Source organism: Enterococcus sp. AZ156, assembly GCF_051714165.1.
Classification (GTDB): Bacteria; Bacillota; Bacilli; order Lactobacillales; family Enterococcaceae; genus Enterococcus_B; species Enterococcus_B pernyi.
This window is the reverse complement of record NZ_JBIORI010000001.1, coordinates 876,029-933,699: the sequence shown is the minus strand read 5'-3', so window position 1 is coordinate 933,699 and position 57,671 is coordinate 876,029. Positions and strand designations below refer to the sequence as shown.

Genomic DNA, 57,671 nt, shown 5'->3' with positions numbered 1-57,671 from the left:
CAAATGCTTCTTATCTGCCGTAGAAAATGATACTCGATTCGCTTTTCTACGAATGATTGCAAAAAAAGTATCTGTAACAGGTACCCCCATGATGATCAACAAAGAAATCGATGAAACGAAAGTAACATTCTTTAATCCTTGCAATGATAAAACCGCCATCATAAAGCCTAAGAAAAGTGCACCTGTATCCCCTAAATAAATTTTGGCAGGATAAAAATTGTAAGGAAAAAAGCCGATGATACTTGCGACTAAACAAAAAATAACTATAGGTATATAAACTGTTGAGGCATGTAAAAAAAAGTAACCAATAATACCAATGGTCATCAAGCCAATCAAAGATATCCCTGCTGCTAAGCCATCTAAACCATCAATCAAATTGACTGCATTAGTGATCCCAAAAATCCAAAAAATGGTGACAGGAAAACTAAGCCAACCTAATTGGATATATCCTAAGAACGGTAAGGTAAAAGAATCGATCCTGATATCAGCGACAAAATAGATGATCAAAGCCGCTAATAAAATACCAATACTTTTTTGCTTAGGTGAAAGTTCATATTTGTCATCAAGTAATCCGGTCAATACGATGACGGACGCAGCCAATAATATAGGTAGAATATAAAATTTAGGGATGATATCTTTGAATAAAAACAAACTAGATATCACGAAGGAAACAAAGATAGGTAAGCCACCAGCTGAAGGCATCGGCACTTTGTTTATTCGTCGTTCATTCGGTTTATCGACCATTCCAGTTTGAACTGAAATTATTTTAAAAATGGGGGTCAATATCAAAGACAATAAAATTGTCAAAAAAATCTTTATTACAATACTAAAAGAAACCAGCATACGGGCACCTACTTTATTTAAAGAGTCATTAATAATTATAAAACACTGTCGCTATTTTACAATAAGAACTCGTGTTTCTAATTCTTTTTTTGAGAAAATTTATTTTTTAGTTTACCAAGCCATGTTGATGTGATGCTTCTTCGTTCTTTTATTTCGTTTCCTGTTATGTACTCTTGCACAACAGCATTGATGATTCCACCAAGAATAATGATCGTCGCAGCAAAGTTTAACCAAAGCATCAAAACGATAAAACTTCCGATGATTTGATAACCGCTCACACGCGTTGCAAAATAACGAGCATAAATTCCAAAAACTTGTGACAACAACATCCAACCAGTCGTTGCAAATACAGCACCAGGAATCACTGCTTTAAATTTCAATTGCGCGTTTGGTACAATCCAATAAATCATAAACATGATCACAAATAAAGCCACCAAAGTAATCGGCCATTTCAATGTTTGGAATTGGTCAATAAAGTTTACAGGTATTTTAAAGATCGGTTGAATCGCCTCTAAAATCATTTGTCCTAATCCAAGCACTAAAGTGACACCACTAATCGCAATCATGAACAAGATGATAACTATTAAGGAAAAGAAACGGACAATGATGAAATTTTCTCTATTTTCAACTCCATACGCTTTATTCATGGCAATCTGTAATGCATTGATACTCTGACTAGCTGACCATAAAGCTGCAATAGCTGACAATGACAACAAACTACCAGAACTTTGTGTCAACAAATTTTTTACCGCCGGTCCAATAAACTGATAGATCGTTTCAGGAATCACTTGGCGAATATAAGTCAAGACAGTTTCTTGATCGATTTGAAGATACGGTAGAATATTTCCAAGCGCAATAATCAATGGAAACAAAGATAAGAGTAAATAATAAGCCACAACTACTGAAGTCGTTCCCATTTCAGAATCAACGATCCTCTTTTGCGTCGTCTCAATAAAACGCATTAAATTCTTATGTTGTTTTATTTTATTCAAAATATTCATAGTAATCTCCTGTTCAAGGTTGTGAGAAAAGCGCTTTGACCTGAGCAGTAAGATAGAAAATCAGAAAATAGCTCCCCATATTTTTTGATTTTTTAGCTTAATGTTGAAGGTCAGCTTTTCGAACACCGTTTATCTAGGTTGTAAAAAAAGCTAATAACACTGAGGAAAAGGGTGGCAAACCAGAAAATAATAGACATATTTTTCCAATTGCCACCCTACTATCTTAGTTACTAGCTTTCCTACAACTTTTATCCATTATTTGAAGAAGAAGGTCATCCACAACTTTCTCCATTTAATTAAACAGTTTGCAAACTGTTCGTTGAAAGAAGAACTTAATAAGTTCCTTCTTCACCTTGAGAAGTCAAGATTCTTGGACCATCTTTGGTGATAGCCAATGTGTGTTCATATTGGCAAGATAATCCACCATCTCTGGTATAAGCTGTCCAACCATTTGGGTCCATTTTCATTTTCCATGTTCCTGTATTGACCATTGGCTCGATCGTAATGACCATACCTTCTTTTAAACGTAATCCTTTACCTGGTTCACCATAGTGAGGAATAGTTGGTTCTTCATGGATCGTTGGTCCTACTCCATGTCCAACAAAGTCTCGTACGATTCCTAGATTTTCTCCTTCGACGTACGTTTGGATCGCATGACCAATATCCCCAATACGATTACCAACTTGCGCTTGCTCAATGCCGATATATAGTGCTTTTTTTGTCACTTCCATCAATCGATCAATTTCAGGTGTGGATTCACCCACCACATATGCCCAGCAAGAATCAGAGATTCCGCCTTTTAAGTCAATACACATATCCACTTTCACTAAGTCGCCACTTTTAAGTGGTTTTTTCCGAGGAAAACCATGACAGATCTCATCATTGATACTGATACACGTCGCATATTCATATCCTTCAAATCCAATTTGGGCAGCGACTCCGCCATGACTTTCGATATAATTACGTACAAATACTTCGATATCCCAACTAGTTACTCCTGGTTTAATGAAGTCTCGCAGATTTTTATGGACATCTGCTAATAATGCACCAGACTCTGCCATTGCTTCGATCTCACGTGCTGATTTTAATGTTATCATCTATTCTCGTCTCCTTTTTACAAATCCTTTTTATTTTAACATAGTAGGAAGTATTTAGCCAAATCCCATAGTACCTTTATAAATCTTGCTTCCTTTTTCTCAAACTTTTGGTATAATTGGTAGTTGTTGAAATGCTATTCATTAAAATTTAGGAGGCGCCTTATGGCTTTAGCAAAAATCGTTTATGCAAGTATGACTGGTAACACGGAAGAAATCGCCGATATTGTTGCAGAGGCTCTGGAAAATATGGATATCGATGTTGAAATCAATGAATGCACACAAGTAGATGCAGAAGACTTTCAAGAAGCAGATATTTGCGTAGTTGCTACTTATACATACGATGACGGTGATCTACCGGACGAAATCGTTGATTTTTATGAAGATTTACAAGAACTTGAATTACCTGGAAAAATCTACGGTGTGTGTGGCTCTGGAGATACTTTCTATGATGAGTTTTGTAAGTCAGTGGACGATTTTGATGCTGCCTTTGCAAAAACTGGTGCTGTTAAAGGTGCCGAAAGCGTGAAAGTTGATTTAAACGCTGAGGAAGAAGATATTGAAAATCTTGAAGCGTTCGCAAAATCTCTTGTATCCATGTTATCTTAATCACAAAAAGAAGGATGTGTTTACCACATCCTTCTTTTTATTTAGAAGCATTACGTTTTGTAAATCAAGGCATTACTATCAAATGGGGTCGATCAATTTTTCAAATAAGCAGATCAGTCTACTTCAATCGGATCTTTTAAGCTTAAAATGGCATTGATGCTATCTTGGATCATCTTCTCGATTTGTGTATCCGTCGGATGGATGATATTCGATGACATCAAAGCTGCGATACCTGTTGCAATGATCCAAGTCCCATTGTGAAGCGAGACTAGTTTATCATCTGACAAGTCCATGTATTTTGGATCTTCTTTCACTACGTCCATAAAGTAATTATAGGAGAAATTTTGCATCTCTCTTCCGCCGCCATACTCTTCCAAGTAAAGTGAGCTATATAATTTCTTTTCACGATTTGCGAAATGGATGTAATTCAACGCTAGATCGACAATCGTATTGCCGGTATGTTCTACAGGAAAGACTTCGTATTTTAGATAATCGTAGATTTGCTCAAATAGCGCGTGTTTCAAATCATCCATATTTTTAAACTCTAGATAGATTGGTTGAGTAGAACAGTTCATTTTATTTGCAATGTTTCTCGCAGTGAATTTTGAAAATCCTTCATTGGCAGCAACTTCATAGGCGGCTGCCAAAATCTGCTCCTTTGTTATCGTTTTTTTTCTTGCCATAATTTTCTAATCTCCTTGAAATTTTTTATAACGCTTCCACCATTGATTAATACTATTGTACCATTTTTTTTCAATAAGCAAAACTTGTTTTTTTATTTTTTACAAATTTTTCTGTCATTATACTCGGATATCAACGCTTTTTTGTGTTTTCTAATTAAAAACAAATGATTATTTTATCAGATGTTTATTTGTTTCACTTCTAATAAAATGTTATCATACAATGAGGAATTACAAAAAATACGATGAGGAGGAATTTAATTATGTTAGCTGATTTTAATGTTAATTTAAAAAAATACGCCCGTTTAATTGCAGAAACAGGGGTCAATGTATCGAAAGGGCACACAGTAGTCTTACAAATCAATGTAGAGCAAGCGGAATTAGCCCGATTGATCACGAAAGAGGCTTACCAATTAGGTGCAGATGAGGTGATCGTTCAATGGACAGATGATATCATTCAAAAAGAATTCTTGACTCACGCTGCAGATGATCGAATCTCTACAGTTCCACAATATAAAATCGATCAAGCAGATGATTGGATTGAAAAAGGTGCGAGCAGAATCAGCGTTGTTTCTTCTGATCCAGATGCATTCGCAGGAGTTGACAATGATCGTGTAGCCACTTATCAATCAGCAGTTGGAAAAGCATTGATGAATCTAAGAAAAGCGACACAATCAAATAAAGTAAGTTGGACAGTTGTCGCAGCTGCTGGGAAACAGTGGGCAGCAAAAGTATTCCCTGATCTACCAGGGGAAGAACAAGTCGACGCATTATGGGATGAGATTTTCAAAACGACTCGCATTTATGAATCTGATCCTGTAATTGCTTGGAAAAATCACGATGAAAAACTAGCGACAAAAGCAGAAGAATTGAACAAAGAACAATTTACAGCTTTACATTATACTGCCCCAGGGACAGATATCGTAATTGGCTTGCCGAAAAATCACTTGTGGGAAGGCGCTGGAAGCTATAATGCTCGTGATGAAAAATTCATGGCAAACATGCCAACAGAAGAAGTCTTCACCGCACCTGATAGTCATCGCGTGGATGGGTATATCTCAAGTACGAAACCTTTAAGTTATGCAGGAACGACCATTACTGGAATGAAATTTACATTTAAAGACGGTAAAGTCGTTGATTTTTCAGCGGAACAAGGACAAGAAGTCTTGGCAAAACTACTAGATACCGATGAAGGTGCACGTCGTTTAGGCGAAGTTGCTCTAGTTCCTGATCCTTCACCGATTTCACAATCTGGTATCATTTTCTATAACACATTATTCGACGAAAATGCTTCAAACCATTTAGCACTTGGTTCAGCCTATGCGTTTAGTGTGCAAGGTGGAACAGAAATGACCGATGAAGAATTGGCAGCTGCAGGCTTGAATCGAAGCCAGACGCATGTGGATTTCATGGTTGGTTCAGATAAAATGGATATTGATGGTATCCGCGAAGATGGCTCACGCGTGCCGATCTTCAGAAATGGCGACTGGGCGTAATAATAAAACAAAAAAAGATCTGGAAATCCCAGAACTTTTTTTGTTTTTCCATAGATATGTTTATAATAAATCTTCTTTTTTAGTAAACGTAAATTTGCGACTTTCTTTTTCTACAGGTTTTTCTTCTTCGTGTTTTTGGATTGCCTCTTTCGTAATTTCTTCACGTTCTCTTTTTGCTTCATCTAAACGTTCTGCAATTACTTCTTCTTTTGGCTTATCAGACATAATCAAAACCCCCTTTATCACCCTCATTCTACCACTCAGGATTCCTTTATTGGAAACGTTTTGCTCTAAAAATCAGCTTGCATGTATGCCTTCAAAGCGCTAAAATAATAGTATTGATGCTTGTTCCTGTAGCTCAGTAGGATAGAGCGATCGCCTCCTAAGCGATAGGTCGCTGGTTCGATTCCAGTCAGGAACGTCTTAAACTTATCATGAGTTTGTGATAGTGATGTTCAGCTCCGAGAAATAAGCCCGCTCCCCAGAAATTTGTTCTTGTATTTTGGGGGACGGGCTTATTTCTTATGGACACTGTTTATTCAGTTTTAATAATCATGAGATCCCTCAAGTCACAATCCCCTATTATATTTCTGCTCTTTAAAAAATAGCGACAAAAATAAAATTCCATTTTTTACTTATTACCAAATACATTATGTGAAGTCATTTTATTCGATAATGAGGTAGCATCCATTTTTTGCTATTGGAATAAACTTTATTGATGTTTCCACCTTTTTAAATCTGGGAAAAATTGATGCATGAATTCACGTGCTTCTTCCTTTGTCTTGCCTTGTTCTTTCAGCATGCCTGATTCATTCATGTGCTGGACACTCTCTTCAATCATTTCATCCATTGTACAATCAGTTAAAAATGCGCCATCTTTGTAGCAGTAAATGCAATATTCTTCACTCTTGCTATTGTTTTTGTTTGTCCCTAAAATCTCAACTGAATCAAGTGACATTCCACAACTTTGACAATTCGTCATTGCTTCCATTTCTATGTTCCTCCTATCATCTGATTGTCTTCACTCAGAAATAATCATTGAGAATTGGTTGTTGATTAGGCAGTGATTGACTAAGTTCAGCCACCAATGCGCCTTCTACTTTGATTTTTTCATGGAAATCAAGCTCTTCAACTGTTTGATATCCTAACAATAATTGTGTCAAGCTTTGAATCGTTCCACTGACCACAGGTAATTCTGTCTGTTGGACTTTCTTTACTTCAAGTACTCCATTGACATAAGAAATATCAAAAAATCCTTCGTTCCATTTTGCATACGGATCTTCTGTCACATGGATAGAAAAGTTGATTGCATGTCGGAATGGATAAGTCTGCATAAATTTCTCAACATCTACGATTCTTCCCATCATATAAGGCGTGATCGTGGTTTTAGCAAATGGATTATCCAATAAATAATTTTTACTGTAGCCAGAAAAACCACATGTATACTCAAACGAATCAAATGCGCCACTATGCGAACCAATGAAACGCATCAATCCTTTCAATGCTTCATGATTCAGATAACCCATTTCGACGATGATAAATGTAGGGGCGGCTAATTTATAAACGACATATCCTGTAGCATTCCCCTCACGGTCGTAATACAGTGCATATTGATTCTCTTTTCGTTGTTTAAACTTGTAGGAATACCACCATTCTTCTCGGACCAAACCGCCTCGCGTACTCTCCGGCATATTTGTATAAATGGATCGTATGGCATCCACTGATTCTTCAAAACTTGTCCGTTTCATATAACCAGTTGTTTTCTTTACAGCTGGCATATCACGGCTCGCCAACTCATAGCTGATTCGATCAAATAATTGTTCGTAGCCATAGCGACGATAAAAAGGATAAGAAAATGGTGCTAGATAAGACAGCGTGACATTTCTTTCTCGACAGTCTTCAAGGATTTTTTCCATGATCCGATTGATACCGCCCTGTCCTCGCGCTTCAGGATAGGAAGCAACGTATCCAATCCCAGCCATCAAGTAATTTTTTCCATAGAAATCCACTGAAAAAGGTGTGGCCATTACTTGACTTGTCAAATGGCCCTCTGGATCTAAAAAGCCGTAGTTCCATGAATTCTCAACAATCATTTTAAATCGTTCACGTCGTTCGTCTGTATCTTGTGAATTAAAAGCATAGGTTGCTAAAGCGTACATTTCTTCTAGCGCTTGGTTCCCTAATTCTTTTATAACATTCGTCATACTTTCCCTTCTCCCTTTAAATATCTATACCAATTGTACTATTATTTTCTTTATAATAGCAAGCGGACCTTCATTACTTTCACAAAGTAGTATCTCTCAAAAAATGATTTACAAAAAATAGCGCTAAAAAGCCAAAATAGAACAAACGATTTTGGTTTTTAGCGCTTCATTTTTTTGATCCAAACGTTGTTTCCACAACTTATTCTTATTTTGATCATTAGTTATCCTCTTGGATGGACGATTTGATTTACCATCCTCTTTTAATAGGATTCTTCAATCATCCCTAGCATCTTTTTAAAACGTCTCTTTTTAAAATACATCAACATCGTTCCTAAGATCATATCATTCATTTTCTGCAACATACCGTGTGATTCCATTTGTTCTGTATAGTGGACTTCACACGATTTTTCATCAATTGGTTTGATTTGATAATGAACGACAAAATCATTTTTAGTCGTTGAGGTACGAAATTTATAAGATTGGTTATCAATGACTTCCTCAATGATAATGCGTGCACGATTATTTTGAGAGAATTGTTTGACGTATTCAAGATTCTTTAATTGTTTGCGTGTCACTGATTTCCCAGTGGCTTTGCGGACATCAAAAAGAACAGAATCCATCACTTTATCATAGAAAAACGATGCCGGAATGTTTAGTGTTTTAATTATTTCCATTAGTTCTTTTTCTCCTTTGCTTCTTCTTTTTTCTTACCTTTTAAAAAGAAGTAAATCCCTAGTCCTGCAAAAAACAACCCAGTGACCATACTATAAATGTCATATTGTTGTGTTCCCGGATTTAAACTATATAGTATGATCAGTGAACCAATACTACACAAAAACAATCCATTTTTTATCATTTGAACCACCCTTATCTTGTTTCTTAGACTGCTGCTGCTTGGAAATATAATACCGTGCCCCATGGTTGAGCTTTGATCAATTCTTTTGCTGTTTTGGCAGCTGCTTCTTTATCTTCTGCACTTGTTTCAAAGAATAATTTGATTCCTTGTTTTTCTTTGAATGTAAAGGTCATGCCTTCTTCGTTGTATCCTTCTAATAATTCTTTGATTGCATCTTGTTGCATAGCACTAGCGATTGAAATCATTTGTTCTCCTCTTTTCTTTTTTTATTGATTACTTTTAGTTTCACTCGAATGAAGCGAGGGCTAGGGATTTGACGGATCGTCATCGCCCATAGCCCCTACTTCAACTGATTATTTAGGTTCTCCTGCTGCTGGATCCATTTTATTTGCTGACATCACAAATGGTGCCCAGATCAGGAAGGTCACAACCATACATACTAATGTGACAATCGGCGCCCGCCAGTCTGCCCCTGTTGCAAGGAACGATAGCAAGAACGGTGGGACGACCCAAGTCACTTGTTGGGATACCGGTGCGACTAATCCTAGATAAGTAGCTACCCAACCAATTGTTGTTGCAACAACCGGCGCAACCAAGAATGGGATAAACATGATCGCATTCAAGACGATTGGTAAACCAAACATCACTGGTTCATTGATATTGAAGATACCAGGTCCAATCGAAAGTTTTGCTACAGTCAAGTAGTCTGCACGTTTTGATAATAGTAAGATAGCGATCAATAGAACGATTGTTCCACCTGATCCACCAAACCATGCAAACGCATCAAATGAGCCACGTACCCACATGTAAGCTTTACCATCTTCAATCGCATCTAATACTGCAGGTGTTCCTGTTTTGCCATTGTAACCTTTTTGGAAGATATCGATGTTGATCAATTGTGCTTGACCCCAAATACCTTCTAATACTGGTGCTAATACGTTCGGACCATGGATACCAAAGAACCAGAAAATCTGAACGAAGATCGTAACGATTAATACAGCACCAATACCTTGTGATAAGCCTAAGAAAGGTTCTGCAATATATTTTTGTACTAAATCAATGATCAGTTGACCATCTGCCACACGTCCAACAACATAATTAATGATAGCGATGACATATAATGAAATCGTTGCTGGTAGGATTGCTGCAAATGCTTTAGAAACTGCGGGTGGTACTGAGTCAGGCATTTTGATCGTGATATTAGCAAGCATCAATTTACAGAAAATGATAACAGAGATTGCACCCATGATCATTACTGTAAAGTAGGCGTTACCGTTTAAATGATCTAATTTCAACCATCCCCACAAACCAACTGATAGAGTGCCATCAGCAATCGTTGCCCCAATTTCCGAGCCATTAATCGCATCTGCCACATTTTGTGGAACATTGACATTCAATGCAGCTGATAATGACGGGCCAAAAGCGATTCCTTGGATCAGTGTTGCTAAACCAACGATCCCTCCTGCTAAATCATTCACGCCATATGCACGGGCTAAATTATATCCCCATGAAAAGGCAAAGATCAGTCCGGCGATCGCTAAGGTACCATTCCAAACGAACCCATTGATGCCGATGATCACATTCAATACAGCAAAAAAACCTTTGTCTGCTGCTAAGCTGTCAGCATACGTACTAATAAATTGCTGTGGTAAATCACGAATAATTGCGTTGATCATTACAGCTACTGATCCAGCCATTGTTGCAGGCATCGTACCGATAAAAGCGTCACGCAATGCCACTAAGTGCTTTTGCGCGCCGATTCTTCCGGCAACTGGAAGGATGTATTTTTCCATCCAACTTGTTAATCCATTCATTATTACTTCCTCCTATAAGTTTTTATATAAAGAATAACTCCTTATACCAAATTAAAAAAATCCGTTCAAAAATTTTTTTCTTCTTCCGTTCAAAAAAGAAGTGTTATGGTTATTCAACGTAAGTTCTACGATATAAATCAATGATTTCTTTTGCAAGGTCTGTAAATGCGATCGATGTCATCAAGTGATCTTGACTATGCACAGTCAACAGCGTTACTTGCATATGATTTCCTTGTGCTTCTTGCGTGAGCATTTGAGTTTGTGAATGATGCGCTTCTACCAGAGAGGCTTCAGCATCGCGGATTTTTTGCTCCGCTAAATCAAAATCTCCTTTTTTCGCCGCGGAAATCGCTTCCATTGCATCGCTTTTTGCATTTCCACCATACATGATCAATCCCATGATGGCTTCTAGATTTTGTTGATCTTCCACTATTCTACCTCCAGCTTCACGATTGATTATTTCATTAATTTTTCAGCTTGTTCAAGTACTTTTGCACCGTTCATCATGCCATAATCTTGCATATTGATAACATCCAATGGAATTCCTTTTGGCGCTAATTTTTGTTCAAATTGTGCTTTCATAAAGCGAACTTGTGGACCTAATAATAGAACATCTACATTTTTTGATTCAAGGTTATTGTCAGCATCTGAAGCTGAAACCGCAAAGATATCTGCTTCCATTCCTTTTTCTTCTGCTGCTTTTTGCATTTTTGTTACTAATAAACTTGTACTCATTCCTGCAGAACATACTAACATGATTGTTTTTTTCTCCATTTTTTCCACTCCTTTAAATTTGGTTTTACACTATAACTATAATGCAAGAAGCATGCCAAACACTAAATAGGTAAAATAGCGTTTTCACAACACTAATCAAGCAAACACAGTGCACACACTAATCGTTAGTGTGTGCACTGTGTAATTCCAATCATTTTTTTATTTTATTTTCTATAAACATTTGTGTGATAAAAGCAATTTCATGTTCTGGGATTTTCACACCATATTTACGTTCGATCCCGATCAAATTCGTTCGAACAATATCCATTTCTAAGCGATACATTTTTGCAAAAATGGGGAAATCATCAAATGTACGCAATTTTTCATGTTTGATTAGACCATCAATCAAAAAAGCAACATGGATCACGATACCCGTATCCACACCTGGTTCAACGATGATCGATAAGTCTGCTTGGATTTGTTGGACCGCTTTTTGCAAAGCTTGAATCAAACGCTCAACAGATGATATCGCATTCAATGAGTCTTTTAATGAATCAACAATTTTCGCTGTCGGAACTTCGTCATCTGCGATGCGTTTCAATGTATTGAGTTTTTCATCATCGAATACGTCATAGGCAGAGAAGAATGGGATATTTTGATAATCTACCTCAACAGTTCCGGCAATCGCCTTGATCTCATATTCTTCCAATAACGCATCAATGTGGCGTTTAAATGATTCACGTTCCAAAAACTGCATTTGGATCACTTCAACTTTATCCTGATTGATAACGGGCACAATTCGTTGATACAGTTTTGCTGCCACCCCTTCTCCAGTAAAACAAGTCACGATCACTGCTTTTTTCCGTTCGTTCATTTCCTGCTTTTCGATTTTAAATTGATCTTTGACAATCGATTCAAAAGACATTTGGATACTTTGGTAGATATCTTCTAAGCTTCTACCAACATTTGCCATCCGGATTGCTTCGATGACGATCATGGTACTGGTCATCGTAATTGCTTTTGTACGTATCCCCGTCTCTTCATAGATCAAATCGCTGAATGTATTCAGTGAACCCATATCAGTCAGTAAAATCAACCCATTTGTTAAATTGCTTTGACGATTCTTTACATATTTCAATACTTCTTCGTACATGGATTGAACTTCCATCTCTAATGGCATATTGAACGCTTGACCGATCGTTGTTCCGAGTAAAGCTTGCGCCATCTCCAACATACTTGAAGCGGTTTGTCGCCCGTGCATCAAGACTAACACGTCGACTTTATTTTCTTTGACTGGTTCACTTTCTCCGAGGTTGATCGATAAAAACATACTGATAAAGCCAATTTCATCAAATGGTATCTCTACTTGTTGATCTTCTTCAATGATCGTAGACAAATCGATTGCAACTTGAAATTCTTTTTTGAACTTCTTTCGTATATTATTCAAGTCTGGATGAACGATCATATGTCCATCTTTCACACGATCCAATGTACTTTGCAAATGTAAGGCAAAGGCAAAGCGTGCTTTTTGGTTATAGATTCGGTCTAGTCGTTTCTCAGCAACATCGTATAGCTCATTTGTCAAACGCCAGATGTCTTCTGGAAGTAAATCTTTAGGGATCGTACTTTTCGTCAATTCTTTTACATACGTTTGAAAATAGGCATCGACATCTTTCGAGATCAACGCCTCAAGATCAATATTTTCGCCACCCGTTTCAGAAAGTGACATCACCTTTTCTTCAATATCATTGTACACTTGCATGTTTCTTTCTGGGTCCCGAGACCAAACCACATCAGCGAATCCTGGCTCAAATGTCAAATATTGACTCTTACTATCCATGAAGCGATCTAATCGTTCAGGGACTTCTTTGATTCGTAATAATCCTTTTTGGACTTGCAGGGATAACTCTTCTTTTCGAATGACTAATTTTTCTTCTTGGTGCATACGATAATGAAGGAATGACTTAGCACAGACTAATTTCAGGTCACGTTTCACTTGCCCGATATTTCCCTCTGCGTCGTATAACATAAAAGCTAAAATCGCTTCTTTTTCAATATCGATCCGCTGATTCAAGCGATTCGCTTCTTGCTTGATAAACAAGGAAATGATTTCATACCGCTCATCTAATGAACGAGAGGCCAGATTTGGCAAAGTGATTGCCATCGGTATCCTGCGGTTAAATGTCGTCAAAAAACTTTCAGATGATTCTGTCGTTGCTCCGATGATCTGAACAGACGCCTCATGGACTTGTGCGCTCTCCCCTAATGGGCGATAAACGCCTTTGTCGATAAACGTGAAGAGCATCTCTTGCCCTTCTGGAGGTAAGCGATGGATCTCATCTAAAAATAAGATCCCCCCATCTGCTTTAGCCATCAAACCTTGGCTATCTTGTGTTGCACCTGTATAAGCACCTTTTTTTATTCCGAAGATATGTCCAAACAACAACTGTGGGTTTTGCGCATAATCTGCACAATTAAATGAAATAAATGGGGCATCTGGAGAAAGCATTTCCGAATCGATTGCAAAATGGTACATACATTCAGCAAACATCGATTTCCCTGTTCCTGTCTCCCCAAAAATAATCGTATGCAATCCTCTTGGCGGATATAAAATCGCTGCTTTAGCCTGTTGGATACTTACTTTTAATGATTCATTCTCCCCTACTAGGGTTTCAAAAGTGACTTGTGTAGAAGCGTCCACATGAACTTTATCTGAAGCTATTTTTTTGGGAGGCATAGAATAAACTACAGGTCTGCCAGTGCTTTTCACGATGTAATGCGCTTTATATAAATCACTTAGATAACGACTTGCATTACTACGATCAATCTCTAATTGCTTCGCAACATCCGTTGCTGTCAATCCTTTATGATTTTCCGTAAGTAAATCCAAGATTTCTTCCTGTCTTTCGTTCATGATAACTCTCCTTTAACCAAACGACCTGTTTCCATTTTCAATATAATAACACAAAAAGGCGCTTATTTGCGCCTTGCTCCTTTATTTTTATCTTTTTTATGCTTGTTTTTGTGTTTTGTTTTAGGAGAAGAAGCAACTTTTTTTGTAACTGTTTCACTTGCTTCTTTTTTTCCTAATTCTTTCTTTTTTGGGAGCATTTTTGTTGGGGCTTTTTCAGGGGCTTCTGTCTGTAAGCCTCCCCCATAAATAAATAATTCAGTGAGTTCTGTTTCTGTTTGTCGAGCCATTTTTTTTAAGTCTCTTAGTGTATGTTCATTCACAAAGGTGATGACTTGTCCTTCTTGCCCCATTCGACCAGTTCTACCTGCACGATGCAAATATGTTTCTTCTGTCATTGGAACGTCGACATTGACAACATAAGGCAGTTCCGCGATATCTAGCCCACGAGCAGCTACATCCGTTGATAACAACATGCTGATTTTGCCTTCTTTGAATTGATTCAATGCCGCTTTTCGTAACAGCTTGTTTTGGTCAGATGCTAAACTCGCCACGCGGATTCCTCGATAACTCATTTTTTCTTCCATCATGCCTAACTCACTCAACTGGTTGAAAAAAACAAGACCTTGGAAACCTTCCACATGGGCTAATCGTCTTAGATAGTCCTCTGTTTTTCGAGCAGGAACACGGATAAAATAGTGACTAAGTCCTTTCCTTGAATCATCCATTTTAGTAACGTCGACCACTTTCAGCGATTGTTTTGTCAATGATTCGATTTGCTGGATGGAACGATCGGCTGTTGCTGAAAAGAAAGCTAATTGGTAGTCGGTTGGCGCTTGATGAATGATTTGATCAATAAATGGTCGATTTCCTTCATCAAAAAGTTGATCTGCCTCGTCAAATACGATTGTTTGGATTTGATGAGCCTTTATTTTTTTTTGTTTCATCAACTCCAATACACGACCTGGTGTGCCTACCAATACTTCCGGTTTCTTTTTTAGTCCTTCGATTTGGCGTTTGACATTTGCACCGCCCACAACAGATTGGACAGAGATTGCTAAATCTTTTGCCCATTCACGGGTGACCTCAGCAACTTGGATCGCCAATTCTTGCGAAGAAGCAAGGATCAATAGGGTACTTACCTCTCCTTTTTTCACATTCAATAGTAAAGGCCATAGATAAGCTAAGGTCTTACCTGAACCGGTTGGAGAAACAGCAATCAAGCTTTTACCTTCTTTTAAGTCAGTGAATACTTCTTGTTGGATAAACGATGGGACAGTGAACCCTTTTTCTTCCCATTTATTTTGCCAATTAGTTGGAAAATGTTTTACAAAATCAGTCATTACTCAGTTCCCTCTTTATCTGCATCGAATTCGATCCCACCACTGATTCGCAAATCATAAACGACTTGATTCACGTTTCGTGCAAGTTCGACCCATTCTTCATACTGTAATCCCCATTGTGGATCTTTAGGGTTCATGATCACATTCGCAAAATCTTCTGCCTCTTCACTCATTGGATTTTCAGAAGCTACGATCTCTAATTTTTCAATTTGTTCGTGGTTACGATCATGGTACTCTGCTTGCTCAATTGCATTGACGCCATTCATGATCACTGTTCCACTATCAAAATAAATCTCGGAAGGTAGATATGAATCACCAATTTTGCCCGGTTGGATTGCTACATCAAAAGTAGCATAGCGCAAGATCCCCCAACCTAATCCATCAACACCTGTAGCTATTTTTCTAGGGAAATAATGGACTTCTTGCGGCTTGCCAAACCAACCTACAGCTGCGTAGACAAGGTAAACGCCGAGATCCATCATTGCTCCACCTGAAAAACGCGGAGAGAAAATATTCGGTTCTTCCCCATCTAATACTTGATCATAACGAGAAGAATATTTCATATAGCTGAAATTTGCGCCAATGATCTCATCTTTCAAAGGTAAAAATTCTGCAATTTTTTTAAACCCAGCTTCATGGATATTTCGCGCGGCTTCAAAGAAAAAGACTTTCTCTTGGTTTGCCAAATGAATGATCTCTTCCATTTCTTTTGGTGTACTAAATGCCGGTTTTTCTACAATCACATTTTTCCCTGCCAAAATTGCTTGCTTCGCATGCTGAAAATGCAAACTATTTGGCGAAGCAATATAGACCGTATCCATGTGTTCTAACTCAAAAAAAACAGTTAAATCTGTTGCGAATGCGATATCGCCTTCATATTCTGCGCCAAATTGTTGCGCTTTTTCTAAATGTCTTGAATAAACAGCTGTTAATTCATACTTACGTGTCGCTAATGCTGCTTGAACAAATTGATGGGTAATCCAATTTGTGCCGATTATACCTAAATGGATCATCTTTACGCCTTCTTTCTATAAATTAGGATCTTCAAAAACTGTATTTAGGTCAAATGGGATTGCTTGTTTCAATACCACTTGTTTTTCTGTTACTTGACAATTATATACGATTACTTGAACACCTGCTTGTTGAGCAAAACGAAAAGCAGTGGCTAATTCTGGTTGCATCTGTTCATGGATCGTTGCTTGATGCAAGTGTTCAAATTGTGCAATAAAAAGAATATAGGTCTCATAGCCTTCTTGATGCGCGCGGATCAATTCATTGACGTGTTTAAGTCCACGAATGGTCGGTGCATCGGGAAAAGCACCTATTGCTTTGTTTTCCAGGGTCATCCCTTTGACTTCTACAAATGCTTTTTGACCGCAACTTGTTTCTAAATAAATATCGAATTTAGACTTTCCAAAGGTCACTTCACGTTTGTAGAACTCAATATCACCATTTAAATTTGGTAAGTGGATCGTCCCATCTAAAATTCCATCAATCGCTAATCGGTTTGGTAACTGACTATCGATATTGAACCACTGCTGCTCTTTTTTTACAGCAATTAGATCATAGGCAGTTTTACGTTTTGTTCCAGGAATGTGTACTAACGCCACCTCTGCACCAGGAAGCAACAACTCTTTGCCTCTACCTGTATTCTTAACATGAGTTTTGACTACTTCTCCTTTTTTGTTCAAACAAAAAGCAATAAAGCGATTTGGTCGTTCAATGAAGTAAGCAATTTCAACATCTTGGTAGTCCAATAGTCATCACCTGTCTCCCTACTACTGTATCCTACCATATTTTTACTAAAAACACTTGAAAAACCAGTCGAAAGTCTTAGAGAAATCATGCACTTTCTTTAGTAAACTATAAGAAAAGGAACAATAAGCAAAATATGCTTTTATCATAAATGAAGACAAAGGAGTGGAAAAAAATGAAAAAAAGAATCATCTATATCCTACTTGCCGGTATCGCAACACTTGCTGGAAAAAAAGTACTCGATCATAAAAAGAAAGAAGCACAGGTCGATCATTTGAATAAATACTGTGGAACTTGGTCATTTACGGATACCAGCCAAACACACCATGAACTGACCATCCATTCTGATTATTCTTTTTGGCTTGATGACCGTTCTTTAGGAACACTATTAGTCGAAGTTACCTCCGAAAAATTGATAGTTAGAGATCAGTATGGCTTTTACCTAACGTTTTCTTACAACGACATGTTATTGTACGATGAAGCAAATGATTCCGCTTATTTATTATCAAAAAAATCATGATTATCCTAGCTTAGTAGATGATACACTGCCAATCACTTCATTAACGTACTTCTTTTTTATAAAAACGAGACAAAGGGTTTAGAAAATTGCTGTTTTCTAAACCCTTTGTCTCGTTTTACAAGTTTCATCCATGCAATTTCCTCTAGGTCACAACGATCGAACAAATTATGCTATGATAAGAGCAAAGTACTTTTCAATTAGCGGCTATTTGATCACTACACATCTCAAATAACTACTTAGAAAGATGGACAAACGATGGAATACGAAAAATAAAAAAACCGACATTTCCGTCCTATTTTTTTCTCATAAAATAGTCAATTTGTGTTTTTTTTGTTACACTTACAAGTGATGGTTTCTTACCATGAAAGGATGATCGCATATGACACCAAACCGAGAAGATTATTTAAAAATCATTCTGGAATTAGGCGGTGACACAACAAAAGTCAATAATAAACAAATCGTTTCTAGCCTAGCAGTGTCACCTGCTTCAGTAAGCGAAATGATTTCTAAACTCGTTAAAGAAAAACTAGTCGAACACTCTCCTTACCAAGGTGTACAATTGACTGATAGCGGACTGATAAAAGCAAGTAGCCTGATACGTAAACATCGATTATGGGAAGTTTTTTTAGTCGAACATTTAGATTACAACTGGAATGAGGTTCATGACGATGCTGAGGTCCTTGAGCATGTGACTTCTGAACAGCTTGCGGATCATTTAGAAAGTTATTTAAATCATCCTAAACATTGCCCACATGGAGGCATTATCCCTAAAAAGGAACAGGTTGTCCATGAAGAGCGTCGTCAAACACTGGAATCCTACCCAGTCGGTACCAAAATTCGGATTGCTCGTGTCCTTGATGAAAAGGAATTATTAGACTATTTAGTCACAATCGATGTCAATATTGATGAAACTTATGAAATCACTGATGTAGCGGCCTATGAAGGACCAATCACCATCCAAAATAAAACTAAAAAAATTCCTGTCAGCTTTAAAGCCGCCAGCACAATTTTTGTTGATAAACTGTAAAGGAGATTACCCAAATAATGAATGAAAAAAACGTATTATTTACTATATTTGGCGGTACAGGAGATTTAGCACAACGTAAATTGTATCCTTCCCTTTTTCGTTTATACAAAAAGGGCAACTTGAGCGAACATTTTGCTGTGATCGGTACAGCACGTCGTCCTTGGAGTGATGAACACTATCGTGAAGTGGTTAAAGGAACAATCGAAACATTAAATCCTTCTGCCGAAGAAGCCGAACGATTTGCTAGCCATTTTTATTACCAATCTCATGATGTCAATGATTCTTCTCATTACCAAACATTAAAAGAATTATCTGATCGTTTAGATGAAAAATACCACTTGAATGGTAATCGAATGTACTATTTAGCCATGGCTCCACAATTTTTCGGTACAATCGTTTCACATTTGAAATCTCAGAAAATCATCACTGAAACTGGCTTCAATCGATTGATTATCGAAAAACCTTTTGGTTCTGATTTCCATTCAGCCTTTGAATTGAATGAAAAAATTCGACAAGTCTTTCCAGAAGACGATATTTTCCGTATTGACCATTATTTAGGTAAAGAAATGATCCAAAATATCTCTGCGATTCGCTTTGCCAATAATATTTTTGAGTCTCAATGGAACAATCGTTACATTGACAACATCCAAATCACTTTTGGTGAGAGTTTAGGTGTTGAAGATCGTGGCGGCTACTATGACCACAGTGGTGCGTTAAAAGATATGGTCCAAAATCATATCCTTCAAGTATTAGCATTACTTGCGATGGAACCACCCGTTGCCTTTTCCGAAAAAGAAATCCGATCAGAAAAAATCAAAGCGTTAAAAGCGATTCGTATTTATGAAAAAAAAGAAGTCTTAGAAAATTTTGTACGTGGGCAATATGCTGCAGGTCAACTAGATGATCAGACATTCAAAGGCTATCGTGAAGAAGACAACGTTGATCCAGAATCAACAACTGAAACATTTGTTGCTGGAAAATTCACGATCGATAATTTCCGTTGGTCTGGCGTACCGTTTTATGTACGTACTGGAAAACGTCTTACTGAAAAAGGTACACGAATCAATATTGTCTTTAAACAAGTACCTGTCAATGTATTTAAAACATCGATCGACGAACCTTGTAGTGATCCAACGTTACCACCAAATGTTTTGACTATCTATATTCAACCAACAGAAGGTTTTTCATTTACATTAAATGGAAAAAAAGTTGGTCAAGGCTTCGCCACCGATCCAATCAAACTGGAATATCGCAATAGTGCTGAAATGGTCGAAAATAGTCCTGAAGCGTATGAAAAGCTTATGTTAGATGCGTTGAACGGTGATAGCACCAACTTCTCTCATTGGGAAGAAGTCGCACAATCTTGGCATATCGTTGACGTGATCCGCCAAGTTTGGGATCAAGTACAACCAGATTTCCCGAATTATAAAGCTGGTTCTATGGGTCCTGAAGCAGCATTCGAGCTTTTAGAAAAAGACGGGTTCGAATGGATCTGGCAACCAGATCATTGGTACCGTGAACGTGGTAAATTGGATTAGTGACCAATCATTTGCTATTCGCTTAAAAATACTCTTTGATGTAATAAAAACAACCAAACACAAGATGTGTTTGGTTGTTTTTTACTAACTTCTATTCAAAACCTTCTGCGACTGCTTCTGGATAGAATTCTTCAACAAGCTGTGCGCAACGTCCGCATAAGTGTGGTAATTTTTCATCAGTTCCAACATCTTTACGGATTTGACGGCAACGATCACATGTTTCACCTTCTGCTTTTTCGACTAAAATCGCTACATCATCAAAGACTAAAGCATTTTCAGGCGCTTCAATGTTTTCTGGCATAACCGTAAAGTAGTCTGGTGAGACGATCAATAATTGAGGAATGTCAGCAGCAACTGCTGTCAATAATTGATTCACCTGTTGATTTGGATAGATCGTTAATTTTGCTTCTAATGATTTTCCGATCAATTTACTATTTCTTGCTTCTTCTAGTGCTTTTAAGACTTTATCACGGAAATCCATGAAGGCCGCCCATGTATCTAATAACTCATCTTGGTTAGGATATTCAACATATCCTGGTAACTCACTTAATTGAACATAAGCTTCCTCTTCTTTTAAGAAGGACCAGATTTCCTCTGTTGTGTGAGGAATGATCGGTGTCAGTAATTTTGTTAATGAAACAGCTGTTTCATAAAAAACAGTTTGCATACAACGACGTTGATGATCATTTTCTGCTTCAATATAAACAACATCTTTTGCAAAATCAAGATAGAAAGAAGAAAGATCAACTGTTAAGAAATTCATCACTGTGCGATAGATTTGCATAAAGTTATACTTATCATATCCTTCTTCACGGATTTCTTTGATGACTTGATTTAAACGAACTGTCATATATTTATCAACTGAACGACGATCTTCATACGCTACTGCATCTTTCTTAGGGTCAAAATCATCCGTATTTGCTAATAGGAAACGCATCGTATTTCGGATTTTTCGATAAACTTCAGCAACTTGACCTAAAATATCCATAGACACACGAACATCTGCTTCGTAGTCCACACTAGATACCCATAGACGTAGAATATCCGCACCAAATTGTTTGATCACTTTATCTGGAACGATCGTATTGCCTAATGATTTACTCATTTTTCGACCTTCTCCATCTAACGTGAACCCTTGTGATAGAACTGCTTTGTATGGCGCAACACCATTGATCGCGACACTTGTTGTGATACTTGAGTTGAACCAACCACGGTATTGATCGGAGCCTTCAAGGTACATATCTGCTGGGAAAGATAACTCAGGGCGTTGACGTAAAACTGCTTCATGAGAAGAACCTGAATCAAACCATACGTCCATGATATCTGTTTCTTTAGTAAATTCGCCATTTGGTGATCCTGGATGCGTAAAGCCTTCAGGTAGTAAGTCCTTCGCTTCTTTTTCAAACCAAATGATTGAGCCATGGGCCGCAAATAATTCAGCGACATGTTCAATCGTCTCAGGTGTAATGATTGCTTCACCATTTTCAGCATAAAAGATTGGTAGTGGGACGCCCCAAGCACGTTGGCGTGAGATGACCCAATCGCCGCGATCACGTACCATATTGTAAAGACGTGTTTTTCCCCATGGAATGATCCAATCAACTTTTTCCACTTCATCAAGAATGTTTTGGCGGAAATCATTGATTGAAGCAAACCATTGTGGTGTTGCACGATAAATGACAGGTTTTTTAGTACGCCAGTCATGTGGGTAACTATGGGTGAAGAAATCCAATTTCAACAAGGCACCTTTTTCTTTTAATAGATCCGTGATCATTGGATTTGCTTTGTCATAAAAGATTCCTTCGAATCCAGGAGCTTCATCAGTAAATACACCTTTAGAATCAACGGGAGAAACAACAGGTAATTTGTAACGATTTCCTGCAATATAGTCATCTTCCCCGTGTCCAGGTGCAGTGTGAACTAATCCAGTACCGGCATCCAGCGTCACATGATCTCCTAATATCACTAAAGATTCACGATCATAGAATGGATGTGTCGCTGTCATGTATTCCATCTCTTGTCCTGCAAATTCTTTTAAGACTTGGACTGCTTCCCAGCCAATTGCTTGTTGTACCGTTTCCATCAAATCTTTGGCAACGACAAATTTGCGACCATCAGCTTCTACTAAGACATACGTAAATGTTGGATTTACAGCAATCCCTTGGTTAGCTGGCAATGTCCATGGTGTAGTTGTCCAAATAACGAAAGCAGTATCTTCTTCCAAAAGACCTTTGCCATCTTTCACAGTGAAGGCGACGTAGATTGAAGGAGATTTGACATCTTTATATTCAATTTCAGCTTCAGCTAATGAGGATTCACTAGATGGTGACCAGTAAATTGGTTTTAATCCTTTATAGATATATCCTTTTTCAGCCATTTTACCAAACACACGGATCTGTGCAGCTTCATAGGAAGGATCTAAAGTGACATAAGGATTTTCCCAATCACCAGCAACACCTAGACGTTTAAAGTCTTCTCGCTGTTTGTCTACTTGTGAAAGGGCGTATTCACGACACTTTTCCAAATATTCAGCCATCGTCATTTCTTTTCTTTTGATCCCTTTGTTCGTCAACACTTGCTCAATCGGCAAGCCATGCGTATCCCAACCGGGAACGTACGGCGCACGAAAACCAGACATTGATTTTGAACGGATGATGATATCTTTACTAATTTTATTTAAAGAATGCCCTAAATGGATATTTCCGTTTGCATACGGAGGCCCATCATGAAGAATGAAGCTTGGTTTGCCTTCATTCAACGCTTGTCTTTGTTGATAGATTTGATTTTCTTCCCATTCTTTTTGCCATTCACCTTCACGGTTTGGCAAATTCCCACGCATAGGAAAACTTGTTTTTCCTAGTTGTAAGGTTTCTTTCATTTTCATACAAACACTCCTTAACTATAGTTTACAGAACGCAAAAAAGCATGCTCATCCTAGGGACGAACATGCCGTGGTACCACCCAAATTTAGTTACGATCGTAACTCTCAAAGACCGATAACGAGGTCAACCGCTATTTCTTACTAGTGTTCAGAAATAAATCAAGTAGAGGATCTTTCACTTTGCAGGGTCTTACCAATCTTACACTGTCATTGGCTCGCTTTAAGAATGTCAAAATGCTTTTCTGTTCTACTCTTCTTCGTATTCTCCAGGAATGATCGAAAGATCGATTGCTTGCGTATCAAAAGCAGTCACTGGAGACTCGTATACTCCTGTTTCAGAGTGTACATCACTTTCATTTTCATTGTCAAGCTGTTTTGCCAAAACTTCTTTGATTACTTCATGGCTATCTGTTACATAACTAGAAAATGGTTGTAGGATCTCATCCCATTCTGGACTTTTTACTTGTTCAAGTTGAGATTCCAACATCAAGCTGATTCGTTGATGGAATACACGAGTTTTCTTCTTCAAGTCCTCTGTTTCTGTCGCTAATTGTCTTGCTTTTTCAGTCGCATCTGTCAAGATACGACGTGCTTTTTCTTCAGCATCTGTAGTTAATTGGTGCGCACGTTTTTCAGCATTTGCGACCATTTCGTCCGCTTTGTTTTGTGCAGAAGTAACAATCACTTCTGATTCTTTGCTTGCACTTGTTTTTACTTTGTCAGCTGTATCTTGTGCCACAATGATCGATTGATTCAACGCATCTTTCAATTCATTGAAGTACTCAAGTTTTTCTTCCGAATGCTTTACTGCTTTTTCTAATTCACGATTTCTTTGTGTTACTTCTTCGTAATCACGAACGACTAAATCTAAGAAATCATCTACTTCGTCTTGATTGTATCCCCGCATTTTTGTTGGGAATGTTTTATTTTGAATATCTAATGGAGTTAAAGCCATGAGTAAACCACCTTCTTGTTTTATTTACGTAATACACCAAACAACACCCTGCACTTGTCTTTTTTCGTTTTCCCCTCAAGGTCTTGGATCTGTATTCTACCATACCCTCTGATCGAAACAATGTCCAATAACTCAAGTAGAAAGTCCGGTTTTGTATTTTCTGTCCAATTGACTTTTACTTTACCTGCTTCGATCAGTTGCTTCGAACGTTGTCTGGATATATTATAGATTTCCGATATCACAGTGTCCAGTCTAAGTGAAGTGACCGTTCCTCTTTCTTGCATCCAGCTATCTTTTGGCAAGACCATATCTGTATACTTGATTTCCTCTAAGCGTACAGCTACTTTTCCGATCTTAGTCACTTGATTAACGACAAAGTGGTCGACTTCATTTGCAATGAAAACTTGCCATCGTTCATCATCTGAAATAATATCACCAAAATATGAACGTTTTATCCCTGTACCAACTAATGTACCTAGGATCTTCCCATGGCTTAAACTAGCAAATTTACTGGGATAATGGACTTCATATAATGACATTTCAAAATCTTCATCAACAGGCTCATAATAGTCTGGGAAAATCAAGCATCTTTTCCGTTCCGCTTGCTCATACCCACCATATAACTGAAAACGCAAGTCACTATTTTGACGTATCAGGGTCTCTAAGATGTAGCACTGTCTCGGATCAAGAAATTCTGTCAGATATGGTGCATACTGACTCTGGACCTGTTCAATCCAATCTCCGACAGAGTCGATAAAAGAACGTTCATCTACTCGGAAATGTTGATATACATTCGCATCCACTTGATCCCCTCCTATCTCCCTGTTTATTCTACGCTAAATAGCGAACGTAATCATCCATAAAACGATATGCTGCAATCCTTGTACGGCAAGATTCAAAATCAAAATCGATGCTAAGATCGTAAAATCAATTGGTCCAAATCTTAACGGCAAACGATCAAATAGGCTGATATATGGTTCACAAATCTTTGCTAATATACGTCCAAGACTAGATTGGTACCCTCCAGGAAACCAAGATAGTAACGCATAAACTACTAGAATCATGCTGTAAAAGTATGCAGCACGTGAAATAAAATTAAGTAACATAAAAAGAATATAAATGTTTACTCCTCCTCTTTACAGATCAAACATACTGCCATCTGCGAAAGATTGAGCCGTTGAACTATCGATTTCCAGACCAGCAGGTGTGCAAAGGAAAATCTCATCACCTACTCGTTTGATATCGCCGTCTAACGCATAGACTGTCCCTGTTAGGAAATCCACGATACGTCGAGCCTGCTTTTCTTCTACTAATCGAAAATTGACTAATGTTGCTTCTCCCGCAATGATCCTTTTAGCAATCGTCATCGCTTCAGAGTAGGCACGAGGTTCCATCACTGTGATTTTTCCTGCTACCTGTGTGTTAGGTTGAACAGATGGTCTCGTTTGTCGTTGGTCTTTTTGCGTATTTTTTGTAGAAGTTTGATGTAATTCAATGACTTTTTTTGTTTCGTTCATCGGCGCATTCTCAAGACCAACCGGACGAGATGTCGTCGCTGGACGTTGTTTTTTTTCAATCGGCTGTGAAACAGCTGGAGAATGTTGTTGATACTGTGTGTTTGATTTAGTTGGTTGCTTGGCAACCTGTTGTTGTTCAGGATAATCTTCGTATTCGTACTCTTCTTCATCCGCTAATCCGAAAAAATTAGCAATTGCTCCCCTGTTTAAAAGTGACATTATTCTTCCTCCTCGTCTTTGAATAGCGCTGTTCCTACACGGATAAATGTAGCTCCTTCTTCAATTGCAAGTTGAAAATCTTGGCTCATCCCCATGCTCAGTTCGGTACATGGTGCATGTGTGTATTGTTTTGATTGGGCAAGATCACGCAATTCTCTCAGCGTTTCAAATACTTTATGAATTTGTTCAGCAGAAGCGTCCTTCGGTGCCATAGTCATAAGTCCCACTACCTGTATATTTGGATAGGCTGCTAAAGATTCTAAGAAAGGTAGAAGCTCCGCTGGTGAGATACCGTGTTTCGATACTTCACCAGACACATTGACTTCCACAAAACAAGCTAGCTGTTTTTCTAATCTTTTTTGGATTTCTTCTGCTAATTTCAAACTGTCTAACGCATGAAAGTAATCAATTTCATTTACAATCAATTTTACCTTTCTGCGTTGTAAATTACCAATTAAATGCCACTTCACTTCAGAATATTTAAGCAAATCTTGTTTTTTTTGCAACAATTTATCGACACGATTTTCTGCACAATGTGTGACTCCAGCATTGATTAATTCTTCAGCTTGGAGTGACTCTACAGATTTTGTAACAGCTACTAATGTCACTTCTTTCGGGTCACGATGAACAAGAGCACACGAATCCTGAATGTCTTGCTTGATATTCTGCAAGTTGTCAGCAATCATGTGCTCTTCCTCCTTTTATTTTTTACGACGGAAAAACGGCGGTGTATTCAATTCGTCGTCACCTTTTGTTTTTGTTTCTTCACGATTGAATGTATCAAATTCTTTTTTCTCAATAGTTTCGTAATTAGACTCATCCACTTTTGGACGAACATTTTGTTCGCGGCGGATGTCCCAATCACCAAAACTGCTTTCATCCTCAGCAGTAATTGGTTTTGCTTGGTCCATGTCTAATCGATTGCTTTGAGCAGAAGATTGCGTTTGAGTTGACGTTTGTCTAGCTGGACGACTAGACTTCCGTTCCTTTTTTGTTTCATCAATACCTGTAGCAATGACCGTTACACGGATTTCATCGCCCATTTCTTCATTGATCGATGTCCCTAAGATGATATTTACATCGCCAGTTGCTGCATTTGCTACGATATCTGAAGCATCTTGTGCTTCGAATAACGTCATATCCAAGCCACCAGTGATGTTCAATAGGACTTGTTCTGCCCCATCGATCGATGTTTCTAATAATGGAGAAGAGATTGCTTTCTTCGTTGCTTCGATCACGCGTTCTTCACCGCTTGCTACTCCGATACCCATCAAAGCAGTACCTTGGTTTGCCATCACTGTTTTCACATCAGCAAAATCCAAGTTTACGTAACCTGGTGCAGTGATTAGATCAGAGATACCTTGCACACCTTGGCGTAAGACATTATCTGCCTCGCGGAATGCTTCAAGCATTGGTGTCTTTTTATCAACGACTTCAAGAAGTCGGTTGTTTGAGATGATCAATAATGTATCTACGTTTTCTTTCAAACGTGCGATACCTTCCGCAGCAAAACGGCCACGTTTTGGTCCTTCAAATGTAAATGGACGAGTGACAACACCTACTGTCAATGCACCCAATTCTCTAGCAATTCCAGCAACGATCGGTGCAGCACCAGTACCAGTTCCACCACCCATACCAGCAGTGATGAAGATCATGTCTGCGCCTTCTAATGCTTCACGTAGAGATTGTTCACTCTCTTCAGCTGCTTTTTGGCCAACTTCTGGTTGTGAACCTGCACCTAAACCACGTGTGTATTTAGGTCCTAATTGGATCACTGTTTCAGCTTTTGAATTTTTTAATGCTTGGACGTCTGTGTTGGCAGTGATAAATTCAACACCTTTAACGTTTTCTTCAATCATACGGTTTACAGCGTTTCCGCCTCCGCCACCGACGCCGATTACTTTGATGACTGCGCCGTCATTGATGTTATTATCAATTGAGAATTCCATGTTTTTTTCCTCCCACGATGATTAATCAAATATATTGGTAAAAAATCCTTTGATTTTACTTGTTACGTTTTCGCCAGAATTTTTTTCTTCTGGTTCTTCGTTATACGTTGTTTCTTCTGCCACATCGTATTGTTCATAAGATGTGTGAGCTTCCGGCTCATTGGTTGTATAATGAACAGGTGCTGATTCCCCCATAACAGCGATTTTAGCTAATTGGTATACTTCACTTAAATTCGCAGAGTAATCAACGATACTGATCACGTTTGTAAATACTGGATTTCTTAGACCCATTTGATTTGGTACATAAAGCTTCACATTTACGCCAAATATTTCCTGTGCCAAATCAACGACACCTGGAAGGCTTGCTGCCCCACCAGTTAAGACGATACCGCCAGGCAGCTCTAACGCTTCGATTTGATCTAACGCTTCTTTTGCTTTATTGAAGATTTGTTCCATTCGAGCAGAGATTACTTCTGATAGGTAATGTTCATCGACTCGAACAGGTTCTGTTTGGCCGATCACATCTACCGGAAATTCTTCTTGCTCTGAGGTACGTTCTGGATATGCATCCCCGTAATTTATTTTTAATGCTTCTGCATTGTTGAAGGAAGTATTTAAAACAATGGAGATATCTTTTGTGACAAATTCGCCACCTTCTTGATCTAGGCTCGTGAATTTCAACTGTTTGTCATGCATGACAGCTGTTGTTGTTTGTCCGCCACCCATATCGATAACGATTGTACCAAAATCTTTTTCTCCATCCGAAAGAATTGATTCAGTCAACGCTAAAGGTGTGATCACTAATTCATTGACGATCAATCCCGCATTTTCAACACATTTACGAATGTTATGAATGATTGTTTTTGGTCCAGTAAATAATAGACCATACATTTCTAATCTGACACCGATCATCCCACGAGGATCTTTGATGCCTTCGAATCCATCTACCGTAAAGTCCTGTGGTAAAATTGACACGATTTGACGTTCAGGAGGTATTGAACGAACCAGTGCAGCTGAAGCCACATTGCGGACATCGTCATCGGTGATTTCTTTTGAATCTCCGTTTACTGCAATCATCCCTTGGCAGTTTTCTACTTCAAGCATGTTTGCTGGTAGACCCACGCTTACACTTTTGATTTGAATGCCGGCTTTTTCTTCTGCCTGACGCACTGCTCGCTGTATCGCTTGTACTGTTTTATCGATATCAACGATGATGCCTCGGTTAATCCCTTCTGATTTTGCGTTCCCTACTCCAATAATATTCATTTGGCTGTCGATATATTCAGCCACGACAACTTTGACAGATGTCGTTCCAATATCAAGGCCTACGTACATTCCTGTTTTTGCCATGAATGGGATTCCCTCCTACTTAACTATTCCATATACATGCGAACCAATAACGTCCGTTTTAAAAATATACTTAATAGATATATTCACTGTTTCCAATTTTACCATAAATTACCAGTTTTTAGAAAGTAGATTATCACATTTTACAGTGGTTTTCTTAATTTTCATCTAAACTTGACGAAGATGGGGTCGTATTTTCATTTGTTGGATTCATTTCGCCTTGATTCTCACTTATTTGAGGCTCATCAACGCCCGTTTCTGAAGTAGAAGTTTGATCCGCACTTTGCGCACTTGCCTCTGTACTTTCTTCTGATCCATCTTCTTGCGCTTCTTCGCTATTATTTGAGTAAGGGTAAGAAAAAATCCCTACTTCCATGTCGATCACACCATTTTCTTCCATTTCGCTAGCTACTTGCGCATAAAAATTCATTTGCGTTGCTAAGTTAGTAATATTGACGATCACTTGGTTCCCATCGTTCATATTCAGCTGGATCAAATTTTGATTCGTATTACGAGGCGTATATTTGATTTCCGAAATGGCTTTTTGTAACTCTGGAGATAATTTATTATATTCTTTTGCTAAATCTTTGATTTTTGTTGAGTCAGTAAATCCTTCTAGGATCGGCAGATTTTTTGTTGGACTTTCAACTATTTCATCCAACACTGTTCCATCTTCGATCACAGGGCTATATTTTCCGTCCGTTAAAATCAAAGCAATCTCTTTATATTCAGTGACAGACAGATCAAATGTATTGACACTACTAAAACCGATCGTAGCAGATTTTATTCGAGGCTGCTCTTTTTTCAAATGATCGATGTAACTTTGGCGCTGCCAATACTGTCCCCAAATATGCTGATTCAATGCTAATTGCGTATCCTTCAATATTTCTTCTTTCGAAACAACTTCATTTCCGGAAACAGAAACGCCGTCTAATTTGCTCAACGGGGAAACATAATAAATCAAAAATAACAAAGGAATCAAAAGAATGGAAATGATTAAACTCAGCCTTTTGTATAAAACTTTGTTTCGATAATTTTTTAAATTAGGCAAGCGATCAATAAACGAACCATTATACGGTCCCCCGTCTTTCTTATGTTCGATTTCTTCATAGTCTAATAAATCATCTTCTTCAACAAGTAGTTCTTCTTTTTTAGGAGGTGTAGGTTCTTTTTGTTCTTCTTTATGCTCGCTTTTTTCACTTGTTCCTGTCTGATGATCTGTGTGTTCTTTATGTTCTTCTAAGTATTTTCGGTTGGCCATTTGCCAAGGCGTCAGCGAGTTTTCATCGTTTGACTTCTCAGGCGTTTTTTTTGTTTCTTTTTTCTTACTCATCTATGACCACCACCTTATTCTATGATTAACGATTTTGCTAGTTGATACAAACGCTCAGACGCATCCGGGATACCTAATGTTTTAGAGGCAGTTGACATATTTTGTTGTAGTGTTTCATCTGTCATGATCTCATTTATCGTGGCACCCAAGGAATCACCATCCAACTCTCCATCCGCAATCATCTTAGCCGCCCCAACTCGAACGAGACTCATCGCGTTTTTTGTCTGATGATCGTTTGTCACATAAGGACTTGGGATAAGGATCGCAGGTAACCCAAGTGCGGTCAACTCAGCAATGGAGGTCGCCCCTGCTCGTCCGACCAATAGATCACTTGCCGCCATCACCGCTGCCATTTCATTGATGTAAGGTTGAATACTGATATTTGCTTTTGTTTCTCCTAACTTTTCCTTAATACTTTGATAATAACGTTCTCCTGATGCATAAAGGATCTGATAATCCGTCGCTTCAAATGTATCCAAATAAGAAGTAACAGCTTGATTGATTTTTAATGCCCCTTGGCTTCCTCCAAAAATCAAGACTGTTTTCTTCTTAGGATCGAGATCAAATTTTTTTAGAATATCTGTTTTCATCGTATCTGCAACTTCTTGTGCTCGCGGGTTACCGATCAAAACTGATTTGTCCTCTGGGAAAAAGGTTGCTGCATCTTTAAAAGAAAGCGCGATTCGATCCACATAACGACTCAAAAATTTATTTGTCATCCCCGGTACACTATTTTGTTCATGGATGATTGTCGGAATCCCTAACTTAGCAGAAGCATACACAACTGCCCCAGAAACATAACCACCGGTTCCGATCACGATATCTGGTTGAAATTCTTTTAGTATTTTTTTCGCTTGATGGATACTTTTTAAGAATAATTGGATCGTTTTGACATTAGCTAGTGAAAACTTTCGCTGAAATCCTTGGATCTCTAAGGTATGAAAAGGAATCCCGGTGGTTGGAACGATTTTGTTTTCCAAACCACGTTTTGCACCTACATACATAAACTCGGCGTTCGGCTCTTGTGTTTTCACATAATTGACGAAGGCTAGCGCGGGATAGATATGTCCGCCGGTTCCTCCACCTGTTACCAAAATTTTCATAGTTTTTATCGCTCGTTTCTACTTTTCTATTTTTAATTTTCTAACGGCTTCCATAAAGCGATCACCACGGATCTCAAAATTAGGATATTGATCCCAACTTGCATTGGCTGGTGATAATAAAACCACATCTCCTGGTTCGCTATTTTCTAAAGCTACAGGAACCGCAGCTTCCACAGACTCTGCTGTGCAGACCGTTGGTATGCCCGCTTTTTCACCAGCATCCTTCAATTTCTCTTTAGTTTCACCAAAAGTGATCAATCCCTTCACTCCTTCAAGTGATGGAATGAGTTCATCAAAGCTATTGCCCCGATCAAGTCCACCGGCGATTAAAATTAATTTTTCTGGTTGAAATCCGCTTAATGCCATCTTGGTTGCTAAGATATTTGTGGCTTTCGAATCATTGTAAAATTTACGTCCTTGCACCTCACCAACATATTGTGTACGATGTGGTACGCCATGAAAATGACTCAATGTTTCTTTTATTTCTTCATTTGAGACATTATATTGTTTTGCAACAGTAATAGCTGCTAACGCATTTTCAACATTGTGCGCCCCTGGAACACCTATTTCTGAGATCTCCATGACTTTTTCTTTGTCGTAATAAATAACTCCCTCAAAAGAATAAGCACCTGTCGCTAAGACTTGATCTGTCGCAAAAGGTAACACTTTCGCTTTTGTTTTTTTACTTAGTTCCTGTAATTCTTTCTGATTCCAATTCAGTACAAGATAATCCTCTGACGTCATGTTTTTTTGCAAATGCCATTTAGCTTTGACATAGGCTGGACGAGAGCCATGATAGTCGATGTGTGCTTCATAGATATTCGTGATCACTGCAATATGGGGACGAAGATCAGTAATTCCCATCAATTGAAAACTTGAAAGTTCCATAACAATCTTGTCTTCCGGATTAGCTTCTTGTGCCACACTACTTGCAGGAAAGCCAATGTTACCAGCTAAACGAGTGATACCTGCTGATTTCCCCGCATTCAACAATAACCCAGTCATTGTTGTTGTCGTCGTTTTTCCGTTGGTGCCTGTTATGCCGATAATTGGGCATTCCGCTACTTCGTAAGCCAGTTCAACTTCCGTAATTACCGGAATACCCATTTCTTGAGCTTTTGCAACTAATGGATGTGTATAAGGAATACCTGGATTTTTGACCAGCATTAAAAATTTTTCATCTAATAATTCAATTGGGTGACTACCAGTCACTACTTTGATCCCTAAAGAAAGCAATTCTTGGGCTTCAGGATTTTCATCAAACGGTTTTCCGTCATTAACGGTGACAAGTGCGCCCAGTTCATGTAATAACTTGGCCGCACTAAATCCACTTTTTGCTAATCCTAATACAAGGACTTTTTTATTTTCATAAGTTGTTATTTTTTTCATTCTCGTCATCTCCTACCATACGATCCACAATGTGATCAATGAAGTAATTACACTTGTTATCCAAAAGACAGTATCTATCTTCCATTCAGACCAACCACTCATCTCGAAATGATGATGGATCGGTGACATTTTAAAGATTCTTTTACCAGTCAACTTGAAAGAAGATACTTGTAACATCACGCTAGCTGTTTCGATGACATACATCAGACCGATCAATAGTAATGTCCATTCCTGATTGAGCATGATCGAGATTGCTGCTAACAATCCTCCTAATGCTAAGGAACCGACATCCCCCATGAATATTTTGGCAGGCTTGCGATTATAGACGAAAAATCCTAGTAAACCACCTAAAACACTCAAGCAGATAATTAAGACATCATACTGCTGTTGGTGCCAAGCGATAACTGCGTAGGTCAGAAAAGAAATACTTCCTAATCCAGCTACTAAGCCATCAATACCATCTGTTAAGTTAACAGCATTGGAAAAGCCAACTAACCAGAAAATCGCGAATAATCCGTACAACCAACTTAATGGAAGAGCAATTCCAAAAAAATTCAGTGTTCCAGGGTATCCTTCACCACGATAAACGAGATAAAAGATGATTCCCCCAACAATTTGGCCAATCAATTTTTGCTTTGAGTTCAATCCCATATTTCTTTTCTTGAAGATTTTGATGAAATCATCCAAAAAACCAATTGCTCCATATAGGGCAAGTACAAAAAGTAGGATGAAAAGAGTAGGCGTTAACTGTTGTTGCCAAGCGCCTACCCAGATACCAGTCAAGAGCGCACTGACTAAAAACACCAATCCCCCCATCGTTGGAGTTCCGGCTTTTACATTATGCCATTTAGGTCCTTCCTCACGAATGGCTTGGCCTTGTTTTTTCATTTGAAAATAACCAATAAATAACGGCATTGTTGCAATCGTCATTGCACAACTACTCGCAATGGGAATTAATGTTTGTGTCAAATCCATGCTCTCTTCTCTCCTATTATTCTTTTAGATGGAAACTTAATGTTTCGTCAGATATTTTTTCATAAGGTGCGAGGCTTTGTTCTGTACAGTAACCATCACCGTGGAATGTCACTTCGACACCAAGTATTTTTCCTAATTTCATGATATCCGCCTTTGACCAACCTGTCACATCAGGCATCAATGCAGTACCACCACTATATAGAATCAATTTTTCTCCCGATATCAGCTCATCCCCATTTGCTGTGGATTGCGCTTCTACCTTATTTCCATCGCCAATGACTACTGGTTGCAAACCGCTCTTTTGTGCATCAGCAGCGGCAATATCAGGATTTAAATTACGATAGTCAGAAACAGTGATATTTTCCGTCTTTTTCTCTTCTGGCGTAGCTGTTTCAGCTTCTTTGAAATCCATTGCTCGTTTCAGTAAGGGGTTCGCAATTTTTGCTAAAGCCGTGCGGTCATATGTCTTAGGATGTTTCATTGTCAGATAAAGGACATATTCGGGATCCTCAGCTGGTACCATTTCGACGATCGAATACAGATACGCGGTATCACCTGTTAGATATCCTCCTGTATCAGAAGCAATCTGGGCTGTTCCTGTTTTAGCTGCAATATTGTATCCCGGAACATTATATACTCCGTAAGCACTACCGTAATTTTCATCTTCTATGACATCTCGCATATACTCACGAACTTTTTCTGTCGTTTCTTTCGAAAATGGCTGTCCTAACACTTCCGTTTCAGTAGAGACTTCTTCTCCAGTATTTGGATCAACGATCTTACTAATGTAACGTGGTTGGATCATAGTGCCGTTGTTGGCGATCGCACTGAAAGCTTTCATCATTTGGAAATTCGTGACACCAATCGCTTGACCATACGCACTCATCGCTTGGTCAACGATATTAGCAGTTGGTAAAGCACCCGCAACTTCATCATCTAAACCAGAGTGAGTACTTTGCCCAAATCCTAGTTTTTGCAAATAGTTAAACCACTTGCCACCTAAACGCTGTTCCAGCATTACCATACCCACGTTACTAGACCATGAAAGAGCTTGACGCATGGTCAGCATTCCTTTTTTACCAAAGTCATGGTCATTGATCGTGGCATCAGCTACTTTGATCTGTCCAGATAGGAAAGACTCATTTTCATCGAATTTACCTTCTTCGATTGCTGCTGCTGTCGTGAAGATTTTCATTGTTGAACCTGGTTCATAAGAATCTTGTACAAGGATGTTACGCCACACAGCATCTTCACCAGTCAACCCTTCCATCGTCTCAGGATTGAACGTCGGGCGTTGGCTCATCGCAGTGATCTCGCCAGTTTTAGCTTCCATCAATATCGCAGTCAATTCTTCAGGTTGATATTCTTCATTGACTTGATCCATCAATGTTTCTAAGTAACTCTGCAGACGACTATCAAGAGTCGTATACACATCTTTACCGTCTGTTGCCTTTTCTTCTTCTGCTACAGTACCTGGTAATGGATTTTGGAAATTATCTTTTTGATAATAGATCTTTCCGTTTTGTCCACTCAAAATATCATTATAAGCAGATTCGATCCCAAGTCGGCCAACCAGACCATTTTCTTCTTCATCCGGTACCGCATAGCCAATAAAATGGGAAGAAAATATCCCACTAGGATACATACGTGCAGGATGATTATCGAAATAAAGCCCATTAACATCAGCCGCTTTCATCTCTGCTTCGATGTTTTGTTTCGTCTCTTGGGTGATATTACGTCCATAATTCCCAAATTCTACTTGGTAGAGATTTTGCTCGGCTCCATCGCGTAGCACCTTCAAGGCTTTACTTTTTTCCATTGAAAGGTTTTTGCTGATAATATCCGCAAGTGTATCGAAATCTTTTTCTTGTGCATATAATTTTTTGTTTCCAGTCGTGTATGTTTCGGAAAGAATTGCTTTGATCGAGTAAGACGTGGCATCTTCTGCTAGTGCCACCCCATTACGGTCAAAGATCGTGCCTCGTTTTGCCTTGACCTCTTCACTACCTTGATAAAGCTGGTTCGTTTTTTCTTCTAATGATGTACCAGCCACATGTCCACCGATCACGATGTATGCAAAACGAACGGCAAATAAAAAGAACAATCCAATACTCGTAGCAAATAAAATGATACCTACTTTTTTGCGATTGTTCATCGGATTTAGATTTTTCTTTTCCATAAACCGCCGGAATTTATTTTTAAGACTCATTTACTTCACTTTCCTTAAATTGTCGTCATTGATTGACAACCCTTTTTCTTCTGCGATTTTTTTAACACGCTCGGTACGAGAAAGTTCACTTTTCTCTTGCTCCAAACTGATTTTTTCTTGATTTTTTTCATTATATTCAACCTGTAGCGCCCCGATTTGCTTTTCCATACCACTAATATTAGTTCGTAACATCACTGTTAATACGCAAAGTGCGATGACAGAAAAAGCAATACACACTACGGCAAGCTTTTCGAAAATAGAGATTTGCTTCAAACGTTTTGCTGGAGATTGAGGAAGAACGATTTCTTTCTCTGAGGGTGAATCTGGCAGAGGTTGCTCTGGTAGTTCAATTTCTTGTAAATCATATGGATATTGTTGGACTTTCTTTAGTTCTGCCATTCTTCTACTCCTCTTTCTCTCGTATTTTTTCAGCGATACGCAATTTTGCACTACGAGAACGATTGTTTTCTGCCACTTCTTCTTCAGATGGTAACATCGGTTTTCTCGTTATCACTTTTAATTCAGGTTGGAACTCATCAGGTACGACCGGCAACCCTGGTGGTAAATCTTTGATCGTACTATATTCTTTGAACATGTTTTTGACGATCCGATCTTCTAATGAGTGGAAAGTGATCACACTGAGCCGGCCACCGACCTTCAATAAGCGGATTGCTTGCTCTAAGGAGGCTTGCTCCGCACCTAGCTCATCATTGACTGCAATTCGCACAGCTTGAAAAATGCGTTTTGCAGGATGACCGCCTTTTCGTCTTGCTGGGGCAGGAATCACCTGTTTGATGATTTCTACTAATTCCCCGGTTGTTTCAATCGGATGATCTTTTCTCACCCGTTCAATTTCTCTGGCAATTTGTTTTGAAAATTTTTCTTCTCCATAACGAAAGAAGATCTTTACTAATTCGTTATAAGGATATTCGTTGATCACATGATATGCTGACAAAGGTGCCGATTGATCCATTCGCATATCCAAAGGCGCATCTTGATGATAACTGAATCCACGTTCTGCTTCGTCTAACTGTGGCGAAGATACGCCTAAGTCGTAAAGTATCCCATCGACCTTAGGTACGTATTCAGTCAAGCGCTCTTCAAGCTCACGGAAATTTGCTTTGATAAAAGTGACCATACCTTTTTCGACATACTCAGCCAAACGGATTTTTGCGTGATCGATTGCGATCTGATCTTGATCAAATGCATAAAGATGACCCTCTGTATTCAATTGGCTTAATAAGTATTCGCTATGTCCGGCCCCGCCGAGTGTACAGTCCACATAAATTCCGTTCGGTTTGATTGCAAGTCCATCTACCGTTTCTTTTAACATGACTGTATAGTGTTGAAATGTTTCAGTCATTGGTCAGCCTCTTCCTATTTCTTATAATCCGAAATCAATCATATTTTCAGCGATTTCATTAAAGTTTTCTTCCGCAGCTTCTGAAAATTCTTGCCATTTGGCTTCATCCCAAATTTCGATCCGGTTTGACACTCCAACAATGACACACTCTTTCGTTATAGTTGCGTAGTTTCTTAATGTATTAGGGATATTGATACGTCCTTGCTTGTCCAACTCACATTCTGTAGCTGCTGAGTAGAAAAAACGGACAAAGGTTCTAGCGTCTTTCTTTGCTAGAGGCATATCATTGAGTTTCGACTCTAATTCGTTCCATTCGCTCATCGGATAGCCAAAAAGACAACCATCTAATCCACGAGTCAACACGAATTGTTCGCCTAATTCTTCACGCAGTTTTGAAGGCACGATCAAGCGACCTTTTGCATCAATATTATGCCGAAATTCGCCCATTAACATCGAAACTACCCCCAATCCTCCACTAACTAAAATCAGTCTACCACAATCCCCCACTTTCTACCACCTTTTATGGAAAATCTGAGAATAACTTTTTGATTAGTAAAAAAAATTTTAACAATCAAGCTGATAAAAGATTTTTTAAAGTCTTTTAACAGCCTGATTGCGCCATACTAGAGAAACGAAAGAATGTTTAGGACGATCAAAACGATATACATGACTAAGGTTACCAAAAAAGTAAGACGCCAAGTCATTTTGAAATAACGTGAATACACAAGTTCGTCATAATAATAAGCTTGGAATAACGCGATACAGATTGCCATTAAAAGGATAGTGATCAATAAAAAGGGCAAAAATGAAGACGTATCGGTATTACGAGACAATGCATGGATGCCTCCCCACAAAAAAGGAACGGCTAAATCAGGTGCTTTGACTTTGAAACGCCGAGTCAATGCAAATATTTTTACTAGAAATTGACAACCAAAAATCACGATTGCCGGAAAGATGTACCAAAACAATACAAGTGGTGAAAAACTACCCATTCGACAAATCTCCTTTTTTATCGTTGCGTTCAGTATACGTAATTTAGTTTACACAACGATTTCATTTAGTTTAAATTTATACTGTTTTATTATGTTGTTGCAGCCGTTGTTTGACAAATCAAGATTGATGATCAGTGGGTAGTCTCTTTCAATGTGTTCTTTTCAAGAATTGGTTATAATAGAAGAAAGAAGTATTGAGGAGGTTCCCAATGATAAAGTATTTTACACTTGAAGACCAGAAATTGGTTGATTCAATGGAAGAAACGGCTGAAACCATTTGGTATTGTGTCGAGCGACCCACAGAAGAAGAAATCAATCAATTGATCAAACAGTTCCAAATACCTAAAGATTACCTCACGTCTGTCTTAGACGATGCAGAAAACTCCAGGGTAGAAGAATTTAATCAAGAAAAGCTGACAAAACCAGCATTGGTATTATTACAATACCCTTTTCCAAAAACAAGTCCTAGCGGATATTTCCAAGTAGATACTTATCCGTTTTCGATTATTCTCACGCCCAAAAAGAAGCTTATCACAATTACGAATCACGAACCACTTTTTTTGAAAAAAGTCTTTCATCAAACGTTTCAAAGAAACGATCTTTCGACCACTCTAAATATTTTTATGCAGTTACTTTGGCAGATCACTCAGTCCTATAACACTTATCTTTCTACCTTACTTGCCCAATGTGATCTGTTGGAGACACAACTAAAAGTCTCAACTGAAAATAAGCAATTGTATCAAATCATGGATATCCAAAAAAGCTTGGTTTATTTCAAAGAAGCGACTGCCTCGAATCTTGAAGCGTTACAACAACTAGCCGAGAACCAATCGGTAAAAAATAATCACGCGATGATGAATCACCTCAGAGACGTGATTATCGAAACAGAACAAGCAAAGACCACCGCTCGTATCCGCTTAAAGCTTGTCGAACAGATGAACCAAACATTCTCTGCCATCATTTCAAACAACTTAAATAATATTATGAAAATTTTAACTTCTTTAACGATTATCTTAACGATTCCAACAATCATTGGAAGTATTTACGGTATGAATATTAAACTACCAATTGCCGAAAGGGATGATGCTTTTCTTTGGTTGATACTATTGACCGTGATCATTTCACTTCTGACCACTTATTATTTGAAAAAAGGTAAGTTTTTATAGAGATGCCCTCTTGTAGAATCAATGAAAAGCATGTAAAATCAACTTAACAATAATAAATCGAGGTAATCACGATGCGAGAAAAAAAACAAACAAGCACTTTTGCGAAAGTCACAAAATTAGTGATTTGGACAATGTTGATTTTGACAATCGGTTCAGTCGTTCTAACTGCTGTAATCAGTGTCATGTAAAAATAATGGAGGTTGCGCCAAATTTGGCGTAACCTCCATTTCCTGTTATTAATTATTATCATCAAGAGCCTGTCACATTGGTTACTACATACTTAAACTAACCTCTTTTTTGTTTGTTCTTGGTTGCTGTCTTACTTGATTCGATATATTTTTATGTTGGCTTTTACTCTCGCATCACTTGTTAGCATCGAAAAACTTTTCTTGTTTTCAATTCGAACTCCAGCCCCCGACCGTGTTGAATGACCCACTTGTTCGAATCTTACTTGATTACTTCCTTCTTTTTGCTTTTTCTGATATTGAGCCCCACTATTCTCTAAGGTTGACACTTTTTTACCTGTTGCTGTTTGAGTAGATTGTTGGTTCATCAAAGTATTGGGCAATGGATTCGAATGTCGATTATTTAAAGCCAAATTCTGCCGAGAATTTTTCTGTGTTCCTTTCATAGCTTCTTTAAATTTATTAAAGTTTTTTTCTAATCTCGGATCGAAATTATTCGGATCGATCCCCACTTCTTTATTAGTCGTCATTCTTTCCACACTGTTTGCCAGATGTGAATTTTCGCGATCTGCGGACATTTCTCTTTGATTCTTCACTCTATCTGGCTCATCCCATTCCTTTATCATCCGTCTTCTTCTTTTTAAGTACTCCTGTTCCAATTCTTTCTTACTTGGAACCGGGGTATCAGTAGCCTGAGGATGAAGAATTACCTCAGTATTTTTAAAATTGCTCATTCCAGGCTGAGAAATCAAATTGGCGTTGATTGGATTGGCTTGAAATCTTCGCTTCTTGCGTAAGCCCTGAATTTTGCTCATCCCTGAGGTTTTTGTAACTTGCTATATCCTTCGATAAGCTTTTGGATAAATCATGATTCGTAAACTCATTGATTAGTATTTTCGTTGCATCCAAAATTTGAGTTGCAAAATTTTCTTGTCCCAAACTATGGTCAGAGGAAGTAGGTTGATCAAACGATTGGGGTGATATATTGTCTTTATTTGCTTTCCCTAGGTTAATAGTAAATAATTGGAGATCAGGTAATGCAAAAGACATCAAATTTGAAACATAGGACAACATGGATTGATCCTTTGCTCCTTGCCCACCACCTCTATCAGTAGGTATTTCATATTGCCTGAAAAAATCAGTAAAGACTTTAGTTACTTTATCCCAAAATGCCTCGTTTATCTTGGGAGGGTGATCCAATCGTTCAAGTGCTGTGCTAGGCGTGTACATTTCCTCAAACGTTTTTTTAACTGGTTCAATCGCTGTTTGAGGCTTCTGGGCTTCCCCAAATGGTAGATTTACTTGTCCAACCGCTGTCGGGGGCTTCTGGATTTCCTCTAAAGGTAGGTTTGCTGCTCCAACCGACGTCGGGGGCTTCTGGATTTCCTCAACAAAACCTTTCAAAGTATTTTTAATTTGTTCTGCAACATTTTCTGCTGTAAGATTTCTAAATTGGCTTCGCTGATTTAGTGTTCTTCGTGGTCTCTGATGAACATTTTTATTAATATCCTTTTTATTTGAAACCATTAAATTGTTAAGTTCAATCTCCCAGTGATTAAGTGTATTTTTTAAATCAATTGTCATGTTGTGAGGGGAAACGTTATTGCTCTGTGTATGACTAGCTGTGATGTTGGAGGTACGTAGATAATCCATTGATTGTTCGGAAGTTCTTTTCATTTCGTTGTTTTTTTCTTTTGGTACATTCAATCGATTAGGGCCATGCGCAACCACTGGTGTTAACATATTTAACACACTGGTTGCGTATACCGCTCCCGTGAAAGCAGAAAATTTCCCTCTATTCAGATGAAATCTTCTTTGATTACTCAGAGCCCTTAACTCACGCTCTAACCCATGCGGATCTTGCTTGTCTATAACACTGTTGTTGAATCGTCCTATTCTCTCGTTATGATTTTCTCCTGGCATTCCTTTCACTCCTTCTATTTATTTAATTGGCATTCATTATTTACCGTAGTCAACATTCTGTTTTCCCATTAGCCTTGATAACGTTTGTGGTAGAAAAGTACTACTATCCTAATTTTTTAGTCATCTTTTTATTGTCTTCAATTAACTATATGCTCAAACTTGGTTCTTTTCGATTTGCTCTTGGACGCTATTTTTCTTGATTAATTATATTTTGACTTTTTACTTTAGCATTCCCTACAAGCACAGATAACCTTGGCTTATTTCCGTTTTGTTTTTCAATAAACGTTTGTAGGTTTTTATCAATGTCGTTTTTTGCTTTGGCTGACAAAAATTTATCGATGCTTAGCCCATCTGAAAACTTCTTAAAGATTCCTAGATTCTCTATATTCGTTAGCCGATCGAGTGATTCTGCTCTCTGATCCCCCTTGGATGATCTGGCTTCAAATTTAGGCATTCCATAAACAAAAGAAGTCTCATCTTTTTTTATGCTGCTCGTGCCGTGTACCAACTGATCATATAGTTCCCTTGACTCTTTCTTATTTGGTTCTAAACTTTCCTGTGACAAATGAGACTTTTCTTTTTGCCAGGAATCGATCCCATTGCTTGCTATATGATGTTCTTCTCTCAATCTAAACTCTGGAATTGGAATGTCTTTTGTCTGGGATGAAGGAGCTTGCTGTAAATCTTTCAAAAAATCCTTCAATTCTGCGGGGAAATTCTGTCCATCCGATGATTCTATCATTTTTAAAATATATTCACCTGTCCGTGTATCTTTTAAATCAATAGTTTTTTGATTCGCCAAGCTGTTATACAGATCCTGTGATTTATTTTGAGACAGTTGCGTAGGAATCGCCTGTTAATATATTTCAGCCTTAGAACGATAAGGATATGCTTGCTCTCCGAACTTGATTAGACTTTCTCCTATACCGTGTGTTAAGCTTTCTTCATTTTCACCTCTTACATTTCTTGCTTCAAATACAGGATTATCATTGAGATTGCGCAGTTTAACTGTGTCAATTTCTTTTTCTCCATGCGTTGTAAAACTGACCTCTGAATTCGGATTATCTTTTGTTTGGGATGAAGTGGCTTGCTGTAAACCTTCTACAAATTCCTTTGTCATTCTCTGTTTTTCCATATAGATTGTCCGATTACGTGAGTCTGTTCCCTGATTTCGCTTGGATGGTCTTGCTTCAAACTTAGATATGTCATCATTTTGAATACTCTTCAAACTTTGTATTACCTTATCCTGTAGTTCAATCGTCGATTTCTGAGTTGTATCTACACCTTCCTGTGACAAGTGATACTTTCCTTTTTGCCATGACGCTATTCCAGTGCTTGTTGACTCATTTTCTTCTCGCAATCTAAAATCTGAATTTGGACTATCTTTTGTTTGGGATGAAGAGGCTTGCTGAGAACCTTGTACAAATTTCTTTGTCATTCCCTGATTTTCCATATTGGTTGTTCGATTACGAGAGTCTGTTTCCTGATTTCGCTTGGATGTTCTTGCTTCAAACTTAGGGATTTTATAAACAAAAGAAGTCTCATCTTTTTGAATAGTATTCGGACTTTTTACTTCCTGATCATGTAACTCACTTGTGACTTTCTTAATTAAATAGGAGGATTTTTTGGAGAGCGCTCGGTGATGTCTTGGATTGATCTGTCTACTTTCATTTAGGGATTGTTGCATTACATCACTTGTATTGCGAGATGTATTGCCCTTATGTTCACTAGATTCTTTACGTTTAAATTTCAATTTCTTTTTAGAAACATACTCACTATTAAATTGTTTAGGAAGCGTACCTGTCATATTAGCTAGCTCATTTGGCGCTGTAACTCTTTGATCTATACTGACTTGGGGAATGATCTGTAATACATTACGATAGCTTTGAGTTGCATTTGCTCTAGTATTTAAATCAAACGAAGGATTTTCTTGATTTCTTTCTCCAAATGAGGTGCTTGCATTTCCTACAATTCGATCATTCCTTTGATTTATCGGCTGTAGTGTTATATTTTGAAGAATACCTGTCGAATAATAAAGATAAGAAATAATTGGGTTTGCTCTCACATTTAGGGATTCATTTCCTGTCCGAACAGCTAATCTACTCAAATCTTCTTGAGTATTTGTCTTATTAGCGTCATGCATTCGATTAATGAACTTTCCACCTGTTTCTCTGAAATCAATTATTGGCATATCTTACACTCCTCGCATTTTTATGTATTTGTTTTGTTCCAATCCTTTTTCTTAGGAAACTTCTAAAAGTGGATGTTCCTAAATCACCCATTTACAAAAAAATTTTAGATGAATTGTCCCTTCCTCCCTTTCTTGTAGGTATTCTCTATGAGTAAAAATACGACGTAACCACCATTTGGACAAAAACAACGAACAATAATCATTGAGTTTGCTATTTCTATAACAAATAAATCACCAGCGGAAACGAATCATTTACATAGACGATATGACGATACTTTTAATACAATACTTTAAGCGAATCAATGATAGCTTTTATTGATCTAAGAATATTCGTGTTATTCATTTACTAATCTATTACATTCTTACAAACCTATCTTTTATCCGTAGTAGTTACAGAGATAATATTTCTTGTTTATTTACAGAAATACTTTAGACTATTTATGACATCCTTTTCCTACTAACCTCAAGTATCTGTTCTTAGCGTTCAAAAAAGAATTATTTTCAATAATCATACGTTTAAACTAATTTATGTGTAGTGCTTTTTTTCAAACATAATCAAAATCTGGGAAAACATTACTACTGACTTTATCTTTTTGTCATTAAAAAAAATTTTTATGATTAAAAAATGATAGGACTTTGTAAGCGAATTAACTATTGATTGACTATCGACAGCTTTTGGATTTACAAATTTCATTCTCAAAATCAAAAAAAAAATATAATAAAATACAATATAAAAATAACTAATTACTTTTTCTGTCGGGAAAGATTTCAACTGTTTTTTTACCTCTATTCCCTAAAAAGCAAAATAAAATCACCCTAGCCAATGTAGGCAAAGGGTGATTTTTATTTTTTATTTATTTTTTCGCCAAACGTAACAACTCTTTGGCGTGTTCGATCGTTAAAGGCGTGATTTCACTTCCCGCTAACATTCGTGCGATTTCATTTTCTCTTTCAGCTGCAGCTAATTCGGCGACGGATGTTTGTGTTCTTCCGCCGACGACTTCTTTTACAATGTAATATTGATAATCCGCTACCGCCGCCACTTGAGGAAGATGCGTGATACAAAGTACTTGGGAATATTTGGATATTTTCAATATTTTATCCGCAATGGCTTGTGCCACTCTGCCACTAACACCAGTATCAACTTCGTCAAAAATGATACTAGTCACACCTTGTTCCGAAGAAAAAATGGTTTTCAGAGCAAGTAATACTCGTGACAATTCCCCACCTGATGCTACCTTGACTAGTGGCTTCAATGGTTCTCCAGGATTTGTCGTGATATAAAATTCGACAATATCAAAACCTTGCTCATCTAAGCGTCCATTTGCTTGCGTTGAAAAACGAACTTCAAATTCGGTGTTTTCCATATAAAGACTCTTTAATTCACGCAGAATCGACTGTTCTAAGTCACTGGCGATCGCTTTTCTTGCTTGATGGAGTTCTTCTGCACATTGAAACGCCCACTCTTCTTTTTGAGTCAGTTCATTCTTCATTTTATCAAGTTGACCTTCTGTAAAATCAGATGAATCCAATTCTTCTGTGATTTCTTCATAGTAGGCTAAGATAGCTTCAACTGAATCGCCATATTTACGCTTCAATTGGCGAATCGTTTCCATGCGTTGCGTCACTTCTTCCAAACGATTCTCATCCAGTTCAAGCAGATCGATTTGCCTGCTCATGTCCCCTACTGCATCTTGCAATAAATAATAGGCACTCTGGATATTATCAAAAATTGCTTCATACTCTGAATCAAGGTGGGCAATACTTTGGATCTCGGAAACAGCCATTCCCACCCCATCAAGACTACTTTGTTCACCTTCACTGAGCGCCCCATAAGCAGTAGCTAAACCATCGACGATTTTTTGATAATTACTTAATTTATCGCGCTCTTCTCGAAGTTTTTCTTCTTCACCAACTTCTAATTGGGCGGCTGCGATTTCTTCTTGTTGGAAATTCAACATATCGATACGTTGGACATAGTTTTTTTCGTTTTGTTGGATCTTACGTACTTTTCTTTCAAGTTCACGATACGCTTGATAGGCTTCTTGGTACGCTCTTTTTTTCTGTTGGAATGTCGAGTCTCCAAAACGATCAAGTAACACAAGATGTGATTCAGGTTGTAATAGTTCCTGATGTTCATTTTGACCTTGGATATCCACTAAATAACTACCTACGCGTCGCAAATTCGCTAATGTCACGATATGTCCATTCACTCGACAAACATTCTTACCTGCTAAAGACATATCTCGACGGACGATCAGATTTGAACCATCGGACTCAATCCCTAACTCTTCCATCAAAGCTTCAAAACCTTCTTGTTTAGGCCATTCAAACAACCCTTCCAGAATACATTTATCGGCACCTTGACGAATATAATCACTTGATCCGCGACCACCTGCTAATAAGCCCAAAGCATCAATAATAATTGACTTACCGGCTCCGGTTTCTCCTGTTAATGCTGTCATTCCTTCATGAAACGACAAACGCAATTCAGGAATTATCGCAAAATTGGTGATACTGATTTCTTGTAGCATTGCAATCACTCCTTAGATTAAAGGTAATGCAGAAAATCTTTCTTTAATTGAACAGCATCTTCTTCCAATCGTGTGATCATCAACACATTATCATCATCGTTGATAATCGAGAATAATTCTTTTTTGTAACGTTTATCGATTAAATTTGCAGCTGCAGAAGCATTGCCCGGCAAAGTCTTTAAAATAACAAATTTTTCCATCTGGTCAACTGCTACAAATGCGTCCTTCAATAGTTTTTCTAGCTTTGTGCTCACATCTTCACTTGTTTCAGCAGGCAGACTATAGCGATAGCCACCATCAACTGCGGGAACTTTGATCAATTTAAGCTCTTTGATATCTCTTGAGATCGTTGCTTGTGTAACAGAAATCCCTTTATTTTTTAATATTTCAACAAATTCTTCTTGTTTACGTATATCTTGTTCATTTAGTAATCGAGTAATCAAACGATGTCGATCTTTTTTTCTCATGCTCAATCCGCTCCTTCACCAATCCTTCTTCTTTCAATGATAGCTTATTTTAAGCGCTTAATAAAGAAGAACTCATAGTCTTTTTTGTCAATTTCCAGACTACCGCTTATGCGTGAATTGTTCATGAGCCATTTCAACGATGTGAGCTGGATCAACGTTCACATAGATTGTTCCTTTATCTGATACTTTTTTTAAGTGCGCTAAAAATTCAATATTTCCTTCTCCACCTGTAATAGGAGAGTAACTTAGATCTAATACATCAAACCCTTGCTCTGTGGCAAACGTCAAAATTTGTTCGATGACTTGTTGATGGGTTGTTGCTTCTCGAACAATACCATTTTTACCGACCGCTTCTCTACCTGCTTCAAATTGTGGTTTGATCAATGCAATTACTTCACCCTCTGGCTTCAAAATTGCATGTAATGGCGGTAGCATCAGCTTCAAAGAGATGAATGATACATCAATGACAGCGACTTCTGGTACACCTTGATCAAAGTCTTCAGGTTTTGCATAACGAAAGTTAACACGTTCCATCACGACCACTTTTGGATCTTGTCTGATTTTCCATGCTAACTGATTGTAGCCTACATCTAAGGCATAGCTCATTTTTGCTCCATTTTGTAAGGCAGCATCGGTAAACCCTCCCGTGGATGCCCCAATATCAAGCAATACTTTATCTTTGACTGTTAGATCAAATTGTTTTAATGCTTTTTCTAGTTTCAACCCACCACGAGAAACATACGGCAATTTTTTCCCTTTGACTTTTAATTCACTACTAACGGGGATTTTTTCTCCTGGTTTATCAAAACGTTCATTTTTTTCATTATAGATCAACCCTGCCATCACGGAACGTTTTGCTTGTTCCCTTGTTTCAAATAGCCCTTGTTTGACGGCTAATACATCTACTCGTTCTTTTTCCATCCTCTTCCTCACTTCTCATCAAATCGTTTGACCAACTGACGAAGAATCTCTCCATCAAATGAACAAACTTCTTGTTCTAACTCGGCAATGATCCTATTGGCGGAATGGATTTCTCGTTGCAACGCAGCTCTTGTCTGCTCGATCCCTAATAAGCGTGGATACGTATTTTTATCCGCTCGTTCATCCTTGCCAGCTGTTTTCCCTAATGCTTCTGTCGTACTAGTCACATCCAATAAATCATCACGGATCTGAAAAGCTAACCCAAGATGAGCGGCAATTTGTTGTAATTGTACCAAAACTTCTTCTGGTTGTTCTGCTAAAATCCCACCTGCTAGCAAAGCATAACGTATCAAACGTCCAGTCTTTCGTTCATGGATCAATGCTAGTTCTTCTAGCGCCAAATCTTTCGTTTCCCCTTGGATATCTGCCGCTTGGCCTGCAACCATGCCTTGTGTCCCAGCACCAACAGCCAATTGTTGCAATAATAACAATTTTGGTGAGTTCGCTAAGTGGGTCATGCTGATCAACTGGAAGGCACCCGTCAATAATCCATCCCCTGCTAAAATTGCGATTGCCTCCCCAAAGACTTTATGGTTGGTTGGTTTTCCTCGACGCAAGTCATCGTTATCCATTGCTGGAAGATCATCATGGATCAATGAATACGTATGGATCATCTCTAATGCTGCTGCTACTTGATAAGCTGAAGCATCGATCTTGGCATCAAAAGAAGCCACGGTTGCTAATAAAGCAAGTGGGCGGATTCTTTTTCCTCCTGCATGGATCGAATAGATCATACTTTCTTTCAAGCGTACATCCGAAGTATATTCCGTAATGAAAGAAACCATTTCTTCTTCTACCAAAGGAAGGTGAGTCGCAGAAAAATCGGTTAGTTTCATTGTGTCCCCTCTTTCTCGTCAAAAGTGATCTCTTCATTCGTCTCAGTCATCATTTTTGTAAGGGTTTCTTCTGCTTTAGAAAGAGTATCTTGACATTGCTTACTTAATTCCATTCCTCTTTTGAACGCATCTAACGCTGATTCTAATGGAACGTCTCCTTGCTCTAATTGCATGACGATTTTTTCTAATTCTTGCAATGATTCTTCAAATGTTGGATTTGCCATCTTATTCTGTCTCCTTTTTGATCTGTTCCACTTTGCCTTTGACCTGTCCATCTGCATAATGAATGACTAACTCATCACCGACTTGGATCTCATCGACACTTTTTGCCACCTGATCATGCAACGTGGTGTAGCTATACCCTCTACCCATGATTTTTAAAGGACTAAGTAAATCAAGTGATTGAACCGTCTGTTGAAACTTTTGTTGCTGTTGTTGCATATATTGGTACATTTTTTCTTCTAGTCGTTTTTCTAAGTAGCTTGTTTCTTGCTTGGCTGATTTCACTCGATAAATTGGTGCAACTTGTTGCAACTGATGACTTAAGGTCATGGTTTGTTTTTCTTTCGCATGGTAAATTTGTTGCGTTGCTTGATACAAGCGTTGCCGCAATTGATCTAGCTTGATCGTTTGTCCCTCATAAAGTCGTTCAGGTTGGCGAAAGACATAGGATTGTCTTGAGCGGGCAAACCGCTCTTGTTTTCGTTGGATTTGGCGTAAAAACCCTTGCTCTAAGCGGGCTTGTCTTTCCTTGATCCGCATCAACTCTTCCGATAATACTGGAACAGCCAGCTCAGCTGCTGCCGTCGGTGTCGCTGCTCGAACATCAGCCACTAAGTCAGCAATCGTCGTATCTGTCTCATGACCGACAGAAGAGATGCTCGGTGTTTTTGCTTGATAAATCGCACGAGCCACCCGTTCTTCATTGAAAGGCCAAAGATCCTCGATCGACCCACCACCACGTCCGATGATCATTGTATCGAAATTTCCTAACGCTTCAACGCGTTGGATATTGCGGACGACATCATCTGCTGCTTGGTTTCCTTGCACAACAGTTGGGAACAAAACAAGTTGCGCGATTGGGTAACGGCGTTTGACCGTCGTGATAATATCACGAATGACCGCACCACTAGGACTTGTTAAAACGGCGATGCGTTTTGGAAATCTCGGCAATGCCTTTTTAGGTCCAGCAAATAGACCTTCTTTCATCAATTTCTCTTTTCGTTCTTCTAGCTCTTGATATAACGCACCGACGCCATCAGGTTCCATATGTTCCACGTAAATTTGATAAGAACCGCTGGCCTCGTAAAGGGAGATCCGACCGATCACCAACACTTTCATGCCCTCTTTTGGTTGAAAACGTAACTTTTGGAAAGCACCTTTGAACATGATCGCAGAGATTTTTGCATGATCATCTTTTAAACTGAAATATTGATGCGCATTCGCTCGCATACGGAAATTCGAGATTTCGCCAGTTAGATAAACTCTTTCCAGATATGGATCTGCTTCAAATTTTCGTTTCAAATATTTGGTTAAGGTGGTAACTGTTAAATATTCTTGCGTCATAACTCTCCTCGCTCTGCTTCAGCTGATTGGACCGTTTGTGCCATCAACATCGTGATCGTCATTGGACCTACTCCCTTAGGGACAGGCGTGATATAGCTTGCAAGAGGAGCGACTTCATCGAATTTGACATCACCGATCAGTTTTCCATCCTCATCCCGATTCATCCCCACATCGACAACTACCGCACCTGGTTTGACGAAGTCTTTTGTTACAAAATGGCCACGCCCGATCGCTACTACGAGTATATCTGCTTCACGAGTTAACGCTGGAAGGTCTTTCGTTTTTGAATGAGCAATGGTGACTGTCGCATCAGCCATCAACAAAAGTTGCGCCATGGGTTTACCGACAATATTACTGCGACCGATCACTACTGCACGCTTGCCAGTCAAATCAATATCATATGCTTCAAACATCTTCATGATCCCATAAGGCGTACAAGGAATCTTATCAGGATTCCCTGCAAATAGACGTCCTAGATTAAATGGATGGAAACCATCAACATCTTTTTTAGGATCGATTGCTAATAACACTTTCTCTTCATCAATATGTTTTGGTAAAGGCAACTGCACAAGGATCCCATGGAAGCGTGGATCATTGTTATATTTTTCAATTTCATTTAGAAGCTCATCTTCGGAGATTTTTTGACTATAACGCTCTACTTTTGAATAAATACCTAATTGATTCGCAACTCGTTCTTTGTTACGAACATAGACTTGACTTGCTGGATTTTCTCCAACTAATAAAACAACTAATCCGGGATTGATCTGTCGTTCGTTAAGCTCTTTTACTTTTAACGCAAGTTCTGCTTGCATTTTTTCTGCTAATTCTTTTCCATTCATCAATTCTGACATACGATCACTCCCAGATATTTTTGCTTTCATTCTACCATATAAACCACTTGTAACATAACCAGATTTACTAACTATCATAGAAAAAAGCTAGGACTTACGCCCCAGCTTCTAATTCTTTTAACACATTCGATAACATACCATTTACAAACTTACGTGAACGGTCGTCACTGAATGTTTTAGCTAACTCGATTGCTTCATTCAATGCAACAGTTGCAGGCACGTCATCCACGTACATCATTTCGAAAATCGCGATTCTTAAAATAATAAGATCCATTTTGGAAATGCGGTTGATCCGCCAATTATTTTTTAAATGCTTTTCGATGATCGTGTCTAACGATGCTTTTTTTGCACAGACGCCACCAACTAGTGTGTCTAGATATACTGGAACAAATTCTGATTGCTCTTCATTGATCATCTCTTGATGGTCCAACTCGATCGCATTGAAAATTGCATCTTCTTTTGTCAGATCAGTGTTAAAATCTAATGGGAACAATGCCTGTAATGCCATCTCGCGGATCTCGTGTCTTGATAACTCTTTATTCATTTTCTTCCTCTTCGTCCTCAAAAAGTTCATCGATTGCTGGTTGTTCCAATTTTTCTGGTACAACTGCTACGACATGGATATTGACTTCAGCTAATGCAATGTCGGTCATGAAAAGTACTTCTTGGTGAACACGATCCTGCATTTCCATCGCTACTTTTGGTACTGATACGCCATATTCTAAATAACAATATAAGTCAACTTTCAAACCTTCTTCGTCATTGACTAAATATACACCTTTACCATGCGCTGCGCGACCTAGCAATTCTGTGACATTGCTAGCAAAAGTCCCACGCATTCCGTAGACCCCTTCGACTTTAGAAGCTGCAATACCGATAATGACTTCGATCACTTCTGGTGCAATCACGATTTCTCCTAAATCTTGATTAGCATGTAAGACTAAGTTTTTTTCGTCTGCCATTTTTATTTATTCCTCCTTTTGCCTACATACATCTTTCACTTCAAAAAGCGAAGTCATGTACCTAGGAAAACTGTCGCCTGTAAATCAGTCATGCGTGAAAAAACGCGCCGTTTACAATCGCTTGATTTCTCTTATAGTGTATCATTAAATGAGCCCATTTTCTATAACAAAGTCTGAGTTTTGACATTTACATTTATTGAAAAACGCTGATTATCACAAAATGATCAATTCTTTTGGTGAGTGAGTCAATACCCGGTTTCCTTCAGCAGTGATCAATAAGTCATCTTCGATCCGGACGCCACCGATTCCTGGTAAGTAGATTCCTGGTTCATCCGTAATGACATTGCCCACAACAAATGGTTTCTCTGCTCGCGCAGATACATTAGGACCTTCATGGATCTCTAAGCCGATACCATGTCCAGTGGAGTGGCCAAATGCTTCTCCATAGCCGTATTTGCTGATGTAGTCTCTTGCTACTGCATCCAGTTGGATACCTGTCACTCCAGGTTTCGCTGCTTCTAGAACTGCCAATTGGGCATCTAAAACGATTTGATAGATTTCTTTCAATTGTTCTCCAGGATCGCCGACTGCAAACGTACGTGTCATGTCAGAAACGTATCCTTCATAATAGCAACCAAAATCGATCGTGATCATATCACCTTGTTCAATGATCTTTTGGCTAGCCACTCCGTGTGGCATTGCTGAACGAACACCACTTGCCACGATGGTTTCAAAAGACACACCTGATGCACCTAGTGAACGCATATAGAAATCTAATTGATTCGCGACCTCGATCTCTGTCATCCCTGGTTGGATCATTTTAAGGATATGATCATAAGCCATATCAGCGATGCTACAAGCTTTTTCAATGATCACTAATTCATCTTCATCTTTTACTTCCCGTAATTCTTCGATCATGTCAGAAACTGGGATCAACTCTGCATCCAGTAATTCTTCCAATACTGAATACTCTAAAAATGAAACTGTACGTTCTTCAAATGCTAGATTCTTCAATCCTTCTTTTCGAGTCAAATCAGCGACTTCCTCAAAAATCGGCGCGACATTTTTGATGATCTCAAAACCTTGCGCTTGCGCAGCTGCTTGTTCTGTATAACGGAAGTCCGTAATAAAGAAGGCTTTCTCTAATGTGATGACCGCTAACCCAGTCGTTCCTGTAAAATTAGTCAAATAGCGGAGATTGTAAGGACTTGTCACTAAAAATGAATCTAGATTCGCTTCTCGCATTTTTTTGCGTAACTTTTCTACTCGTAACATCATGTGTAAATTCCTTCTTTCTTTGCACTCTTTTTATCATTATAGCAAACTTTCTTTTTTAAAGGCATAGGAAAGATAAATTCCTTCAATAGAAACGAACAAAGCGTTTTGGCTTGAGCTTTTCCCTCAAGTCAAAACGCTTTAGACTTTCATTTCTAAGATCTTTTACCAAAGAAAAATGAGACAACTGCAACTAAGATCACTGCCCCTAAAATAGATGGAATAAGTGCCATACCAGCAGCGCTTGGTCCCCAGTTGCCAAAAATCGCTTGACCGATCGTTGAACCAATCAAACCAGCAATAATATTTGTGATGCATCCCATTGAATTTCCTTTACTTGTGATTGCTCCAGCAATCGCTCCAATGATTGCACCAACAATCAATGTCCATAACCAACTCATCGTATAACCTCCCTCTTTACTCTTTAATTTTATCATAAGAAATAAATAGCAGGCAAACGATGAGGGCTAACTACAAATCATTTACGCTTGAAAATACCGATCATGCCTCGCTTGACTACGTCGATCAAACTTAAAGAGCGAACCATGTGACTTGGATCAACATACTTACGGACTGCTCGCAAAACTTCCTTGGGATGCTTTGCAGAAAATGAATAAGTTCCGTTTTTCTTTGTGCGAATCGCAAAACGTGGAATCCATTTTCCTTTGAACATCACAGAGGCAATCACGACATCTACCTCTTCCCATGGGATCTGGACGAATTTCCGCGCATCACGATCATTGTAAAATTCAAAACCTTTATCACCAATCATGATCTTCCCATATTCTGCCACACCTAGATAAGATGTCGCATTCATCGTTAAGTCAACTTTTGTATTCAGGGATTGTACCATTTCAAGCACTCCATTTCTAATCAATCTAAAGTTACAGTACTTAGAAGTCGTACCGTTTCAATGATTTGGCTATTCGTTCAGCTTAGCCATCCTTTTAATTTCACGTTTTTTACTTCTATATCAAAGACATCTTATCATAAATAGTATACCTTTTCGAGCATAGATACTGTCTCCAATAAACGGTTCTCCACAATCGTCCACCATTCGATCAGAAGAAAGCTGAAGTAAAGTCTCGTCGCATTCTATGAAAAAAGCTGCAACAAAAATCAATGATTGATTTCTGTCACAGCTTATTTAGTCTTTTATTGCCTTAGATTACATTAATCCGATCAAGTGGAAAACAATACCCACTACGAATAATCCAAGAATGATAACGATTGGTGAAACTTTTTTCTTCAATAACCACATACAGAACAATGTTAGTAACAACGCAGCTAATCCAGGGATCAAGCTGTCTAAGTTGTCTTGTAATGTTGTTACTTTGTAGTCAGATAGAGAAAGTCCAGCTGCTTGTTGTTCCAACGCACTCTTGATACCTTCTGCACCTGCAGGTAAACTACTCCAATCAATGTAAGCACCTTCGTCAAGTTTAACGCTTGATACTACTGGCGCAAAGCCGATTGATACCCAACGGTTAACTAATGAACCTAAGATGAACATACCTAAGATCGAAGCACCTTTAGTGATGTCTTGCAACAAACCACCAGATAAATCTTCTGTGATTTTAGAACCCGCTTTATAGCCGAATTCTTGTGTATACCACATAAATGCCATACGGATGATATTCCAAGCGACGAAATAAATGATTGGGCCTAAGATATTTCCAGCCATCGCTAAAGAAGCAGCTAGAGCTCCAAGGATTGGTCTTACTGTAAACCAGAAGACTGGATCACCGATACCAGCTAAAGGTCCCATCATACCAACCTTAACCCCTTGAATCGCAACATCATCAACAGGTGCGCCATTTGCACGTTCTTCTTCCAGTGCAAGAGTCACCCCTAGAATTGGTGAAGCAACATATGGGTGAGTGTTGAAGAACTCTAAATGACGAGTCAACGCAGCCGCACGGTCTTCTTTTGTTTTATATAATTTTTTGATCGCTGGGATCATTGAGAATGCCCAACCACCATTTTGCATACGTTCGTAGTTCCATGATCCTTGAAGGAAAGTCGAACGCAACCAAACAGAAATACGATCTTTTTTAGATAATTGAATTCTTTCTTCTGCCATTTCGTGAACGCCTCCTTTAATAGTTATCGATGATATCGCCTAGTGGGTCACCAGTGTTTGAGCTTCCGCCGTTACCTGAACCACCTTGTTTAGAAAGTGCCAAGTAAATAAGAGCTAAAGCAACACCGATTGCGCCTAGACCGATAAGAGTGATTTCTGATACAGTTGCCAATACAAAACCGATTGCAAAGAATGGCCATACTTCTTTTGTAGCCATCATGTTGATAACCATTGCGTAACCTACGGCAACGACCATTCCACCACCGATAGCTAAACCGTCTGTCAACCAAACAGGCATAGATTCAAGCAAGCTTCTTACTGGACCTTCACCAATAGCTAAGATCAAACCAGCAGGGATCGCAATACGAACACCTTGCATACAAATTGCAACAATATGCCATAATTCAACTTTTCTAAAGTTACCATCTTTTGCAGCAGCATCCATCAAATGAACAAACGCTGTCGCAATCGTACGACAAATGATTGTTAATAATAAACCAGCAACAGCAAGTGGCACAGCAATCGCGATTGCTGAAGAAACGCCGGCTGAACCTTGACCACCTAAAACTAAAATAATTGCAGATGCAACAGATGCTAATGCAGCATCGGGAGCGACAGCGGCACCGATATTTGCCCAACCTAAAGCGATCATTTGTAATGTACCACCTAAGATAAGACAAGGAACTAGATTTCCAGTTACTAAGCCGATCAACGTACATGCAACAACTGGTTGATGGAATTGAAATTCATCAAGAATTCCTTCCATACCAGCTAAAAATGCAACGATGATGACTAAGATCACTTGAATAATATTTAAATCCATGATAGTAATCCTCCATTTTTTCTGATAATTAATTAAGCACGATTTTTTAGTTCTTCTTGCGCTTTTTTCAAAATTTCATCCATGTTTCCTTTAGAGTCATTCGGTACTTTACGTACATCGAATTTCACGCCAGATTCTTTCAATTTATTGAATGAATCAATATCGTCTTGACTGAAAGCAAGTACTTTGTTCGGTTGTACTTTACCTGGAGAATGTGCCATTGATCCGACGTTCACTGTTTCTAATGGTACGCCACCTTCAACTGCACGCACGACATCTTGAGGATTTTCAAACAATAGCAATGCGCGTTGTCCGCCAAAGTGTTGATCATCTTTTGCAAGTTTGATCATTTGTTCAACTGGTACAACGTGTGCTTTTACACCAGGAGGTGCAGCTTGTTGGATCAATTTTTTACGTAACTCATCTTTTGCTACAGCATCAGATACAACGATGATCCGTGTTGGATTTGTTGTTTTTGTCCAAGCAGTTGCTACTTGTCCATGCAACAAACGTGAATCAATACGTGCTAAAACATAAGTGAACTTACCAGGTGTTCCTGAAGGTGCAGCTTCTTGTGCCGCAGCTTTTGTTTCTACTACTGGTTCTAATTCTTCCGGTTTGACTTTCACGCCTTCTTTTGCTGTTTCAATGATATGAGCAGCAATTTCATGTGCTGATTCCATTGAAAAACGTGAAGCATATGCTTCGATCAGCATAGGCAAGTTCAAACCACTTACGATTGCCCACTTATCTTTGTGTTCTTCAAATAATGTGTTTGATTGATTGAACGGTGTTCCGCCCCATAAATCAACTAAGAATAAGACTTCGTCTTGGTTATCGAAGGAAGCGACTGCTTCTTCTAATTTGGCTCTCAAGTCATCTGGACCTTCACTCGGTTGTAAAACAACAGCTTTGACATTTTCTTGTTCGCCAAAGATCATTGAACCCGACTGTAAGATTCCTTCAGCAAATTGCCCATGACTTGCTAGGATAATCCCTACCATATTTATACCTCCTACTTCTTTTTGTTGTAACAAAATCAAAAATAAAAATAAGTGCTTGCCTTTTACAACAGATACATTTGACCGTTACGCAACAACAATTTTATGCTTTCTTGGCTTTGGCCAGCAATTCCATTAAAAAGATTTTCCGATCAGCGGGTACCTTCCGAATCTCCAACTCCACACCTTG

61 protein-coding genes and 1 tRNA gene (2 of these 62 running past the window's edge) are annotated in these 57,671 nt (G+C 38.5%); 8 read left to right on the top strand and 54 right to left on the bottom strand.

Features of this window, described 5'->3' with window-relative positions:
- The 3 genes from IGJ95_RS04510 to map all read right to left on the bottom strand — a co-directional run.
- Positions 1 to 843 carry the 5' portion of an MraY family glycosyltransferase gene (locus IGJ95_RS04510; protein ID WP_010735949.1) on the bottom strand. 288 nt of this gene lie to the left of the window's left edge, so the window shows 843 of its 1,131 coding nt (coding positions 1–843); the start codon lies at positions 841 to 843; its stop codon lies off the left edge, out of view.
- Positions 844 to 920: 77 nt separating this feature from the next.
- Positions 921 to 1,844, bottom strand: a complete 924-nt coding sequence (locus IGJ95_RS04505) for a YihY/virulence factor BrkB family protein (RefSeq protein ID WP_010735950.1) — start codon at positions 1,842 to 1,844, stop codon at positions 921 to 923.
- 332 nt (positions 1,845 to 2,176) lie between these two features.
- Complete coding sequence (gene map, locus IGJ95_RS04500) at positions 2,177 to 2,941, bottom strand: type I methionyl aminopeptidase (protein ID WP_019722607.1); 765 nt, start codon at positions 2,939 to 2,941, stop codon at positions 2,177 to 2,179.
- 162 nt (positions 2,942 to 3,103) lie between these two features.
- Here map and IGJ95_RS04495 point away from each other — a divergent pair, with 162 nt between their 5' ends.
- Positions 3,104 to 3,547: a flavodoxin gene (locus IGJ95_RS04495; RefSeq protein ID WP_010735952.1), complete on the top strand. Its 444-nt coding sequence runs from the start codon at positions 3,104 to 3,106 to the stop codon at positions 3,545 to 3,547.
- 113 nt (positions 3,548 to 3,660) lie between these two features.
- On the opposite strand, the gene IGJ95_RS04490 is transcribed toward IGJ95_RS04495, so the two are convergent.
- On the bottom strand, positions 3,661 to 4,230 hold the full coding sequence (locus tag IGJ95_RS04490) for a TetR/AcrR family transcriptional regulator (RefSeq protein WP_010735953.1): 570 nt from the start codon (positions 4,228 to 4,230) through the stop codon (positions 3,661 to 3,663).
- Positions 4,231 to 4,490: 260 nt separating this feature from the next.
- On the opposite strand from IGJ95_RS04490, the gene IGJ95_RS04485 reads away from it, so the two are divergent.
- Positions 4,491 to 5,723 (top strand): aminopeptidase, encoded by a 1,233-nt coding sequence (locus IGJ95_RS04485; RefSeq protein WP_023519362.1) that lies wholly within the window; start codon positions 4,491 to 4,493, stop codon positions 5,721 to 5,723.
- A gap of 60 nt (positions 5,724 to 5,783) precedes the next feature.
- On the opposite strand, the gene IGJ95_RS04480 is transcribed toward IGJ95_RS04485, so the two are convergent.
- Complete coding sequence (locus IGJ95_RS04480) at positions 5,784 to 5,948, bottom strand: hypothetical protein (protein WP_010735955.1); 165 nt, start codon at positions 5,946 to 5,948, stop codon at positions 5,784 to 5,786.
- A 122-nt stretch (positions 5,949 to 6,070) separates the two neighbouring features.
- Between IGJ95_RS04480 and IGJ95_RS04475 the strand changes: the two genes are divergently transcribed.
- Positions 6,071 to 6,144, top strand: a tRNA-Arg gene (locus IGJ95_RS04475).
- Positions 6,145 to 6,435: 291 nt separating this feature from the next.
- On the opposite strand, the gene IGJ95_RS04470 is transcribed toward IGJ95_RS04475, so the two are convergent.
- The 12 genes from IGJ95_RS04470 to sfsA form a co-directional block, all read right to left on the bottom strand.
- Positions 6,436 to 6,714, bottom strand: a complete 279-nt coding sequence (locus IGJ95_RS04470; protein WP_023519361.1) for a zinc ribbon domain-containing protein — start codon at positions 6,712 to 6,714, stop codon at positions 6,436 to 6,438.
- A 34-nt stretch (positions 6,715 to 6,748) separates the two neighbouring features.
- Complete coding sequence (locus IGJ95_RS04465; RefSeq protein ID WP_023519360.1) at positions 6,749 to 7,927, bottom strand: GNAT family N-acetyltransferase; 1,179 nt, start codon at positions 7,925 to 7,927, stop codon at positions 6,749 to 6,751.
- A 260-nt stretch (positions 7,928 to 8,187) separates the two neighbouring features.
- Entirely contained in the window at positions 8,188 to 8,601 is a 414-nt protein-coding gene (locus IGJ95_RS04460) for a DUF3284 domain-containing protein (RefSeq protein ID WP_010735958.1), read from the bottom strand.
- Positions 8,601 to 8,783, bottom strand: a complete 183-nt coding sequence (locus IGJ95_RS04455) for a DUF3188 domain-containing protein (RefSeq protein WP_010735959.1) — start codon at positions 8,781 to 8,783, stop codon at positions 8,601 to 8,603. Before IGJ95_RS04455 ends, IGJ95_RS04460 begins: the two co-directional genes overlap by 1 nt.
- Before the next feature lie 23 nt (positions 8,784 to 8,806).
- The gene (locus tag IGJ95_RS04450; protein ID WP_010735960.1) at positions 8,807 to 9,028 is read right to left on the bottom strand and encodes a hypothetical protein; all 222 of its coding nucleotides are present in this window, start codon (positions 9,026 to 9,028) and stop codon (positions 8,807 to 8,809) included.
- Positions 9,029 to 9,136: 108 nt separating this feature from the next.
- Positions 9,137 to 10,597: a PTS sugar transporter subunit IIC gene (locus tag IGJ95_RS04445; RefSeq protein WP_010735961.1), complete on the bottom strand. Its 1,461-nt coding sequence runs from the start codon at positions 10,595 to 10,597 to the stop codon at positions 9,137 to 9,139.
- A 109-nt stretch (positions 10,598 to 10,706) separates the two neighbouring features.
- Positions 10,707 to 11,027, bottom strand: a complete 321-nt coding sequence (locus tag IGJ95_RS04440; RefSeq protein WP_010735962.1) for a PTS lactose/cellobiose transporter subunit IIA — start codon at positions 11,025 to 11,027, stop codon at positions 10,707 to 10,709.
- A gap of 26 nt (positions 11,028 to 11,053) precedes the next feature.
- Positions 11,054 to 11,371: a PTS sugar transporter subunit IIB gene (locus IGJ95_RS04435; protein WP_010735963.1), complete on the bottom strand. Its 318-nt coding sequence runs from the start codon at positions 11,369 to 11,371 to the stop codon at positions 11,054 to 11,056.
- 151 nt (positions 11,372 to 11,522) lie between these two features.
- Positions 11,523 to 14,225, bottom strand: a complete 2,703-nt coding sequence (locus tag IGJ95_RS04430; RefSeq protein ID WP_023519359.1) for a sigma 54-interacting transcriptional regulator — start codon at positions 14,223 to 14,225, stop codon at positions 11,523 to 11,525.
- A 62-nt stretch (positions 14,226 to 14,287) separates the two neighbouring features.
- On the bottom strand, positions 14,288 to 15,565 hold the full coding sequence (locus IGJ95_RS04425; RefSeq protein ID WP_438761492.1) for a DEAD/DEAH box helicase: 1,278 nt from the start codon (positions 15,563 to 15,565) through the stop codon (positions 14,288 to 14,290).
- Positions 15,565 to 16,578, bottom strand: a complete 1,014-nt coding sequence (locus tag IGJ95_RS04420) for a Gfo/Idh/MocA family protein (protein ID WP_010735966.1) — start codon at positions 16,576 to 16,578, stop codon at positions 15,565 to 15,567. Before IGJ95_RS04420 ends, IGJ95_RS04425 begins: the two co-directional genes overlap by 1 nt.
- Positions 16,579 to 16,593: 15 nt before the next feature.
- Positions 16,594 to 17,322, bottom strand: coding sequence for a DNA/RNA nuclease SfsA (sfsA, locus tag IGJ95_RS04415; RefSeq protein WP_019722912.1), 729 nt, complete (start codon positions 17,320 to 17,322; stop codon positions 16,594 to 16,596).
- A 173-nt stretch (positions 17,323 to 17,495) separates the two neighbouring features.
- Between sfsA and IGJ95_RS04410 the strand changes: the two genes are divergently transcribed.
- The 3 genes from IGJ95_RS04410 (at position 17,496) to zwf (ending at position 20,405) form a co-directional block, all read left to right on the top strand.
- On the top strand, positions 17,496 to 17,840 hold the full coding sequence (locus IGJ95_RS04410; RefSeq protein WP_010735968.1) for a DUF4828 domain-containing protein: 345 nt from the start codon (positions 17,496 to 17,498) through the stop codon (positions 17,838 to 17,840).
- A gap of 379 nt (positions 17,841 to 18,219) precedes the next feature.
- Positions 18,220 to 18,867 (top strand): metal-dependent transcriptional regulator, encoded by a 648-nt coding sequence (locus tag IGJ95_RS04405; RefSeq protein ID WP_010735969.1) that lies wholly within the window; start codon positions 18,220 to 18,222, stop codon positions 18,865 to 18,867.
- Positions 18,868 to 18,881: 14 nt separating this feature from the next.
- A complete protein-coding gene (zwf, locus tag IGJ95_RS04400; RefSeq protein WP_194179777.1) occupies positions 18,882 to 20,405 on the top strand; it encodes a glucose-6-phosphate dehydrogenase in 1,524 nt (507 codons plus the stop codon).
- Between the two features lie 91 nt (positions 20,406 to 20,496).
- Here the strand turns inward: zwf and ileS are convergent, their stop codons facing one another.
- From ileS to IGJ95_RS04315, 17 genes are all read right to left on the bottom strand, one after another.
- Positions 20,497 to 23,289, bottom strand: a complete 2,793-nt coding sequence (gene ileS, locus IGJ95_RS04395) for an isoleucine--tRNA ligase (protein ID WP_096081432.1) — start codon at positions 23,287 to 23,289, stop codon at positions 20,497 to 20,499.
- Positions 23,290 to 23,533: 244 nt separating this feature from the next.
- On the bottom strand, positions 23,534 to 24,241 hold the full coding sequence (locus tag IGJ95_RS04390) for a DivIVA domain-containing protein (RefSeq protein WP_010735972.1): 708 nt from the start codon (positions 24,239 to 24,241) through the stop codon (positions 23,534 to 23,536).
- 20 nt (positions 24,242 to 24,261) lie between these two features.
- Entirely contained in the window at positions 24,262 to 25,044 is a 783-nt protein-coding gene (locus tag IGJ95_RS04385; protein WP_034689841.1) for an RNA-binding protein, read from the bottom strand.
- 33 nt (positions 25,045 to 25,077) lie between these two features.
- Entirely contained in the window at positions 25,078 to 25,347 is a 270-nt protein-coding gene (locus tag IGJ95_RS04380; protein WP_438761490.1) for a YggT family protein, read from the bottom strand.
- 30 nt (positions 25,348 to 25,377) lie between these two features.
- Positions 25,378 to 25,977: a cell division protein SepF gene (locus tag IGJ95_RS04375; protein WP_023519355.1), complete on the bottom strand. Its 600-nt coding sequence runs from the start codon at positions 25,975 to 25,977 to the stop codon at positions 25,378 to 25,380.
- Entirely contained in the window at positions 25,977 to 26,663 is a 687-nt protein-coding gene (locus IGJ95_RS04370; protein WP_010735976.1) for a YggS family pyridoxal phosphate-dependent enzyme, read from the bottom strand. Before IGJ95_RS04370 ends, IGJ95_RS04375 begins: the two co-directional genes overlap by 1 nt.
- 15 nt (positions 26,664 to 26,678) lie before the next feature.
- Positions 26,679 to 27,926: a cell division protein FtsZ gene (gene ftsZ / locus IGJ95_RS04365; RefSeq protein WP_010735977.1), complete on the bottom strand. Its 1,248-nt coding sequence runs from the start codon at positions 27,924 to 27,926 to the stop codon at positions 26,679 to 26,681.
- A 21-nt stretch (positions 27,927 to 27,947) separates the two neighbouring features.
- Positions 27,948 to 29,276 carry a cell division protein FtsA gene (gene ftsA, locus IGJ95_RS04360; RefSeq protein ID WP_010735978.1) on the bottom strand — a complete coding sequence of 443 codons (1,329 nt, stop codon included), beginning with the start codon at positions 29,274 to 29,276 and terminating at the stop codon, positions 27,948 to 27,950.
- Between the two features lie 154 nt (positions 29,277 to 29,430).
- Positions 29,431 to 30,606, bottom strand: coding sequence for a cell division protein FtsQ/DivIB (locus tag IGJ95_RS04355; protein WP_010735979.1), 1,176 nt, complete (start codon positions 30,604 to 30,606; stop codon positions 29,431 to 29,433).
- Between the two features lie 14 nt (positions 30,607 to 30,620).
- A complete protein-coding gene (gene murG / locus IGJ95_RS04350) occupies positions 30,621 to 31,709 on the bottom strand; it encodes an undecaprenyldiphospho-muramoylpentapeptide beta-N-acetylglucosaminyltransferase (RefSeq protein WP_062805503.1) in 1,089 nt (362 codons plus the stop codon).
- Positions 31,710 to 31,727: 18 nt separating this feature from the next.
- Positions 31,728 to 33,098, bottom strand: a complete 1,371-nt coding sequence (gene murD, locus IGJ95_RS04345; protein WP_023519352.1) for a UDP-N-acetylmuramoyl-L-alanine--D-glutamate ligase — start codon at positions 33,096 to 33,098, stop codon at positions 31,728 to 31,730.
- Between the two features lie 12 nt (positions 33,099 to 33,110).
- Positions 33,111 to 34,073: a phospho-N-acetylmuramoyl-pentapeptide-transferase gene (mraY, locus tag IGJ95_RS04340; RefSeq protein ID WP_010735982.1), complete on the bottom strand. Its 963-nt coding sequence runs from the start codon at positions 34,071 to 34,073 to the stop codon at positions 33,111 to 33,113.
- A gap of 16 nt (positions 34,074 to 34,089) precedes the next feature.
- The gene (locus IGJ95_RS04335; RefSeq protein WP_062805506.1) at positions 34,090 to 36,282 is read right to left on the bottom strand and encodes a penicillin-binding transpeptidase domain-containing protein; all 2,193 of its coding nucleotides are present in this window, start codon (positions 36,280 to 36,282) and stop codon (positions 34,090 to 34,092) included.
- Complete coding sequence (ftsL, locus tag IGJ95_RS04330; protein ID WP_010735984.1) at positions 36,283 to 36,681, bottom strand: cell division protein FtsL; 399 nt, start codon at positions 36,679 to 36,681, stop codon at positions 36,283 to 36,285.
- Between the two features lie 4 nt (positions 36,682 to 36,685).
- Complete coding sequence (rsmH, locus tag IGJ95_RS04325) at positions 36,686 to 37,645, bottom strand: 16S rRNA (cytosine(1402)-N(4))-methyltransferase RsmH (RefSeq protein WP_010735985.1); 960 nt, start codon at positions 37,643 to 37,645, stop codon at positions 36,686 to 36,688.
- 21 nt (positions 37,646 to 37,666) lie between these two features.
- A complete protein-coding gene (gene mraZ / locus IGJ95_RS04320; RefSeq protein ID WP_034691698.1) occupies positions 37,667 to 38,098 on the bottom strand; it encodes a division/cell wall cluster transcriptional repressor MraZ in 432 nt (143 codons plus the stop codon).
- A 170-nt stretch (positions 38,099 to 38,268) separates the two neighbouring features.
- Positions 38,269 to 38,637: a DUF3397 domain-containing protein gene (locus tag IGJ95_RS04315; protein WP_010735987.1), complete on the bottom strand. Its 369-nt coding sequence runs from the start codon at positions 38,635 to 38,637 to the stop codon at positions 38,269 to 38,271.
- 209 nt (positions 38,638 to 38,846) lie between these two features.
- On the opposite strand from IGJ95_RS04315, the gene IGJ95_RS04310 reads away from it, so the two are divergent.
- Both IGJ95_RS04310 and IGJ95_RS04305 read left to right on the top strand, forming a co-directional pair.
- Positions 38,847 to 39,803, top strand: coding sequence for a magnesium transporter CorA family protein (locus tag IGJ95_RS04310; RefSeq protein ID WP_010735988.1), 957 nt, complete (start codon positions 38,847 to 38,849; stop codon positions 39,801 to 39,803).
- 71 nt (positions 39,804 to 39,874) lie between these two features.
- Entirely contained in the window at positions 39,875 to 39,991 is a 117-nt protein-coding gene (locus tag IGJ95_RS04305; protein WP_010735989.1) for a DUF4044 domain-containing protein, read from the top strand.
- Between the two features lie 131 nt (positions 39,992 to 40,122).
- On the opposite strand, the gene IGJ95_RS04300 is transcribed toward IGJ95_RS04305, so the two are convergent.
- The 20 genes from IGJ95_RS04300 to IGJ95_RS04205 all read right to left on the bottom strand — a co-directional run.
- Positions 40,123 to 40,722: a hypothetical protein gene (locus tag IGJ95_RS04300; protein WP_137072067.1), complete on the bottom strand. Its 600-nt coding sequence runs from the start codon at positions 40,720 to 40,722 to the stop codon at positions 40,123 to 40,125.
- The gene (locus IGJ95_RS04295) at positions 40,709 to 41,911 is read right to left on the bottom strand and encodes a hypothetical protein (RefSeq protein WP_153830334.1); all 1,203 of its coding nucleotides are present in this window, start codon (positions 41,909 to 41,911) and stop codon (positions 40,709 to 40,711) included. The genes IGJ95_RS04300 and IGJ95_RS04295 overlap by 14 nt, the downstream gene beginning before the upstream one ends.
- A gap of 187 nt (positions 41,912 to 42,098) precedes the next feature.
- The gene (locus tag IGJ95_RS04290) at positions 42,099 to 42,713 is read right to left on the bottom strand and encodes a hypothetical protein (RefSeq protein WP_153830333.1); all 615 of its coding nucleotides are present in this window, start codon (positions 42,711 to 42,713) and stop codon (positions 42,099 to 42,101) included.
- 54 nt (positions 42,714 to 42,767) lie between these two features.
- Complete coding sequence (locus IGJ95_RS04285) at positions 42,768 to 44,102, bottom strand: hypothetical protein (protein WP_010735993.1); 1,335 nt, start codon at positions 44,100 to 44,102, stop codon at positions 42,768 to 42,770.
- Between the two features lie 854 nt (positions 44,103 to 44,956).
- On the bottom strand, positions 44,957 to 46,636 hold the full coding sequence (gene recN / locus IGJ95_RS04280; protein ID WP_010735994.1) for a DNA repair protein RecN: 1,680 nt from the start codon (positions 46,634 to 46,636) through the stop codon (positions 44,957 to 44,959).
- A 17-nt stretch (positions 46,637 to 46,653) separates the two neighbouring features.
- Complete coding sequence (locus tag IGJ95_RS04275) at positions 46,654 to 47,103, bottom strand: arginine repressor (protein WP_010735995.1); 450 nt, start codon at positions 47,101 to 47,103, stop codon at positions 46,654 to 46,656.
- 99 nt (positions 47,104 to 47,202) lie between these two features.
- Positions 47,203 to 48,024 carry a TlyA family RNA methyltransferase gene (locus IGJ95_RS04270; RefSeq protein WP_438761487.1) on the bottom strand — a complete coding sequence of 274 codons (822 nt, stop codon included), beginning with the start codon at positions 48,022 to 48,024 and terminating at the stop codon, positions 47,203 to 47,205.
- An 8-nt stretch (positions 48,025 to 48,032) separates the two neighbouring features.
- Positions 48,033 to 48,920: a polyprenyl synthetase family protein gene (locus IGJ95_RS04265; RefSeq protein WP_438761485.1), complete on the bottom strand. Its 888-nt coding sequence runs from the start codon at positions 48,918 to 48,920 to the stop codon at positions 48,033 to 48,035.
- Entirely contained in the window at positions 48,917 to 49,144 is a 228-nt protein-coding gene (locus tag IGJ95_RS04260; RefSeq protein WP_010735998.1) for an exodeoxyribonuclease VII small subunit, read from the bottom strand. The genes IGJ95_RS04265 and IGJ95_RS04260 overlap by 4 nt, the downstream gene beginning before the upstream one ends.
- Position 49,145: 1 nt before the next feature.
- Positions 49,146 to 50,486, bottom strand: a complete 1,341-nt coding sequence (gene xseA / locus IGJ95_RS04255; protein WP_010735999.1) for an exodeoxyribonuclease VII large subunit — start codon at positions 50,484 to 50,486, stop codon at positions 49,146 to 49,148.
- Entirely contained in the window at positions 50,483 to 51,337 is an 855-nt protein-coding gene (locus IGJ95_RS04250) for a bifunctional methylenetetrahydrofolate dehydrogenase/methenyltetrahydrofolate cyclohydrolase (protein ID WP_010736000.1), read from the bottom strand. The genes xseA and IGJ95_RS04250 overlap by 4 nt, the downstream gene beginning before the upstream one ends.
- 94 nt (positions 51,338 to 51,431) lie before the next feature.
- The gene (gene nusB, locus IGJ95_RS04245; protein ID WP_010736001.1) at positions 51,432 to 51,881 is read right to left on the bottom strand and encodes a transcription antitermination factor NusB; all 450 of its coding nucleotides are present in this window, start codon (positions 51,879 to 51,881) and stop codon (positions 51,432 to 51,434) included.
- Entirely contained in the window at positions 51,874 to 52,299 is a 426-nt protein-coding gene (locus IGJ95_RS04240; protein WP_010736002.1) for an Asp23/Gls24 family envelope stress response protein, read from the bottom strand. The genes nusB and IGJ95_RS04240 overlap by 8 nt, the downstream gene beginning before the upstream one ends.
- A 213-nt stretch (positions 52,300 to 52,512) precedes the next feature.
- Positions 52,513 to 53,577: a M24 family metallopeptidase gene (locus tag IGJ95_RS04235; protein ID WP_010736003.1), complete on the bottom strand. Its 1,065-nt coding sequence runs from the start codon at positions 53,575 to 53,577 to the stop codon at positions 52,513 to 52,515.
- Between the two features lie 152 nt (positions 53,578 to 53,729).
- Complete coding sequence (locus IGJ95_RS04230; RefSeq protein ID WP_010736004.1) at positions 53,730 to 53,975, bottom strand: GlsB/YeaQ/YmgE family stress response membrane protein; 246 nt, start codon at positions 53,973 to 53,975, stop codon at positions 53,730 to 53,732.
- Between the two features lie 77 nt (positions 53,976 to 54,052).
- Positions 54,053 to 54,427 (bottom strand): DUF956 family protein, encoded by a 375-nt coding sequence (locus IGJ95_RS04225; protein ID WP_010736005.1) that lies wholly within the window; start codon positions 54,425 to 54,427, stop codon positions 54,053 to 54,055.
- A gap of 315 nt (positions 54,428 to 54,742) precedes the next feature.
- A complete protein-coding gene (locus IGJ95_RS04220; protein WP_019724014.1) occupies positions 54,743 to 55,657 on the bottom strand; it encodes a PTS system mannose/fructose/sorbose family transporter subunit IID in 915 nt (304 codons plus the stop codon).
- Positions 55,658 to 55,673: 16 nt separating this feature from the next.
- Entirely contained in the window at positions 55,674 to 56,480 is an 807-nt protein-coding gene (locus IGJ95_RS04215) for a PTS mannose/fructose/sorbose transporter subunit IIC (RefSeq protein ID WP_010736007.1), read from the bottom strand.
- Between the two features lie 32 nt (positions 56,481 to 56,512).
- Positions 56,513 to 57,484: a mannose/fructose/sorbose PTS transporter subunit IIA gene (locus IGJ95_RS04210; protein WP_010736008.1), complete on the bottom strand. Its 972-nt coding sequence runs from the start codon at positions 57,482 to 57,484 to the stop codon at positions 56,513 to 56,515.
- Positions 57,485 to 57,584: 100 nt separating this feature from the next.
- Positions 57,585 to 57,671, bottom strand: the final stretch of a protein-coding gene (locus IGJ95_RS04205) for a mannose/fructose/sorbose PTS transporter subunit IIB (RefSeq protein WP_010736009.1). The gene runs 405 nt beyond the window's last position; only the last 87 of its 492 coding nucleotides appear in the window; the start codon falls outside the window, past its right edge; its stop codon occupies positions 57,585 to 57,587.

Coding starts and splice junctions, on each gene's coding strand:
- IGJ95_RS04505 (WP_010735950.1), bottom strand. CDS start 1,844: ATGAATATTTTGAATAAAATAAAACAACATAAGAATTTAATGCGTTTT.
- map (WP_019722607.1), bottom strand. CDS start 2,941: ATGATAACATTAAAATCAGCACGTGAGATCGAAGCAATGGCAGAGTCT.
- IGJ95_RS04495 (WP_010735952.1), top strand. CDS start 3,104: ATGGCTTTAGCAAAAATCGTTTATGCAAGTATGACTGGTAACACGGAA.
- IGJ95_RS04490 (WP_010735953.1), bottom strand. CDS start 4,230: ATGGCAAGAAAAAAAACGATAACAAAGGAGCAGATTTTGGCAGCCGCC.
- IGJ95_RS04485 (WP_023519362.1), top strand. CDS start 4,491: ATGTTAGCTGATTTTAATGTTAATTTAAAAAAATACGCCCGTTTAATT.
- IGJ95_RS04480 (WP_010735955.1), bottom strand. CDS start 5,948: ATGTCTGATAAGCCAAAAGAAGAAGTAATTGCAGAACGTTTAGATGAA.
- IGJ95_RS04470 (WP_023519361.1), bottom strand. CDS start 6,714: ATGGAAGCAATGACGAATTGTCAAAGTTGTGGAATGTCACTTGATTCA.
- IGJ95_RS04465 (WP_023519360.1), bottom strand. CDS start 7,927: ATGACGAATGTTATAAAAGAATTAGGGAACCAAGCGCTAGAAGAAATG.
- IGJ95_RS04460 (WP_010735958.1), bottom strand. CDS start 8,601: ATGGAAATAATTAAAACACTAAACATTCCGGCATCGTTTTTCTATGAT.
- IGJ95_RS04455 (WP_010735959.1), bottom strand. CDS start 8,783: ATGATAAAAAATGGATTGTTTTTGTGTAGTATTGGTTCACTGATCATA.
- IGJ95_RS04450 (WP_010735960.1), bottom strand. CDS start 9,028: ATGATTTCAATCGCTAGTGCTATGCAACAAGATGCAATCAAAGAATTA.
- IGJ95_RS04445 (WP_010735961.1), bottom strand. CDS start 10,597: ATGAATGGATTAACAAGTTGGATGGAAAAATACATCCTTCCAGTTGCC.
- IGJ95_RS04435 (WP_010735963.1), bottom strand. CDS start 11,371: ATGGAGAAAAAAACAATCATGTTAGTATGTTCTGCAGGAATGAGTACA.
- IGJ95_RS04430 (WP_023519359.1), bottom strand. CDS start 14,225: ATGAACGAAAGACAGGAAGAAATCTTGGATTTACTTACGGAAAATCAT.
- IGJ95_RS04425 (WP_438761492.1), bottom strand. CDS start 15,565: ATGACTGATTTTGTAAAACATTTTCCAACTAATTGGCAAAATAAATGG.
- IGJ95_RS04420 (WP_010735966.1), bottom strand. CDS start 16,578: ATGATCCATTTAGGTATAATCGGCACAAATTGGATTACCCATCAATTT.
- IGJ95_RS04410 (WP_010735968.1), top strand. CDS start 17,496: ATGAAAAAAAGAATCATCTATATCCTACTTGCCGGTATCGCAACACTT.
- IGJ95_RS04405 (WP_010735969.1), top strand. CDS start 18,220: ATGACACCAAACCGAGAAGATTATTTAAAAATCATTCTGGAATTAGGC.
- ileS (WP_096081432.1), bottom strand. CDS start 23,289: ATGAAAATGAAAGAAACCTTACAACTAGGAAAAACAAGTTTTCCTATG.
- IGJ95_RS04390 (WP_010735972.1), bottom strand. CDS start 24,241: ATGGCTTTAACTCCATTAGATATTCAAAATAAAACATTCCCAACAAAA.
- IGJ95_RS04380 (WP_438761490.1), bottom strand. CDS start 25,347: ATGTTACTTAATTTTATTTCACGTGCTGCATACTTTTACAGCATGATT.
- IGJ95_RS04375 (WP_023519355.1), bottom strand. CDS start 25,977: ATGTCACTTTTAAACAGGGGAGCAATTGCTAATTTTTTCGGATTAGCG.
- IGJ95_RS04370 (WP_010735976.1), bottom strand. CDS start 26,663: ATGATTGCTGACAACTTGCAGAATATCAAGCAAGACATTCAGGATTCG.
- ftsZ (WP_010735977.1), bottom strand. CDS start 27,926: ATGGAATTCTCAATTGATAATAACATCAATGACGGCGCAGTCATCAAA.
- ftsA (WP_010735978.1), bottom strand. CDS start 29,276: ATGGCAAAAACAGGAATGTACGTAGGCCTTGATATTGGAACGACATCT.
- IGJ95_RS04355 (WP_010735979.1), bottom strand. CDS start 30,606: ATGAGTAAGAAAAAAGAAACAAAAAAAACGCCTGAGAAGTCAAACGAT.
- murG (WP_062805503.1), bottom strand. CDS start 31,709: ATGAAAATTTTGGTAACAGGTGGAGGAACCGGCGGACATATCTATCCC.
- murD (WP_023519352.1), bottom strand. CDS start 33,098: ATGAAAAAAATAACAACTTATGAAAATAAAAAAGTCCTTGTATTAGGA.
- mraY (WP_010735982.1), bottom strand. CDS start 34,073: ATGGATTTGACACAAACATTAATTCCCATTGCGAGTAGTTGTGCAATG.
- IGJ95_RS04335 (WP_062805506.1), bottom strand. CDS start 36,282: ATGAGTCTTAAAAATAAATTCCGGCGGTTTATGGAAAAGAAAAATCTA.
- ftsL (WP_010735984.1), bottom strand. CDS start 36,681: ATGGCAGAACTAAAGAAAGTCCAACAATATCCATATGATTTACAAGAA.
- rsmH (WP_010735985.1), bottom strand. CDS start 37,645: ATGACTGAAACATTTCAACACTATACAGTCATGTTAAAAGAAACGGTA.
- mraZ (WP_034691698.1), bottom strand. CDS start 38,098: ATGTTAATGGGCGAATTTCGGCATAATATTGATGCAAAAGGTCGCTTG.
- IGJ95_RS04315 (WP_010735987.1), bottom strand. CDS start 38,637: ATGGGTAGTTTTTCACCACTTGTATTGTTTTGGTACATCTTTCCGGCA.
- IGJ95_RS04310 (WP_010735988.1), top strand. CDS start 38,847: ATGATAAAGTATTTTACACTTGAAGACCAGAAATTGGTTGATTCAATG.
- IGJ95_RS04305 (WP_010735989.1), top strand. CDS start 39,875: ATGCGAGAAAAAAAACAAACAAGCACTTTTGCGAAAGTCACAAAATTA.
- IGJ95_RS04300 (WP_137072067.1), bottom strand. CDS start 40,722: ATGAGCAATTTTAAAAATACTGAGGTAATTCTTCATCCTCAGGCTACT.
- IGJ95_RS04295 (WP_153830334.1), bottom strand. CDS start 41,911: ATGCCAGGAGAAAATCATAACGAGAGAATAGGACGATTCAACAACAGT.
- IGJ95_RS04285 (WP_010735993.1), bottom strand. CDS start 44,102: ATGCCAATAATTGATTTCAGAGAAACAGGTGGAAAGTTCATTAATCGA.
- recN (WP_010735994.1), bottom strand. CDS start 46,636: ATGCTACAAGAAATCAGTATCACCAATTTTGCGATAATTCCTGAATTG.
- IGJ95_RS04275 (WP_010735995.1), bottom strand. CDS start 47,103: ATGAGAAAAAAAGATCGACATCGTTTGATTACTCGATTACTAAATGAA.
- IGJ95_RS04270 (WP_438761487.1), bottom strand. CDS start 48,024: ATGGAAAAAGAACGAGTAGATGTATTAGCCGTCAAACAAGGGCTATTT.
- IGJ95_RS04265 (WP_438761485.1), bottom strand. CDS start 48,920: ATGAAACTAACCGATTTTTCTGCGACTCACCTTCCTTTGGTAGAAGAA.
- IGJ95_RS04260 (WP_010735998.1), bottom strand. CDS start 49,144: ATGGCAAATCCAACATTTGAAGAATCATTGCAAGAATTAGAAAAAATC.
- xseA (WP_010735999.1), bottom strand. CDS start 50,486: ATGACGCAAGAATATTTAACAGTTACCACCTTAACCAAATATTTGAAA.
- IGJ95_RS04250 (WP_010736000.1), bottom strand. CDS start 51,337: ATGTCAGAATTGATGAATGGAAAAGAATTAGCAGAAAAAATGCAAGCA.
- nusB (WP_010736001.1), bottom strand. CDS start 51,881: ATGAATAAAGAGTTATCAAGACACGAGATCCGCGAGATGGCATTACAG.
- IGJ95_RS04240 (WP_010736002.1), bottom strand. CDS start 52,299: ATGGCAGACGAAAAAAACTTAGTCTTACATGCTAATCAAGATTTAGGA.
- IGJ95_RS04235 (WP_010736003.1), bottom strand. CDS start 53,577: ATGATGTTACGAGTAGAAAAGTTACGCAAAAAAATGCGAGAAGCGAAT.
- IGJ95_RS04230 (WP_010736004.1), bottom strand. CDS start 53,975: ATGAGTTGGTTATGGACATTGATTGTTGGTGCAATCATTGGAGCGATT.
- IGJ95_RS04225 (WP_010736005.1), bottom strand. CDS start 54,427: ATGGTACAATCCCTGAATACAAAAGTTGACTTAACGATGAATGCGACA.
- IGJ95_RS04220 (WP_019724014.1), bottom strand. CDS start 55,657: ATGGCAGAAGAAAGAATTCAATTATCTAAAAAAGATCGTATTTCTGTT.
- IGJ95_RS04215 (WP_010736007.1), bottom strand. CDS start 56,480: ATGGATTTAAATATTATTCAAGTGATCTTAGTCATCATCGTTGCATTT.
- IGJ95_RS04210 (WP_010736008.1), bottom strand. CDS start 57,484: ATGGTAGGGATTATCCTAGCAAGTCATGGGCAATTTGCTGAAGGAATC.